Origin of the sequence: Limosilactobacillus rudii (genome assembly GCF_014145455.1) — a bacterium.
Lineage (GTDB): Bacteria > Bacillota > Bacilli > Lactobacillales > Lactobacillaceae > Limosilactobacillus > Limosilactobacillus rudii.
Genome location: NZ_JACIVB010000042.1, coordinates 1 through 57,671, shown reverse-complemented (window position 1 = coordinate 57,671; position 57,671 = coordinate 1). Strand labels below are relative to the sequence as shown.

The window sequence follows — 57,671 nt, the reverse complement described above, 5'->3', positions numbered from 1 at the left end:
GTAAACTAACCAAAAAAGGATTTTCTGAGAGATGAAAATCCTTTTTTGTTTTAAATAAAATTCAATTGATAAATTGGAAAAAGTGTAATAAGATAAGTGCAGAATAAGAAACACGAATGCATTTCAAGTAGGTCATTTAGAGAGACAGCGGGTGGTGCGAGTTGTTGACCGAAACTCCGGTGCATAAATATGTGGGCGGGTAATTCCGCACGGTTAGTAGCCGTTATCTACTTCGAGGGTGACTATTTAGTCAAACTTGGGTGGTACCGCGGAACTGAGAGCCATTTCGTCCCAAAATATTGAGGATGGAGTGGCTCTTTTTATATATTAGGAGGATATTCAATGTTAGATATTAAAAAGATTCGTCAAGACCCCGAATTTTATAAGCAAAAATTAGCTACGCGGGGTGTTAAGCCTGAAGAAATCGATGAAGTGATTACACTTGATAAGAAGCGTCGGGAATTACTTCAACAGACAGAGACAATGAAGGCTCAGCGAAATGAAGCATCAAAGAAAATCGGTGAAGCTAAGCGGAATGGTGAATCAGCCGATGAAGCGATTAAGGAAACTCGTGAACTTGGTGACAAGATTAAGGCATTAGATGAAGAAGTTGAAAAAAATGATGCTGAATTACACGATAAAATGGCCCACTTGCCAAATATTCCTCATGATGGCGTACCGGTTAGTTTGACAGAAGATGGTGCTGTTGAACTTCGTAAGGTTGGTAAAATTCGCGACTTTGACTTTGAACCAAAGCATCACTGGGATATTGGTGAAAATCTTGGTATTTTGGATTTCGATCGTGCCGGTAAGGTTTCTGGCGCACGGTTTGTTTACTACCTTGGTCTCGGTGCTCAACTTGAACGGGCAGTTTACAACTTTATGCTAGATGAACACATGGCTGATGGTTATACGGAAGTAATTCCGCCATATATCGTTAACGCTGCTTCAATGTACGGTACCGGTCAGTTCCCTAAGTTTAAGGAAGGCGTTTACCAAGTTAATGGAGAAGATATGACTTTGATTCCAACAGCTGAAGTTCCATTGACTAATTACTATCGTGGAGAAGTAATTCCTACTGAAGAGTTACCAGTTTATGTTACGGCATTAACGCCATGTTTCCGTTCTGAAGCAGGGGCAGCTGGTCGGGATACTCGTGGATTAATCCGGATGCATCAATTTAATAAGGTTGAAATGGTTAAATACACTAAGCCGGAAAATTCATGGGATGAACTCGAAAAGATGACGGCTAATGCTGAAAATATCTTAAAGAAGATTGGTTTACCATATCATGTTATTACTTTAACTACGGGAGATATGAGTTTTACTGCATCTGAAACCCATGACCTTGAACTATGGATGCCAGCACAAAATAAGTACCGTGAAGTATCAAGTTGTTCAAACTGTTTAGACTTCCAAGCACGACGGATGCATACCCAATACCGGGATGAAAATGGTAAGCTTCAGTACGTTCACACGCTAAATGGTTCTGGGTTAGCGGTTGGCCGGACAGTTGCAGCTATTTTAGAAAATTATCAAAACGAAGATGGTTCTGTAACAATTCCAGAAGTCTTAGTACCATACATGCATGGGGTAACCAAGATTACTAAGGAAAATGCTGTTCCATTCCGTAATAAGGCCAAAAAATAGGTGATCCTAATGTTAATTACGACAACAGAAAATATTCCCGGGCATCAATATGAAGTCATTGGCGAGGTATATGGATTAACCACGCAGTCAAAAAATGTACTGAGCAATATCGGTGCGGGGCTAAAGAATATTGTTGGTGGTGAGATTAAAGCATATACAAATATGTTGCATGAATCTCGTGAGAAGGCAATTTCACGGATGGCAGATCAAGCAAAACAAAAGGGTGCAGATGCGATCGTTATGATGCGGTTTGATTCTGGCTCAATCAGTACTGATATGCAATCAGTGGTTGCCTATGGGACTGCTGTGCGGTTTGTTGATTAAATACTAATTAAAAGGCTGAGAAAAATGTTTTTCTCGGCCTTTAGTATATTTAAACTAACTTTAAGCCGCTTTAGTTTAACGATTATCGCTATGCATTTATTACTGGTTCGTCTAATTTCACTGTATCGCAAGTATTTTCTTGCATTAGTAAGTAAAATCTCATAATTATAAATGATTAATGAAAAACAACTTAATAAAATTAAGGGTAGACTAATACCTAACTTTTGTTTTTCTTGTTTTAAACGCTGTCATCTTAGGAAAGAACACGAGTAAGTGCTAATGCTTAACAATCAATTCTAGCGATAGTATAGTAATATTAACGTTAAAATTTGATTAAAAAGGGAGTCGGTATAGATGCAAAGCGGCAAATGGAAAAACATAATTACCACCATAGTTGCAGTTCTAGGAATTGTAGTAGGGTGGCAAATGATTGAACCTCAGCAGGTGTCTGCCGATGAACCTACATATACATTTGCGACTAACAATACGTTTGAACCGTTTGAAATTCAAGATAGTAAGGGCGGTTACTCAGGAAAGAATCCGGGAATTGAAATTGAAATGCTCAAAAAAATTGCTAAGCATGAGCATTTTAAATATGAATTGAAGCCGATGAGCTTTAACGGTGACCTGCAAGCCTTAGAGTCGGGGCAAGTTGATGCAGTAATTGCCGGAATGAGTGTTACTAAGGAACGAAAAGAAAAATACGACTTTTCAACCCCTTACTATACTGATGGGGTTGAAATGGCAGTTGCCAAGGATAGTAATATTAAGTCATTGAAGCAACTAAAAGGCAAGACGGTTTCTGCAAAATCAGGAACAAGTGCTGCTCTTTTTCTAAAGAAAAATCAAAAAAAGTATGGTTATAAAATTCGCTACTTTGATGCATCAAATACAATGTGGAATGATGTTAAAACTGGTAATACTGCCGCTACTTTTGATGATGGACCAGTTTTGGAATACGGAATTAAGGAAGGCGTTCCTCTTAAGATTGTCACTAAAAAGCCGATTGATGCCCAACCAGTTGCCGTTGGATTCCAAAAAGGTAAAAACCTTGAACTACAGAAGAAAATGAATGCCGGAATTAAATGGTTGAAAGATACTGGTCAAATGAATCAAATTGTCAATAAGTATACTAAGAGTGATAAGACAACGAAAAATAATGCTGCAAGTCGGACGATCATAGGCTTGATTAAGGCTAATTATCCAGCATTGCTTCGTGGTTTATGGATGACGATTGAATTGACGATAGTTGGAATTATCTTTGCAATGATTTTTGGGGTAATTCTGGGGATTCTAGGAATTGTCCAAAATAAATTTGCTAATGCAGTATCAAGTATTTTGATTTACATCTTCCGTGGTATTCCAATGATTGTGTTAGCTTTCTTTATTTACATGGGGGTACCAAATGTGATTGGTCATAAAGTACCACTATTTTTAGCCGGCGTCTTAACCTTGACCTTAGATGAAGGTGCCTACATCGGTGCGATTGTCAAGGGTGGCTTTGAAGCGGTAAATATTGGCCAGTGGGAAGCTGCTCGCAGTCTAGGTTTGCCTTATAGTAAAGCTTTGATTAAAGTTATCGCACCGCAAGGATTTAAATTAATGGTTCCTTCACTGGTTAACCAATTCATTATTACCTTAAAGGATACGTCGATTCTTTCAGCAATCGGGGTCATGGAATTAACCCAAACCGGGACCGTTATTATTTCGCAGAATATGGAAGGGTTCAAGATGTGGCTGATTATCGGTACGATGTATATTATCATCATTACCCTATTGACATGGTTATCAAACTACGTACAAAAGAGGATGGCTTAAGATGGATAAACATTATAAAATACAAGTAAAAGACCTGCATAAGAGCTATGGCAGCAATGACGTTCTTAAAGGAATCAACCTGGATGTTAAAAATAATGAAGTAGTTTGTATGATTGGCCCGTCTGGTTCTGGAAAAAGTACTTTTCTACGGTGTATCAATAAACTTGAAGAACCGAATAGCGGTCATATTTACGTTGATGGCTATGATATTGCGGATCCACAGGTAAATATTAATAAGATTCGCGAAAATATTGGAATGGTCTTCCAACACTTCAATTTGTTTCCTAATATGAATGTACTAGAAAATATAACTTTAGCACCAGTTCAATTAGGAAAAATGACCAAGGCGGAAGCCCAAGAGGCAGCGATGCACTATCTTGACCTGGTCGGTTTGCAAGATAAAGCGACTGCAAATCCTGTTAAGCTTTCTGGTGGTCAAAAACAGCGGGTGGCAATTGCCCGGGCACTGGCAATGAAACCGGATGTAATGCTGTTTGATGAACCAACAAGTGCGCTTGATCCTGAGATGGTGGGAGATGTACTCGGGGTAATGAAACGGTTAGCACAAGAAGGGATGACGATGATCGTTGTTACCCATGAGATGGGCTTTGCCAAGCAGGTAGCAGATCGGGTAGTCTTTTTCCATAATGGCGATATTCGTGAACAGGGAACGCCAGAAGAGATTTTTGATCATCCGCAACATCCAGATACGAAGAACTTCTTGGATAAAGTATTGAATGTTTAGTTATCGGCTGACTATCAGAAATTTAAATTTGACAAAGCTAGGATAATCATTATAATAATGAGTAACTTCTAATAATTGGTTGACAGAGAATCTAGCACTTGCTGAAAGCTGGATCCAATTAAATGGCATGAGCGTTTAAAATGGAGTGGTTTCCTTATCGACTGAGAGGTAGCGCAGAGCTATAAAAATGGGTGGAACCGCGTTAAAGACGTCCCTGGTATTAATTACCAGAGGCGTTTTTCTTTGCTTGTGAAAACGTTTTTGTTATTAATTAAAATTTTTAAGGAGGCATATTATGGACGAAAAACAACAACAGAAGTTAGAACGATCGCTAAAAAGTCGCCATGTGACGATGATTGCTATTGGTGGAGCTATCGGGACCGGTCTTTTCCTTGGTTCTGGGACGGCTATCCATCAAGCGGGTCCGGCAATCATTCTTTCATACCTGATCGTCGGTATCTTTTGCTTCTTTATGATGCGGGCACTAGGAGAATTAATTTTAGCTGATACATCGAAGCATTCGTTTATTGATGCAGTTAAGGAATATCTTGGTGATCGGATGGAGTTTGTAGCTGGTTGGATGTATTGGGCTTGTTGGCTGACTCTTGCTATGGCTGACTTAACAGCTACGGGAATTTACTTAAAGTACTGGTTTCCGAGCTTGCCGCAGTGGGTTGGACCACTGATTATCGTTATTTTATTGATGCTTGTAAATATGGTTAACGTTGGTTTATTTGGCGAACTAGAAAGCTGGTTCTCAATGATTAAAGTAATTGCGATCTTAGCATTAATTGCTGTGGGGGTTGTATTACTTGTAATGCATGGGCATGTTGAAGGACGAACTGTTACTTTAGCCAATTTGGTTAATCATGGTGGATTCTTTCCAACGGGACCAATGGGCTTCTTAATGTCATTTCAAATGGTTGTGTTTGCCTTTGTAGGGATTGAAATGGTTGGTTTAACTGCCGGAGAGACTAAGAATCCACAAAAAGATATTCCAAAGGCAATTAATACTTTGCCAGTACGGATCGGTTTGTTTTATATCGGTTCGATGATAGCGATGATGGCGATTTATCCGTGGTTCCAGATTAAGACGACATCAAGTCCATTTGTTCAAGTTTTTGCGGCAATTGGGGTACCAGGAGCAGCGGCTATTTTGAACTTCGTGGTATTAACGGCTGCAATGTCAGCTACTAATAGTGCTATTTTTAGTACAAGTCGTTCGTTATACTCATTATCCCGAAGCGGTAATGCACCTAAGCGATTTGGTGAATTAAGTGCTAAGGCAGTTCCAAACAAAGCCTTAACGTTCTCATCATTAATTTTGTTTATTACGGTGGTTTTAAATTACATTATGCCAGCAGGAATTTTTGATGTCATTGCTGGAATTTCAACGATTACGTTTATCTTTACGTGGATTATTATCATGGTAGCTCACATTAAGTATCGAAAGCAGAATCCAAAGGGAGTAGCTGACTTTAAGATGCCTGGTTACCCAATTACTAGCTGGATTACAATTATATTCTTCCTAGCAGTATTAGTGATCCTCTTATTCATTGATTCAACACGGATCCCGCTTATTCTTTCAATTATTATTTTTGCATTACTCGCTTATGGTTATGGATTTTTAAAAAAGAAGAAATAATCTAATGAAGATTTAGGTGAAGAAAAACTTTTGCATTTTTCTCCGCCTTTTTCTTTTGCATTTAGAAAAGATTAGTTTAAGAGGAAGAAAAAAAGTAATATATAAGGCACTTTTGTCTGATAAGTAAACCGCCGCAAATGCTGATATGACGCTGTTTGTTTGCTATTTAACTGGGAGGAGATTATACTAAAGGCGTGGAAAGATAGAAGGCCGAAATTAACAAACATCTTCTCATAATAAAACTACTTTGAAGTACGTTAATTAGACTTTTTGCATAAAGATTACCAACACCCCACTCCACATGAAACATTTTAGTTTCTCAAAAAGTATATTGAGCTAAAAGTAATTAGTGGCCATATCTACAACAAACCTATAATGATAAGCTTAAGTTCCTCGTATTAAGCAGATAGATAAGTTACCATAACAAAAAACTAGTAGGCCTTTCTTCCCACCTCCATACGGATGTCTGGAGACCCAAAATGTAACTCCGATAAGCATTTTGGGTCTCTACTGGTTTAAAGGTGGTAGAGGGTAAATATTTCCTGGGAAATATTTATTTTGTGAAGGTGGGAAATGTTGCAGTGATTGATAGAAAAATTGCTCAATACCTGAACAGCCAGTATAATAAAAATACCTTGGCAGGGGCAAAGAAGAACCGCATGATACAGACAATTTGTCGGTGTTGGTTCTTCTTTTCTTTTTGAATACGAATGATAGCGTTTTCATATGTTGCTAAAAAACTTTGTGAAATTTTGACTGGATAAGAGTGTTTACGATAATTGGATTTGTAAGATACTTTAATTCAAAAATGATGAAAATTCACAAATTGTCTATAAAACAGCGCTTTACAGAAAAGAAATTTAAAGATATTCTTAAGAAGTTAACTCGCCACAAATGCAATTATAATATCTTAATTTGGAACGGCTGTTAACGAATATTCTATTTAAGGAGGGTACACAGCCATGTCTATGTATCTTATTATTAACATTATTGGGCTGATTGTCTTTCTTGGAATTGGTTGGCTTTTCTCTAAAGATCGAAAAGCAATCAACTGGAAGACGGTAGGAATCATGGTAGTTTTGAACTTACTACTAGCGTGGTTCTTAGTAAGTTCATCAGCTGGTCGTGCTGGGGTTAAAGCGGCAGCTGACGGATTTGCGTGGATTGTTAATGTATCTGCAAAAGGTACAGTCTTTGCTTTAGGTGGTTGGTACAACACTAAGAACCTTAACTTTATTTGTTCTGCATTGATGCCAATCCTTATGATTGTTCCATTGTTCGATATCTTGAATTACATCGGTGTATTGCCATGGATTATCAAGTGGATCGGACGTGGACTCTCATTTATTACTGGTGAACCTAAGTTTGAATCATTCTTTGCTGTAGAAATGATGTTCTTAGGTAACACAGAAGTTTTGGCTGTTTCAGGTATGCAGATGCGGGCAATGAATAAGGAACGTAACTTGACGGTTGCGATGATGTCAATGTCTTGTGTTACTGCTTCAATCCTTGGTGCATATATTGAAATGATGCCAGGGCAATTTATTCTAACTGCTGTTCCAATTAACATTATTAACTCACTAATTGCTGTAAGTATGTTAAACCCTGTTACTGTTCCAGCTGAAGATGACACAATTGAAAAAGTCGGAGCAGAAGTTGAATCCGATAAACGGGAACCATTCTTTAGTTTCTTAGGTGATTCAATTTTGGGTGCTGGTAAGCTGATCCTTATCATTATCGCTAACGTTGTTGCCTTTGTTGCTTTAGCAGCCCTGATTGATGCTATCTTAGCATTGTTCTGGAAAGACCTTTCTCTTGAAAGTATCTTGGGGGTTGTCATGTTCCCATTCTCATGGTTACTTGGATTACCTGTTCATGAAGCATGGATGCTCTCACAAGATATGGGTATGAAGTTAATCACTAATGAATTTGTTGTTATGGGTAAAGTTACTGGTGAAATTAACAGTTACACACCACACTTGCGGGCTGTCTTGACTGTCTTTGTAACTTCATTTGCTAACTTCGGTACATTAGGTATGATTATTGGTGCCTTTAAGGGCTTAGTTGACAAGGAAAAGAATGATTACATCGCTTCAAACATTGGATACCTTATGCTTTCTGGTATTTTAGTTTCATTATTATCAGCAGCATTTGTTGGTCTCTTTGTTTGGTAAAATTGAAAAGCAGCTAACAAGGCTGCTTTTTTTGACACTAAAACCGTAAACGCTTGCAAAAAAGGAGAAATGAATTATGACTACTAAAATTATTATGGATACAGATCCGGGAATCGATGACGCAGCAGCTTTAACGATGGCAATTAATAATCCAGCGCTTGATTTAAAGCTAGTTACAACTGTTGCCGGTAATGTTACGGTAGATAAAACGACAGCTAATGCACTAAAGATTGTTCATTTCTTTGGTAAGGATATTCCCGTTGCTGCGGGTGCTGAACAGCCATTAATCAAGCCGTTTGAAGATGCTGCGCGAATTCATGGTGAATCAGGAATGCCGGGATATGATTTTGGCGATGACTATGGTGAACCAATTAAGAAGACTGCTGTTGAAGCACTTCACGATGCAATTATGGCGGAAGATGAAGTTGTATTAGTACCAACTGGTTCATACACTAATATTGCATTACTATTCAGTGAATATCCAGAAGTTAAGAGCCACATCAAACAAATTGTTGCAATGGGTGGTTCGTTCTCTGGTGGTAATATGACTAGTGCTGCTGAATTTAACGTCTTTACGGACCCGGATGCTGCTAAAATTATGTATAATGCCGGTGTACCAATTGTTACGGTCGGCTTAGATGTTACCTTAAAGGCTCTTCTTACTGCTGATACAATTGAGAAGTTAGGCAAATTAAATAAAGCCGGCGAAATGCTTCATGGCTTAATCACACACTATAATGACGGTAGTGATGAAGGTCGGCCAATGCATGATGTTAATACAATCTTCTACCTTCTTCACCCAGAAGCATTTACTACTAAGGATATGTGGGTAGATGTTCAAACAGACGGTCCAGCAATTGGAGCTACTGTTGGTGATGTGCGGGCAGCTTATCATGATGGTAAGACTAATGCCAAAGTTTGCTTAGATATTGATGCTGATTACTTCAACAAGTGGTTCTTAGAAGAAGTCGGAAAAATCAAATAGTTTTTAAAAGGGCTAGGGAAACTTAGTCCTTTATTTTATAGATATATACTTGGATACCTAAATATAAGCAGTCGGGCTGTCTATTAGATATTTACTAAGCTTTTGAGTTTTCGCTGAAAGCGCTTTTTGTTATGATGTTAGTAGAAACTACTAAGGAGATGGCAAAATGGAATTTAAGAATATAATGATTGCTGGTGCCGGTGTTTTAGGAAGTCAAATCGCTTATCAAACTGCATTATCAGGATTCCCGGTAACCGTTTATAACCATCATATTGATACCGCTGAACGGCGTATTAAGGCCTTAAAGGCAGACTATCAACGAGATTTACATTTAACTGATGAAGAGTTTCAAAAGGGCCTTGATAATATTAAAGTAATTACTGACGATATTGAAACGGCAGTTAAGGATGCTGACTTAATGATTGAAGCATTACCTGAATCACTAGAGCTGAAGGATAGCTTTTATCAGAAGGTTTCAAAACTAGCCCCAGAAAAAACGGTATTTGCAAGTAATTCGTCAACCTTTATTCCTAGCCAATTGGCACCGCATACTGACCGGCCTACGAAATTCTTGAACATGCACTTCGCTAACCATATTTGGCGATTTAATGTTGTTGAAATTATGGGCTCAGATAAGACTGAACCAGCAGTAATTGAAGCAGCTACTAAGTTTGCGCGCGAGATTAAGATGGTTCCAATTGTATTGCATAAAGAACAACACGGTTATATTCTTAACTCTCTCTTAATTCCATTGTTAGCAGCCGGCCTAGGATTATGGGCTAAGGGGGTTGCTGAACCAGAGACAATTGATAAAGACTGGATGATCTCAACTGGTGCACCAATGGGTCCCTTTGGAATACTAGACATGGTTGGCTTGCGGACGGCTGCTCAAATTGAGTTAAACACTTACGCACAAACCAAGGATGAGAGTCATAAGGCGATTGCAGAAAAGATGCAAGAGATGATAAAGGAAGGACACGAAGGAAAAGAATCAGGACAAGGATTCTATACTTATCCACATCCGGCCTTCATGGATCCAGACTTTTTGAAACACTAGACGATAATAATAAATAGCAAAGAAGGACACTTCATAAATTAGTGATTTGTCCTCCTTTTTTATTTTAAAATTAGACGTTAAAAGGGGGCTACAAGGTTGCAACGAACAGGAATTTACGGTACAGTAATATAGAACGTGAAACAAAAAATGTTTCACGAAAGGAGACTTACTAAATGAATCCTGAACAATTTCAACGAGCATTAGCCGACCATGGCATTGCGTTATCAACAACCCAAATGAAACAGTTTGCCGACTATTATCACTTACTAGTCCAGACTAACGAGCATGTAAACCTTACGCGGATTACGGAAGAAAGTGAAGTATATTTAAAACACTTCTATGATTCAATCACCGGGGCCTTTGCAGCACCACAATTGCAAAACGAAGTCCTAACATTATGTGATATAGGTGCAGGAGCAGGTTTTCCATCGTTGCCGCTTAAGATTGCTTTCCCACAATTAAAGGTGACGATTGTGGATTCACTAAATAAACGGATTGCCTTTCTAACTGACTTAGTTACTAAGTTGGGACTAAAAGATGTAACACTTATCCATGATCGTGCTGAGACATTTAGTGCAAAGCAAAGTCCTTATCGTGAAAAGTTTGATCTTGTCACTGCTCGGGCGGTAGCAAGACTATCTGTTCTTAGTGAGTTATGTTTACCAGCAGTTAAGGTTGGCGGTGAATTTATTGCTTATAAAGCGAGTGCTGCTTCTGAGGAACTACAGCAAGGTGGGACCGCAATAAAAAAACTTGGTGGTAAAGTCCAGCAGACGACTACTCTGACCTTGCCAGGGACGGATGAAGAACGTAATATAATTGTGATTGATAAAGTCCAATCGACACCTAATAAGTATCCTCGTCGTCCTGGATTACCAAGCAAAAAACCAATTCAATAAAGTAAGGAGTTAAAATTATGGCTTTTTCATTATTTGGTATTGGAAAAAATAATTCTGATAATACAAAAAATAAGGTCGTTGAAGTAAAGCTGGACCAAATTATCCCTAACCGTTACCAGCCACGAAAAGTATTTGATCAAGATGGTATTCGTGAACTAGCCCAAACGATTGATGAACATGGTTTGTTACAACCAATTGTGCTTCGCGAATATGAGCCGGCAAAGTATGAAATTATTGCAGGAGAGCGACGTTACCGGGCAATGAAGCTCTTAAAGTGGGAAAAAGCACCGGCTATTATTGAAAAAATGAGTGATCAGGAGACCGCTTCTTTAGCGTTAATCGAAAACCTTCAACGGTCACAATTAAGCTCGGTTGAAGAAGCACAAGCATATCGACAATTAATGGATCTTAATCATCTGACCCAGTCGCAACTCGCAAAGGGAATGGGAAAGAGTCAGTCATTTGTTGCCAATAAGCTTCGATTGTTACGATTGATCACGCCTGTCCAAACGGCAATTCTTGATCACCGAATTTCGGAACGTCATGGTCGCGCTTTATTAGACCTAGACGAAAAACAGCAGCGTGATATGCTGATGCGGATTGTTAATGAACGGCTGACTGTTCGGCAGACAGAAGATGAAGTGGCAAGACTGCTCGGGCGCCCCTTACCTTCAGAAATTGCCGAATTAAAAGCAGCGGCAAAACGGAAAGAACTTGCTTCTCTTGAAAATCATTCAGAAGAAGCAGAAGAACCAACAGTAAATGTAAAGAAAAAGACTGTTAAACGTAAGACAAATAAAAAGACGAAAACTGCTAAGGCTAAGCAGGCTAACGATGCACGAATAGCCTTGAACACGATTAAGAAATCGATTAAGATGGCAACCACAAATGGTTTTGATATTAAAACGCACGAAGAAGACAATGGCGATACTTACCAATTAACTATTGAAATTCCGAAGAAACAGTAGGGAGGCCGAAAAATGGGTTCTGTAATTGCATTAGCAAACCAAAAAGGCGGTGTTGGTAAGACCACGACAAGTGTTAATTTAGGTGCATGTTTGGCTGACCTTGGTCAACGAGTCTTACTAATTGACCTCGATCCGCAGGGAAATGCAACGAGCGGTTTGGGAGTTGAAAAACAAAATATTGAGCAGAGTGTTTATGATGCATTGATTAATGATGTTCCATTAAAAGACGTTATTCAAAAGACGAGCCATTCGGGCGTCGATATTGCTCCGACCACGATTGCCTTATCAGGAGCAGAAGTAGAATTAACTAACTTAATGGCACGGGAAACGCGACTTAAAGACTCATTTGGGGATGTTCGTAATGAGTACGACTATATCCTTATTGATTGCCCGCCATCGCTTGGTTTGTTGACGATTAACGCTTTTACAGCTAGTGATTCAATCCTTATTCCAGTTCAAAGCGAGTATTATGCTCTTGAAGGATTGAGCCAGTTGCTAAATACAATTAAACTTGTTCGCAAGCATTTTAATCCTCAACTACGGATTGAAGGCGTCTTACTGACGATGTTTGATAAGCGGACTAACTTAGGACAGCAAGTAAATGCAGAAGTAAAGAAATTTTTTGGTGAACAAGTTTACGAAACGATTATTCCCCGTAATGTCCGTTTATCAGAGGCACCAAGTCACGGTTTAGCAATAATCGACTATGATAAAAATTCGACAGGTGCACATGTCTACCAACAATTAGCAAAGGAAGTGTTGGCCAACCATGGCAAAGAATAAAAAAAGTGGTTTAGGACGTGGAATTGAGGCGCTCTTTGCTGAAAACAAGGTAACAGAGCCAGCAGCAGATGAAACTGTTCAGGATATAAAACTATCATTGATTCATCCGAACCCATACCAGCCACGACGGACGTTTGATCAAAAGGCGTTAGCTGAATTGGCAACATCGATTGAAAAGTCAGGGGTCTTTCAACCAATCATTCTTCGCCAATCTGATTCCACCATTAACCGGTATGAGCTGATCGCAGGAGAACGGCGCTTTAGAGCTTCAAAGCTTGCTAAACAAAAGACAATCCCTGCTATTATCCGCGATATGACGGATGAGCAGATGATGGAAGTGGCAGTTTTAGAAAATCTGCAACGGGAAGACTTAACACCATTAGAAGAAGCGCAGGCGTACCAAATGTTAATGGATAAATTGTCACTTACTCAGGCACAGGTAGCGGCACGGTTAGGGAAGAGTCGCCCCTATATCGCTAATTATTTACGCCTATTAGGCTTACCGACCGTTATTAAAGAATTTTTAAATGAAGGTAAACTATCAATGGGGCAAGCACGAACAATGCTTGGCTTAAAAGATAAAACAAAGCTTGTTCCGCTTGCGCAACGAGCGGTTAACCAAAATTTAACAGTTCGCCAACTAGAAGAAATTGTGGCACAAGCAAATGGCACCGCAAAAAAGAAAGAGCAACGACGCGGTCAACGAAAGCCGGTATATATTCGCGCAGCTGAATCACAGCTCCAGAGTAAGTTTGGGACAAAGGTATCAGTAGCACAAAGTCGCAAAAAAGGAACTGGTAAGATTGAAATCCCATACAGTTCTAATGAAGACTTTACCCGAATTTTAGAGCTATTAAATATCACTCTTGACTAAGGAGGAATTATTCATGGCAACTTATGATAAAGGCGATATTGTAATGATGAAAAAGGCACACCCTTGTGGAACAAATCGGTGGTTAATCACACGAGTTGGCGCAGATATCAAAATTGAGTGCCAAGGATGTGGTCATATTGTCATGATGACCCGTCAAAAGTTTGATAAGGGCCTGAAAAAAATTCTTGAGAAGGCTGACCAGCAAGATTAATATTTTAAAAGATTGCTGTAACAAATATAAGATTGTAGTTTAAAATAATAATTGATTAATTGAAAAGGAAAGTGAACAACATATGTCATTAACTGCAGGAATCGTTGGCTTGCCAAACGTTGGTAAATCAACACTTTTTAACGCCATTACTAAAGCGGGGGCCGAGATGGCCAACTACCCATTTGCAACGATTGACCCAAATGTGGGAATGGTTGAAGTACCTGATAGCCGGCTTGATCGAATTCAAGAGTTAATTCCCGCTAAGAAGATTGTACCGACAACATTTGAATTTACTGATATTGCTGGGATTGTTAAAGGGGCAAGTAAAGGTGAAGGCCTCGGTAACAAGTTTTTGGAAAATATTCGCCAAACAGATGCAATCGTTCATGTTGTACGGGCATTTGATGACAGCGACATTACTAGTGTTTCCGGTAAGGTTGATCCGATTGAGGACATTGATACGATTAATTTAGAGTTAGTTATGGCTGATTTAGATGCGGTTAATAAGCGTTTGGCTAAGGTACAACGGGCTGCTAAAGGTCGGGATAAAGATGCTTTAGCTGAATTGGACGTCCTAAATAAAATTAAGCCAGTTCTTGAAGATGGAAAGAGTGTCCGCTCAATTGACTTTAACGATGATGAACAAAAGATTGTGAAGGGCCTCTTCCTATTAACTAGTAAGCCGGTTCTCTATGTTGCTAATATTGCCGAAGAAGATATGGCCGATCCAGAAAGCAATAAGTACATGGATGCAATTAAGGAGCATGTTAAGGACGACGGTGAAGTAATTGGGGTAGCTGCGGCTGCCGAAGAACAAATTGCTGAAATGGATGAGGCAGATAAGGCTGATTTCCTTGAAATGGAAGGCGTTACAGAACCAGGACTAAATCGGTTGATACGAGCAGCTTATAAGCTTCTGGGGTTAGAGACCTTCTTTACAGCTGGCGGACCTGAAACACGGGCATGGACTTATAAGAAGGGTACTAAGGCACCGCAAGCAGCCGGAATTATTCACTCTGATTTTGAACGTGGATTTATTCGTGCTGAAGTGATGAGTTTTGAAGATCTTGATAAACTTGGTTCAGAATCAGCGGTTAAAGAAGCTGGGAAGCTCCGTCTTGAAGGTAAAGACTATGTAATGCAAGATGGCGACATTGTGGAATTCCGGTTCAATGTCTAAAAACTCTAAAGATAGGAGAAGTTTTAAAGTGAGTGAAGAACAACCACGCAACGCACAGGCTGGTCAACGGCAGAAACAACTAGAAAAAGAGCGCCGTCAAGAAACTGGCAATGCTTTTAATAAGTATAATCTAACGCGCAAAAATGAAGATTTTATGTACCAGTTAAATAAACAATTAGATCGTTTGGGCGTTCCTTCAGATAAAAAAGAGGGAATGCTACAAGAAACGATTAATAAATTGTTAGCGGGGCAAAAGAAGAACCAGACAGCGCGGACATTGCTAGGAACCCCGACTGAATATGCAAAAGAATTAAAGAATCCTAAGCCGACACCAGCACAAGTTAGTAAGCAATCAATTAAGTTATTAGCGATTGATAACATGTTGATTTTCTTAAGTATCTTTACGTTTATGTTTGGATTGATGTTCTGGTTATCACCAGCGGCAATGCAAACTAAGAATGCTGGTAGTAGCGGTATTACAGCAATTTTAATCGTTGCAATTACTGGGGGCCTTATTTTTGGCTATGTTGCAACCCAGGTTCAGCCACAAGTTAATGAACAAGGCAAGCGGGTAAGCAAAAAGCCGCTTTGGCAACGGATTGTATTAATTATTGCAGGATTAGCGGCATGGCTAATTATCTATATGTTGGTAAGTATGTTGCCAAATGCGATTAATCCGCGTCTTAATCCATGGGTTTACATTATTATTGGGGTTGTTACCTTTGTTGGTGATATGTACTTCCGATCAAAGTTCCACGTTACCGGATCGCTTTATGGTAACCGGACAGCAAGAAAATAATAGATAATCAAAGAAAGTTTGTACAAAACATGTATTTTGTTACAAGCTTTTTTATTTTTTGTGAATTTTGAAAGAAATTTCTTAAAATGTGTGGACAAATGTGCAAATGATTGTTAAGATGTAAACGTAGACTTATGAAAGCGTATTCACTCGCTGAGAGGAGATTATAAATTATGAAATTAACACAGGCACAATTAGCAAAATACATGGATCACACAATGCTCAAGCCAGAAGCAACTGCAGAAATGATTGATAAGGCAATTGCTGAAGCTCGTAAGTATAATACGGCTTCTGTATGTATTAATCCATACTGGGTTAAGCGGGTTCATGAAGGATTAGCTGGAACAGATATTAATACTTGTACTGTTATTGGTTTCCCTCTCGGTGCTACTTCTACTGAAAGTAAAGTTTTTGAAACTAAGCAGGCTATTGAAGATGGTGCTGATGAAGTTGACATGGTTATCAACATTGGTGAATTAAAGGGTGGCAATGATGATGCAGTTGTTGCTGACATTAAGGCCGTTGCAGATGCCACTCACGAAAAGGGGAAGATCCTTAAGGTAATTATTGAAAACGCCCTACTTACTGATGAAGAAAAAGCTCGTGCAAGTAAGTTAACCGTAAAAGGTGGCGCTGACTTTGTGAAGACTTCTACTGGTTTCTCAACATCAGGTGCTAAGGTAGAAGACGTTAAGATTATGCGTGAAGCTGTTGGTCCTGATTTTAAGATCAAAGCTGCTGGTGGAATTCACAGTTTACAAGAAGCTTACGATATGATTGAAGCCGGCGCTAACCGTCTAGGAGTATCTGCTTCTGTTCAAATCTTAGAAGAAGCCGCTCAACAATAAAATATAAGCATTAATTGCTAATCTCAATTTAGAAATAGGAGGAGTCAAAATGTCATATAAACGTGTTTTTGTTATTGTAATGGACTCAGTTGGTACAGGTGCAGCTCACGATGCCGCTAAGTTTGATGATGTTGGTTCAGATACCCTTGGCCACGTTGGCGAGTATTATAAAGGTGCCTTGAAGTTACCAAACCTTGGTAAATTAGGGATTAGTAATTTGCGTGACACACCAATTGAAGGAGTACCAGTTGCTGATCCTGCTATTGGTGATTATGGCAAGATGGAAGAAATTTCCGCTGGTAAAGATAGTATGGATGGCCACTGGGAAATGATGGGCTTGCCAGTTGCAAAGCCATTATCAACTTTCCCTAATGGTTTTCCACAAGAAATCGTTGATAAGCTTGAAAAATTCTCTGGACGCAAGGTTATTGTTAACAAGCCTTACTCAGGAACAGAAGTAATTCATGACTATGGTGAGCGTCAAATGAAGACCGGAGAATTAATTCTCTACACTTCTGGTGACTCAGTAATGCAGATTGCGGCCCATGAAGATGTCATTCCAGTTGAAAAACTTTATAAGATTTGTGAATATGCACGGACGCTTGTAAATGGACCCGAATACACTGTTGGCCGGATTATTGCACGTCCATATGTTGGCCCAGATAAAGATCATTTTACCCGGACAGCAAATCGTCATGACTTTAGTTTGAAGCCGATTGGCAAGACTGATATGGATCGGTTGCGTGAAGCTGGTTATGATGTAATCGGTGTTGGTAAGATCAATGATATTTTCTCTGGTCAAGGAATTGATAAGGGCTACCACAATGAAAGCAACATGGACGGAATGGACCACGTTGACGAAGTAATGAAGCAGGACTTTACAGGCTTTTGCTTTACTAACTTAGTTGACTTTGATGCAATGTACGGTCACCGTCGTAATCCTAAGGGCTTTGGTCAAGCTTTGATGGACTTCGATAAGCGTCTAGGAACTGTTCTTGACGAGATGAAACCCGATGACTTATTAATGGTAACAGCTGATCACGGTAATGATCCCGGCTTTAAGGGAACAGACCACACCCGTGAAAATGTTCCATTGTTGGTATACTCACCATCAATGAACAAGCCTAACCAATCATTGGGCTTACGAAAGACATTCTCCGACCTTGGAGCAACTATTTTGGAAAACTTCAATGTTGAACCTGTAAAGGGTACTAGTTTCTACAAAGAAATTAGTAACGACTAGGACAATTAATTAACGGAAAAGGGGCGATACATGATGCGAATGGTTGACATCATCGACACAAAACGGAATGGTGGGACGTTAAGTGATGAGCAATTACAATTCTTCGTTGACGGGGTAGTAAACGGAACAATTCCTGATTATCAAATTAGTGCGCTTTTGATGGCAATTTACTTTCAGAAAATGACCAAGGAAGAGCAAACTAGTTTAACAATGAAGATGATGGAGTCTGGTGAACGGCTAGACTTAAGTCGGATTCCAGGAATTAAAGTTGATAAACATTCCACTGGTGGTGTTGGTGATAAGGTTAGTCTGCCACTCGCTGCAATGGTTGCCGCAACTGGTATTCCTGTGCCAATGATCTCAGGCCGCGGTTTGGGACACACCGGCGGAACGCTTGATAAGCTAGAAGCAATTCCAGGTTTTCGGGTGGAACTTTCGGAAGACGAATTTATTGATCAAGTCGCTCAAGAAAAACTAGCAATCGTTGGCGCTACTGGTGAAGTTGCCCCAGCGGATAAGAAGATTTATGGTTTACGAGATGTAACGGACACAGTTGATTCAATTCCGTTAATTGCTAGTTCAATTATGAGTAAAAAAATTGCTTCAGGGACGGATGCGTTAGTAATTGATGTTAAAACAGGTGCTGGAGCATTTATGAAAACTCTTGATCAGTCACGTGCACTTGCAAAAGCGCTCGTTGAAATTGGGAAGCAAGCTGGATTAAAATGTATGGCCGTGATTTCTGACATGAATCAGCCGCTGGGTAATAAGGTTGGTAATTCCTTAGAGATTGAAGAATCACTAGATGTCTTAAAAGGTAAGGGACCAGCTGATTTAACGGAGCTTGTATTGACCCTCGGAAGCTATATGGTAGTAATGGGTGAGAAAGCCCAAACTCCAGCAGAAGCACGTAAATTATTAGAACAAACAATTGCTGATGGATCCGCTCTTGATCGATTCAAAGCCATGATTAAGGCGCAAGGCGGTAATCCGGCAGTTGTTGATGATTACCAGTTGATGCCGCAAGCAAAGTATCGAATTCCGTTTAAAGCTGACCGCGATGGGGTATTAACAAAGTTATCAGCGGATGAAGTTGGTACAGCTAGCATGTTGCTTGGTGGTGGTCGACAAAAGGCCGATGATAGACTTGATTATAGTGTTGGAATTGAGTTACACCACAAGTTGGGGGATAAGGTTAAAGCTGGTGAACCGCTTTTAACTATTTATAGTAACCGTAAAGAAATAGATGATGTTGAGCAGTTATTACGTGAAAGTATTGTAATTAGTGATCATGGTGAAGTACCAACACTAATTCATGAAATTATTGAATGATTAGATTGAGGAGGAATATATCAATGAGTACACATATTAATGCCAAAAAAGGCGATTATGCAGATACAGTCTTACTACCAGGTGACCCATTACGTGCCAAGTATATTGCTGAAAACTTTTTAGATAATGTAAAACAAGTTAATGCTGTGCGGAATGCCTTTGGTTACACAGGTGAATATAAGGGCCATCGAATTTCTGTTCAAGGCTCAGGGATGGGTATTCCATCGATGTCAATTTATATCAATGAACTAGTTCGTGAATTTGGGGTAAAAACAATTATTCGTGTTGGATCATGTGGTGGAATCGCTCCAGATGTTCATGTTCGGGATGTTCTTCTCGCACAAGGGTCATCAACTGATTCTGCGGTAACAGTAAACACGTTTGGCCCTGGCTTTCACTATGCACCACTGGCAGACTTTAAACTATTAGATACTGCCTACCAAGTTGCTGGTAAATTGGGTATCGATACTAAGGTTGGTGACATTTTTGCGGCTGATCGTTTCTATAATGATGAGCTTGATATGAGCAAGTTACGTGACTATGGAATTTTAGGAACTGAAATGGAATCTGCTGGTCTTTACCTCTTGGGAGCTAAACTTCACTTCCGTGCTCTTTCTGTTTTGACAGTTAGTGACCTTATCTTCGGTGATGAAAAGGCAACTGCAGAAGAGCGTGAAAGAACGTTTAACGACATGATCAACATTTCATTAGAAACAGCAATTGCTGATAAATAGTTGCTTGTCTTAATAGTGAAATACACTTTATAATATAAGATCATAAAAAAGCAAAGAAGCAGAAAAAAAGATAATATGCTTCTTTGCTTTTTATAGTGTAGAAAGGGATTAGAGTATGGATGACAAAGATCGAATAGAATTAGCGCTTAAAGTAGCAACGCTATACTATCGTGACGGTTGGAACCAAAGCGATATTGCAACTGAGTTAAATATTTCCCGGGCAACAGTTTCCAGATTATTACAGTTTGGCCGTGAACGTGGCTTAGTGACGATTAAAATTCATAATCCGATAGCACCATTGCATCAATTAGAAGTTGACCTGCTTGCTAAATATCCATCTTTACGGAAAATTATTATTGTACCGGGAACTGATGATCCATTAGAAGAAGTGGGAGCAGCAGGAGCACAATATATCGAACAAGTAGTAAAGAATAAAGATATTATTGGCCTAGGATGGGGGAAAACGGTCTATCAAGTTGGCCTTCACTTAAAGCCTAAAGATGTATCGGATATTACTGTTGTGCAAATGAAAGGCAGTATGGCGAATACTAATACGCGTAACTATGCATTTGAAACGGTTAATATTTTTGCTAATGCATTTAATACGATTCCGCAGTATTTACCGCTGCCGGTGATTTTCGACCATGCACAGACACGGGAATTAGTGGCTAATGATACACATATAAAACATATTTTGAAATTAGGCGAACAGTCTAATATTGCCGTCTTTACCGTTGGAACTGTTCGAGATTCCGCACTTTTATTTAAACTAGGTTATTTTACAAAACAAGAACAACAAACTTTGCAACGTGAAGCGGTTGGGGATGTATTTTCCCGTTTTATTGATAGCAGCGGGCGGATTGTTAATGAGAATATTAATCAGCGTACCATTGGAATTTCCCTTCCTGAGTTAAGAAAGAAAAAACATAGTATTTTAGTTGCGGCTAATGTAGCTAAAGTACCGGCAGTTCATGGCGTTCTAACAGCGGGATATGCCAATACCCTCGTTATTGATCAAGAAAGTGCAAATAACTTAGTCAATTTTTTTAAATAAATTTAATATTTTAATTGACCTTAGTACAAATTCCTAGTAGAGTATACCTAATCAAAAATCAAAGGAGTTGCACAACAGATGTCAAATTGGGACACAAAATTTGCCAAGAAGGGCTTAACCTTCGATGATGTATTACTTATTCCAGCTGAAAGTCATGTATTACCAAATGAAGTTGACTTAAGCACACAATTAGCGAAAAATATCAAGTTGCATATTCCGCTTATCAGTGCTGGAATGGATACGGTTACTGAAGGACCAATGGCAATTGCGATGGCACTGCAAGGTGGCTTGGGAGTTGTTCATAAGAATATGTCAATCCAAGCACAATCAGGTGAAGTAGCTAATGTCAAGAGCGTTGTTGTACCTGCTAGCGCAACCAAAGCAGCTGTTGATGACCAAAATCGTTTGCTTGTAGCTGCCGCAGTAGGGGTGACGAGTGATACTTTTGAACGAGCAGAGTCACTTTTAAAAGCTGGCGCGGATGCAATTGTTATTGATACTGCTCACGGTCATTCAGCAGGTGTTCTGCGCAAGATTGCGGAAATTCGTGAACACTTCCCTGAAGCTACCTTGATTGCTGGTAATGTTGCCACCGGTGAAGCCACAAAGGCATTATTTGATGCTGGTGTTGATGTTGTTAAAGTTGGTATCGGCCCTGGTTCAATTTGTACGACACGGGTTGTTGCCGGTGTTGGTGTCCCACAAATTACGGCGATTTATGATGCGGCTAGCGTTGCTCGTGAATACAATAAACCAATTATTGCTGATGGTGGTATTAAGTATTCTGGTGATGTAGTAAAAGCACTTGCTGCCGGTGGGAATGCTGTGATGCTCGGTAGTATGCTTTCTGGTACTACTGAAGCTCCTGGTGAAGTATTTGAAGATAACGGCAAGAAGTATAAAGCCTATCGCGGAATGGGGTCAGTTGGAGCGATGGCGCAAGCTCATGGATCATCTGATCGTTACTTCCAAGGCGGAGTTAATGAAGCTAATAAACTCGTGCCAGAAGGAATTGAGGCTCGTGTTGAATACAAAGGCGATGTTTCAGATATTGTCTTCCAAATCGATGGTGGGTTACGATCAGGAATGGGCTATGTTGGGGCAGCAAATATCCCATCGTTAATTGAAAAGGCTCAATTTGTCCAAATTACTAATGCTGGTCTCCGTGAATCACACCCACATGATGTTCAAATTACACGGAATGCGCCTAATTACAAATAATTATGGTAACGGTGACTCTTTTTCCTCTTTATTATATAACTAGGAGAATAACGTTAAACTGATAATAATTTAAAGAAGAGTTGGAAAAACATCTTGTTTTTTCCAACTCTTTACTTTTTTAAATATTTCCTGGGAAATAACTGGAGGGTAAACTTTTTGTTAAGGCACCACAAGAATTATCGCTTTTTAGTCAGAGTTAGTTATAATATTCAATAGGATATTATGCTGAAAGGGAGAGCCACTTATGAAAATTTTAGTTGTCGATGACGATAAAGAAATTGTTCAATTACTTGAGATTTATATTCGTAATGAAGGATACGATCCAATCTCTGCTTATGATGGTAAGGAAGCATTGACAAAATTAAACACGAATCCGGATATTGGTCTCATTATTCTTGATTTGATGATGCCTGAAATTGATGGAATGAGTGTTATTAAACGGGTGCGGAAGGATTCTGATATTCCCATCCTGGTTCTTTCTGCTAAGACCGGTGACATGGATAAGATTCAAGGTTTAGTTACTGGTGCGGATGATTACGTTACCAAGCCATTTAATCCGTTGGAAGTAATGGCACGGGTTAAGTCATTATTACGTCGTAGTCAAGGAGAAGTTACTAATGATCAACCAGACATTTTAAATGTTGGTCCGTTGACAATTAATAAAGATTCGCATGAAGTTAAGACGATTAAGGGCGATGTGATTCAGTTAACAGCTCTTGAATTTGGGATCCTATATTTACTTGCTAGTCATCCTAATCGTGTCTTTTCTGCTGACGATATTTTTGAACGGGTATGGCAACAAGAGAGTGTTGTTTCTGCTAAGACAGTAATGGTTCATGTGAGCCATTTGCGGGATAAAATTGAGGAAGCAACTAATGGTGAAAAGGTTATTCAGACTGTTTGGGGTGTCGGCTATAAGATTGAGGATCATTAGTCTATTGTTTGATGATGTGGAGGAAAAATTGTGAAGTTAACGGGGCGTGAGAAAAGTTCACTGATATTAGAAGGGGTAGTAACGGTAATCTTACTCTTGCTGTTGAATATGGCAGTAATTGTAATTATCCAAGATGCTATTCAATCCAACCCGGGTGTGACAAATGGAATTTTCATGATTAAACAATCATTACGGGTTGGACCGCTTCAAGCACAAATCTGGAGTTATCAGCGAATTTTAATTGCATTCTTGGCAGTTATTGACATATGGGTAGTTTGGTGGCGTCTACGTCGGCGGTACCACTTATACCAAATGGATCATATTATTGCTGAGTTGCATTATATTGCGCAAGGACACTTAGATCATCGGATTCCGTTTAGGTTGAAGGGCAATCAGCAACATGTAATTACTAGTGTGAATGCATTAGTTGATAGTGCTGTTCGTTCAATGGATGATGAACGAAAGATTGAAAAGTCTAAAGATGAGTTAATTACTAATGTTAGTCATGATTTACGGACACCGCTGACTAGTATTATCGGATATTTAGGTTTAATTGAGGATAAGCAATATCGTAGTGAGGAGGATATTCTAAAATATACGCATACTGCTTATGAGAAAGCAAAACAAATGAAGACATTAGTTGATGATCTTTTTGAATATACAAAGGTTCAGCAACATGGTGCGCCGGTTAATATTATGAAAATTGACCTTGACCAATTAATTGAACAATTAACGGCAAGCTTTGAACTTGAAGCACAGCATCGTGGAATTGAGATTACATCATCGGTAGTTCCTAATCCATTAATGATTGAGGCTGATCCTGAAAAACTAGGTCGAGTATTTAATAACCTGGTCTCAAACGCATTTAAATATGGAAATGGCGCAAGTTATATTCGGATTGATGCACGTCAAGAGCGGGATATAGTTGTTGTGAAGGTTGCTAATGATGGGACACCAATCCCAGAAAAATCACTTGACCATATCTTTGAGCGTTTTTACCGTGCGGAGGCGTCACGATCGCGTGCTACTGGTGGAACCGGCTTGGGGTTGGCAATTGTGAAAAGTATCGTTGACCTTCATCATGGTAGTGTACGAGTGACGTCGAATGATGATGAAACAGTATTTATCGTAACTCTACCATTAAAACAAGATAAAGAAAAATAATCAGATATGAGAAAAAAAGTCTAAAATCATATGATTTTGGACTTTTTTCTTTCTCCGTTATACTCAACTTATTTGTTATGTGGTAGACTAAAGAAGCATTGTGTCACGTAATATTTAGAAAAAGATACAAATTATTGGAGGAAATTCTGTGGCTAAAGCGCAAATAAATCCAGAAAAGGCACGTTGGCTTGAAGTGCTTGGTGTTTCAATGCCATTGTGTCTTAGCTATATTCCAATTGGATTAGCCTGTGGTATCTTGCTACATGCGGCAGGTTTTAACTTTATAATGATTCTACTGGTGTCAGTATTAGTCTTCTCTGGAGGAGCTCAATTTATTCTGGCATCCTTATTAACTGTAAACTCACCATTAAGTACGATTTTTCTCTCGTTATTCTTCTTAGAATTACGTTATGCCTTACTAGGATCGAGTTTGTCAAAATATATTAAGCAAAAATCAGCTCGCTTTATTTTGATGTTTTCTGCATCGATGAATGATGAAAACTATGCTATTAATTATATGAAGTTTGCGACTGATAAGAAGTGGACGCCTGATGATGCATTACTAGTCGAGTATTATTCACTTGCAGCGTGGTCAGTAGCCAATATGGTCGGTGGATTAATTGGTGGAGCAATCTCTATTGACCTTGAAGTTGTTGACTTTGCTTTAACAGCTTTATTCTTGTACATGATTGTTATGCAGGTCCAAAACCACTTAAGTTTCGTTATTTGTATATTGGCATCTGTCCTCGGGGTATATTTCCTTGTTCTAACAAAGAATACCTTAGGATTAATCATTGCGACGCTTCTTGCTTCGTTTGTTGGTTTTATGATTGAAAATACGGTACGGCGTCATAGTAAGAATCCTAGCAATAATTGGTTCTTAACTAAAATGTTTAGACCGCAAATCACTAAGACGACGCTTGAAGATAAGCAAGCACAAGAGAAAAAAGAAATTAAGGAAGTTGAAAACCTGGAAAACAAGATTGAAGATGTTGTGAAGCATCATGAACATCATGAAGACGACAACCAACATCATAATGAGGGTTAGACATGGAACAACTATTAAGCAATAAGATCTTTTACCACATTATAGTGATTGTATTAGCAGCAATTGCAGCTTTTATACCACGTTATTTACCGGTACTGTTTTTTTCAACACGAAAAATTCCTGAATGGTTTAATGAATGGATGAAGTACGTCCCGGTAAGCCTTTTCGCAACATTGGTCGTAAAGGGAATATTTGTGGATAGTTCATACAACTTTATTGCATTTGGTCACGTTGAGCAGATTATCGCTGCGTTGATTGTTATTGTAATCGCATATTTTACGCGGTCAATGTCGATTTCGGTAATTGCTGGCTTGGTTGCAGTTTGGTTATTGAGCTTAGCGTTATAAGGGTAGTTTTGTTATAATTGAATTGAGCTTTTAAGCGGTGGATTGGTTTCTAAGTTGTGGAGAAGCCAGTCCATTTATTTTTTAAGGAAGTGATTGCGTTGGATTTTAGGCAGATAATGGCGTTTGTTAATCTCGCTAACACTTTAGACTATCAGTTAGCAGCAAAACGATTAGGTTTATCGGTTGATGAGCTAAAAGCAGAGATTGAAAGCCTTGAAAAAGAATTGGCCGTCAAAGTTATTCAATCTAAAAATGATAAGTTTGAATTAACTGAGCTTGGGACTTCGATCTTACCATTAGCAAGCAAAATAATTGAGGATCAAGCTAAATTAGCAACTCTGATCAAAGATTATAAAGAGAAAGAGAAGCAACAAGCAATAAAACTGACGGTAGTACCAGCATTTGGCAATTACGAGGCAGCATCAGCAATTCAGAGACTAGCTGAGCAATATAAGTTGACGATTACTGAAGATGACGATCCGGTTACACGGTTAGAGCAAGGCCAAAGCGATATTGCATTTATAAGTTATGCTGATAAGCTTCCCGATGATTTTGAATTAATTTCGGTTGGAAAAGACCGGCTTGTGGCATATGTTCCAGTTCGTAATCCGCTTTCTAAAAAAGCAACATTAGCCCTTACAGATTTAAAGGCAGAAAAATTTTTAACGCTTAATCAGCAAAAAACATTTGCAGCGTTTGTTCAGCAGGTTTGTTCTGATGCAGGTCTTTATCTATATTCTGTCTTTGAGGGAGAACGAGGAAAGACATTGGTAAATATGGTTGCCCTTGGCATGGGAGTGACCTTATTAATGGAACAATCAATAAGTAAAAACTTGGATAGTAAGGTTGTTAAAATCCCAATCGTTCCTGAGATTACCCAGCACCTTGCCTTTGCCCGTCGTAAAAATATTGAACATGCGCCAATTCAAGAAAAATTATGGCATGATTTAAAGAAATTATTTGAAAAATAAAAAAGATTTGACAATTTTAGAAACAACGCTTATTATCATAAATAACAAAAATACCTTTAACTTAGTCCTGTGAGGCTAGGAAGGATTTGATTGAGCGTTTAAGTATACCTTCTTAGCTATTGCTGAGGAGGCTTTTCTTTTAAGCAGTAGCATTAGGATGCGCCATTAAAATCAATAGGTATTTTGAAACGACCGACCATTTAAATGTTCCAGAGAGGACATAACGGTGTGTTGTTTTTAGCCTTTAAATATCCTAGAAACAAAACAGCGGTGACTCTCAGTAGGTAGATGGGAAGTCACCGCTGTTTTATTGTAATGAGCTAAAAAAGGAGCGTTATTTGATGATTAGTACAGAAAGAATTCAACCAAACTTAGTCACTGTTGCCAATATGGATGCTGAAGATGCAATTGATTTGATTCATGAAGCGCAGGCATATAAGGCTGGAAAACAAGCAGTTCTTACTGCACCAGCATATGCGGTTAATCTCTTCTTTGAAAATTCAACTCGAACAAAGACAAGTTTTCAAATGGCGCAGATGAAGCTGGGAATGCATGTCCTCGAATTTGAAGCAGGCACAAGCTCAGTAAAAAAGGGCGAAAGTCTCTATGATACGGTTAAAACAATGGAATCAATCGGTGTCAATATTGCGGTGATTCGCCACCCTGAAAACGAATATTATAAGCAATTGCTTAACCATCGTGACCTAAAGATTGGAATCGTCAATGGTGGGGATGGTAGTGGGCAACACCCATCACAATGTTTGCTGGACATGATGACAATTGATGAAGAATTTGGCGGGTTCAAAGGATTGAAAGTATTAATCATCGGTGATCTTAGCCATTCTCGGGTTGCACATTCTAATGCAATGATGCTTAACCGGTTAGGCGCAGAAGTTTACTTTGCGGGTCCAGAAAAGTGGTATGATCCTGCGCTTGAACAGTACGGAACTTTTGGCAACTTCGATGAGCTACTTCCACAAATGGATGTAGTCAATTTACTCCGGGTGCAAAACGAACGCCTAACGACCGCAGATGGACAGGCATTTAATGCTAACCAGTACCACCAAGCATATGGTTTAACATTAGACCGGGCTGCAAAAATGAAGCAGGGCGCAATTATTATGCATCCCGCCCCAGTGAATCGCGGAGTTGAGGTTGATAGTTCGCTTGTGGAAGCTCCTAATTCGCGAATTTTCCAACAAATGACAAACGGGGTATACACCCGAATGGCGATCCTTAGTCGAGTGCTTCGTTACCAAGGATTAATGTAAAGAGGTGGTCGTGGTGAGCAGGGCAACATTATTGATTAACGGTCGCCGAGTTTATAACGATAGATTAGTTAAGGGTGAAGTGCTGATTGTAAACGGTAAGATTAAAGAGATTGGCGAACATGTTCACGAACCTGGGGATGCGGAAAAAATAGACTTGAACAATAACCTGATTACACCAGGGTTAATTGACATTCATGTCCACCTCCGTGAGCCAGGTTACACGAATAAAGAAACAATTGCAACTGGCAGTAAGGCTGCTGCACACGGTGGCTTTACGACAATTGCTGCCATGGCTAATCTTAACCCTACATGTGATACACCAAAAAAATTTAGGGAACAGGTTAGGCGAAATGAGAAAGCTGGATTGGTAAAGATTCTCCAATATTCACCAGTCACGGTTAATCGTGCGGGAAAACAGTCAGTTAATATTGCTGACCAGTATAAAGCTGGTGCCCGCCTCTTTAGCGATGATGGAGCTGGTATTCAAGATGCCGGAGTCGTGTATCAAGCAATGCAACAATTAGCGGAAGTTAATGCGCCGCTGTGTGATCATGCACAAGATAACCAGCTTGCGCAGAATGGGGTGATTAATGATGGAGCAGCTATTGCAAAAAAATTGTCACTACCAGGAATGCCAGCGATTAGTGAAACCGCGCAAATTGCTCGTAACCTTACAATTGCGCAGGCAACTGGTGCCCATTATCATGTTTGTCATGTTTCAACAAAAGAAAGCATTGATCTTATTCGTTATGCAAAACAACAAGGAATTAATGTTACCTGCGAAGTTACGCCCCATCACCTACTCCTTGCAGATGCTGATATTAAAAAGGATGATGCCGAATTCAAAATGAATCCTCCTCTTCGCCGGCGAGTTGACCAGCAGGCCTGCTTAGTTGGTCTGCTAGATGGCACGATTGATTGTATTGCTACTGATCATGCGCCTCATACTGATGCAGAGAAACAGCAAGGATTCTTAAATTCACCAAATGGAATTGTTGGGTCTGAAACAGCCTTTGCATTACTTTATACTCATTTCGTTAAAACCGGTATTTTTACCCTTGCGCAATTAATCGATTGGCTGACTGTTAAGCCACAGGCAGTTTTTAACCTTGATAATGCAGGCTTGCTAGAAGTAGGCGATCCCGCAGATATTGCCGTATTTGATATTGATCACCAAAATATAATTTGCCCAGAACAATTTTTCTCGAAAGGACATAATACTCCTTTTATGGGTGACCAGGTATATGGAATGACGAAGAAGACTTTTGTAGACGGCAAACTCGTATATACGGAGGATTAAAAATGGAAGCAACACAGCGTTTGGCGGTTGAACTGCCGGGCCTTTCACTAAAAAATCCAATTATTACGGCAAGTGGGACTTGTGGCTATGGTCAGGAAAATGCTAAAAAATATGACCTCAATCGTTTAGGTGCAATTGTGTTAAAATCCACAACTGTTCATCCCCGTCAAGGCAACCCACGGCCACGAGTTTGTGAAACCAGTGCTGGTTGGCTTAATGCAAATGGCCTTCAGAATGTGGGCATTGCCGCAGCAACAAGTGAAAAAATTCCGTGGTTACGAAAACACTTTCCGCAATTACCAATTATTGCCAGTGCTGCTGGTTTTTCTGAAGACGAGTACGTTCACGTTGTCAATAAATTTGCCAATACAGCGGGGGTTAAAGCAATTGAATTAAACGTGTCGTGTCCTAACGTAAAGCATGGTGGGCTGGCGATGGGGACCGATCCCGAAGTACTTCAACGATTAGTAAAACAGGTAGTTAAAGCAGCATTAGGAATACCAGTCTATGTAAAGTTGACCCCTAATGTAACTAATATTGTTCCGCTTGCCCAAGCCGCCGAGCAAGGAGGAGCAAATGGTCTTACGATGATTAATACATTAACTGGTCTGAGTATTGATCTCAAAACGCGGCGGCCAGTACTCGCAAACGTAACCGGTGGATTATCGGGACCTGCAATTAAACCCTTAGCATTGCGGATGATTCATCAGGTACGGCAGGTGTCTACCATACCAATTATCGGTGTTGGCGGAATTGAATCTGCTGAGGATGTTCTTGAGTTTATGATGGCCGGTGCAAATGCAGTTCAAATTGGTGCAGCTAGTTTTCATGATTCTTTAGCCTGTCCCAAAATTGCTGCCGATTTACCAATTGTAATGGATCATTACGGGATAAAAAAACTTACGGATTTATGGGAGGTTAGATTTTGAAACGGTTTGTACCAATGGTAGCTATTGATGTAGCAACTAAGCAGGAAGCGATCGCCTTATTTGATAAATTAATGGTTGATCCCCAACCGATCGTAAAAATTGGAATGGAACTGTACTACGGTCTAGGCCAGGTAATTGTTTGCGAGGCAAAGAAGCGGGGATTTAAAGTGTTTCTTGACTTGAAATTATATGATATTCCCAATACGGTTCATCGTGCAATGGCAGCGATTGGCAGGTTGGGAATTGATTTCACAACGATTCATGCGGCTGGTGGCAGTGAGATGATGATTGCTGGGTTAGCAGGGTTAGAAGAGGGAGCAAAAGAAGTGGGAGTAGCACCTGCTAAACTTTTGGCAATTACCCAGCTAACATCAATTGATGAACAAATTCTTCATGAGCAACAGCATGTTGACTTGTCGTTGATTGAGTCGGTACAAAATTATGCTCAATTAGCAGAAAGAGTTGGCCTTGCCGGAGTTGTTTGTTCGGCACATGAAATTAAGGCAATCCGCAAAGTAACCGGGGATGACTTTCTTTGTGTAACTCCGGGAATTCGACCAGTCCATGCGCTTAAAGATGATCAAAAACGAGTTGTTACACCAGTGCAAGCGAGAATAGATGGTAGTAACGCAATTGTTGTTGGTCGGCCCATTACTCAAAGTGTTGATCCGGTGGCTGCTTACCAGAAAATTCAAAAAGCATTCTTAAACGAGGAGGAAGAAAAATGACATACTCACAACGTGTTGCCAAAGCATTACTAGACATTCATGCTGTTGCCTTAAATCCGGAACGTCCTTTTACCTGGGCAAGCGGGCTTAAATCACCTATCTATACTGACAATCGACTAACGATTTCTTATCCGGAAGTGCGCCAAGCGATCTTTAATGGAATGGTTGAACAAATTAAACTTCATTTTCCCGACGTTGACGTAATAGCGGGAACCGCAACTGCGGGAATTCCGCATGCTGCTTGGGTAGCTCAAAATATGGAGTTGCCAATGATCTATGTCCGAACCAAACCTAAAGACCATGGTCAAGGCAAGCAAATTGAAGGAGTTCTTAAAGAAGCTCAGCGTGTTGTAGTGATTGACGACCTCGTTTCAACTGGTGGTAGTGTATTAAACGCTGTTCATGCAGTTAAGAACGCGGGTGGTAAAGTGCTTGGCGTTGTTTCTGTCTTTACATATAACTTGCCAGCAGCGGAACAGAATTTTATGGCAAATAACCTCAAATACTATTCGGTGACTGACTACGTAACTTTAATTAAAGTTGCTAAAGAAAATAATCAAATCAGTGCTGACCATTTAAAGTCGCTTCAACAGTGGCGCAAGGATCCACTTAGCTGGAGTAAAGAACAAGCATCATAATGGTTAAAAGAATATGAGTAAAAAATCCGAACTATAATTTCTGAAAGGGCGTTTTAGCCTAACATGTCAAAAATTATGGCTCGGATCTTTATGTGTAAGAATAAGATTTAATAGGTGCCGGTTAATGTTTATCTTCCCATATCTTCTGTAACATTGGATAACGGAGGTCGCCAACTTGAACTACCTGATAGTCCGCATTGGATAATTGGGTTGTGTCGCCAATACCGATTGCAATCGCATTTATTTCATGAATATTTGTAATCGCATTGGCTGTTGTTCCAATCCCAATACAAGCGGGTCCGTCAAGGTTTAGTTGATTAATGGCTACCGAATACGGATTTTTATCGGCATGATAGCTAATGATACTGTCGATATAGTTATCAAGACCGACTTGTTTGAGAATATTGTGGATATCTTCGTTGGTATCCAGGACGGCAATTTTAACATAGTGGTCATATAGGTTTAGTAACAGCCGTTTAATTCCTGGCAATTGGTCGTCTTCGTTTAAGTTGTCAGCTTCTTCACTAAGCATCTTTTGCCATTCGGTAATCATTGTCGTTTTCTCACTTGCATCCGGATTGGCATTGAAATGTTTCAATACGAGGGTCAGACATTGTTCGGGGGTTAGGCTAGCAAACTGAGGAGCCAGTTTTTCTGGTAATCCCATTCCAAATTCGTATATTGCAAAACGTTGCCATGAAGTGAAAGACAATTTATCCGTATCAACAAAGATATTATTAAATGAAAAAATAGCACCGTCCATAGTAAACATCCCTTCATCGATTATTATCTCTTTATTTTAACCTAATCAAAAATGAAAGGGAATCCAATGTTTAAGCATGGGCTTTAGTTAGGTCGGCAGCATACTTAATTCCGTTAGCATCTAGATATTCAATAATTTGATTGATCGTGATGAACGGAACATGGACACGGTCAGCAAGTGTTGCTAGACTATCTCGGCGGGCCATTGTTCCATCACTTTTAAGGACTTCAATAATAACTGCTACAGGTGATTTGCCCGCTAAGTATGCAAGGTCAACTGCCGCTTCAGTATGACCAATCCGGTCTCGTAGCCCGTGTGGTTGTGCATAAAGCGGTTGGATATGACCTGGATGGTTGAAATCGGTAGCTTGAGCGTCCGGATTAGCTATTTGGCGAATGGTTGCTGCGCGGTCAAAGGCAGAGACGCCGGTTGTAACACCAGTTGCCGCTAAAGTACCATCGGTAGTAACCATAAAAGGAGTTTGGTTTGGATCTGTACTATGCTCTACCATGGGTTTAAAAGCAAGTTTTGCGGCAATCTCTTTACTTACGGGTACGCACATTAGACCATTAGCTTCATTTAACATTTCGTAGACAGTATTAGCCGTGATTCCATCGCCAAGGGCAACGAGGTCTCCTTCGTTTTCGCGGTCTTCATTATCAGCTAAGATAATATAGCCACCATTTACTAAATGTGTTAAGGCTTCTTTAACAGTTGAAAATTGATTTTGCATAGGTGAATTACTCCTTTGAAATTCTAAAAGCAATAGGGCAACCACATTCGAATGTGCTATCATAATAACGAACTATTATATTTAAATCAACCCATTTCAAAAATAAATAACGAACTTTATAGATTTTATTGTTAAAAAAATAAATAAAACCCGAAGAAAATCAATTCTTCGGGTTTTGAAATATTATTTTGTCATGTAGTCACGAGTCATTGGTAGATTTTTACCAGAAGGCCCCTTAGTGATTAAATATTGAATAACGTCGATGTTTCCTGATTCAAATGATGCTGCACAGGCTTGTAAATAGAGGTCCCACATCCGTGTAAAGCGTTCACCCATCATGTCAAGAATTTGAGCCCGATGTTCATTAAAGTTCATATCCCAGATTTCAAGTGTACGTTGATAATGGCGACGAAGCATTTCAATATCAGTAATTTGCATATGGTTTTCTTCAATATGGCCGATCATTTCTTCAAGTCCAGGAATATAACCACCAGGGAAGATGTATTTATTAATCCATCCGTTATAAGCTCCCCCTTGTTGGCGGGTGATTCCATGAATTAAAGCAACCCCGTCATCGGCAAGGTAGCCTTGGATATCCTTGAAGTAAAGACCAAGGTTTTCTTTACCGACGTGTTCAAACATTCCAACCGAAGTAATATAATCCCACTTCTGGTCGCCGAGTTCACGGTAATCAATTAATTTAACATCAGCAACATCTTGAAGTCCTTCTTTTTCAATCCGGTTCTTAACTAATCGGTACTGTTCTTCACTGAGAGTAACACCGGTAACTTTTAAACCATATTCTTTTGCGGCCGTTAGCATCAGCGTTCCCCAGCCACAACCAATATCAAGTAACGTTTTGCCAGGCTTAGGGTCAAGTTTCTTTAGAATATGATGAACTTTGTCAACTTGTGCTTTTGTAAGGTCGTCATGGTTGCCGTCAGTAAAGTAGGCACATGAGTAAGTTAAAGTGTCATCAAGCCATAGCTTATAAAAATCATTACCAACATCGTAGTGGCTTTGAACGTCATTTTCACTTTCTTTTTCTGAGTGACCTTGTTTAGGGAGGAACTTACGGAACTTAGAACTTCGCATAAAACTGTCAGCACTTTCATATGCTGATTCAATTAATGTTTGAATACTACCTTGGATTTCAATTTTTTTATCCATGTAGGCTTCCCCGAGAGCAATCGAGGCGTTCTTGGTAATATCACGAATTGGAATTTTTTCCTTAAAGGTGATTGTTACTTCTGGGGTTCCGTCACCATAAACAACACTTGAACCATCCCAAAACACAATCTTTACGGGAATAGTAAATGAGTGCTTTAATAATGACTTGTAGAACGTCTTTTCTAACATGAAACGCTTCCTTCTTTCTCCAATAATAGTATTTATTATAACACCCTTAAAATAAAAGTGTTTCAGGACATTTTCAAAAAAAATATTTCAGAAGAAAGCGGTAAAATTGATTGTTGGAGGAATAAAAGCTTGATATTATGCTAGTTAAGAGAAAATTGGGAGATGGTTAGATGACAGAAGCATGGCACCATTTTATTGAAAATGTAAAACTGCGGCGCTTTACGGTCTTATTATTAATCGTGATTGTTTTATGGTTAATGCGTTCAATGATGAATTTGATACTGTTTACTTTTATTTTGACATACCTCGTTGTAAGTTGGGTTCGGCTAGTACAACGCTGGCTGCCACGACTATCGACGACGATAACCGTAATTGCAACTTATGCCTTTTTGATCATTGCATTATATTTGGGTGTAACACGCTATTTACCCGTCTTATCACGACAGGTAGTGAAAATGGTTAATTCGGTAGTAAAGTTCTACAGTACTCATCAGGCAACAATGATTTACCGCTATATCAGCCACTATGTAAGTACGGCCACGATTATGACGCAAGTCCGTCACGGATTAACGATTGCCGTTAGTACGTTGACCAGTATTGGCGCGATTACTGTATCATTTGTGATGTCATTAATTCTAAGTTTTTTCTACACTTTAGAGTTAAAACAAATGAATGAATTTTCTCATAGCTTTTTAGATAGTGATTTTGGCTGGTTTTTCCAAGATATTGATTATTTTGGCAAGAAGTTCGTCAATACATTTGGGGTTGTTCTTGAGGCACAATTCTTTATCGCTATTTGTAATACGGTTATTACGACAATCGGGTTGCTCTTTATGAAGATGCCGCAAATTTTTGCTTTGTCGTTGATTGTATTTATCTTTAGCCTAGTACCGGTTGCAGGGGTAATTATTTCAACAATTCCGCTGGCGATGGTTGGTTATTCCGTTGGTGGCATCCGGGATGTGGTTTATATTATCATTATGATCATCATTATCCATACTCTTGAAGCGTATGTTCTTAATCCTAAGTTTATGTCTAGTCGAACTGATTTGCCGATTTTTTATACTTTTATTGTATTATTGATTGGTGAAAACTTGTTTGGCACCTGGGGATTAATTGTTGGGGTACCAATCTTTACTTTCCTGTTGGATGTGTTAGGGGTAAAACCGATTCATGGACCGAAAAAAGTAAAAAACAGGGGTGAGTAAGCAGAGACTGTATAAATTTATACAGTCTCTTTTTTGCGAACTATTAAGTTGCTTTTTAAACATAATGTTAATGAATATCGAACTTATTTTGCTAAATGGCTGAAAAAGTATTTTGTTAGTGTATAATAAAATTGAGGTAATTTACATGAAAGGAAGTTGATATTCATGACAGATATTGAAATTGCAGATCAGGCGACACTTGAACCCATAACGAAGATTGCTGATAAATTAGGCCTTTCAGACGATCAAATTGAGCAATATGGTAAATATAAGGCGAAAATTGATCTAAACGTAAAACCAATACCAGATAAAAAACACAAACTAATTTTGGTTACTTCAATCAATCCGACACCAGCTGGTGAAGGAAAGTCGACAGTTTTAATTGGTTTAGGAGATGCCATGAACCAGTTAAACTACCAAACTACGATTGCAATGCGTGAACCATCAATGGGACCAGTTTTTGGAATTAAGGGGGGCGCTACTGGTGGCGGTTATAGTCAAGTAGTTCCAATGGAAGATATCAACTTAAACTTTACTGGTGATCTTCATGCCTTAACCAGTGCTAATAATACGTTAGCCGCATTGATTGACAACTACATCATGCGTGATAACAAGATGAACTTGGATCCGCAACGGGTCATTTGGAAGCGGGTTGAAGATGTTAACGATCGGGCGTTACGGAATGTAATTACTGGCCTTGGTGGACCAATGGCTGGCGTTCCACGTGAAACAGGATTTGATATTACCGCAGCTTCTGAGTTGATGGCAGTATTGTGTCTTGCTACTAGTTTGCACGATTTGAAGCAACGGATTAGTCGCATTGTGGTTGGTTATACATACGACAAAGAACCAGTTACAGTTGGTCAACTTAACTTTCAGGATGCTATTACGATTATCTTAAAAGATGCCTTAAAGCCAAACCTTGTCCAAACACTGGATCACACACCAACAATTATTCACGGGGGCCCATTTGCTAATATTGCGCATGGATGTAATAGTGTTCTTGCTACTCAAACGGCGCTTAATTTATCAGATTACACTGTCACAGAAGCCGGCTTTGGTGCTGATTTAGGTGGGGAAAAGTTCCTTGATATTAAGCAACGTGTTTTAGGCAAGCATCCTGATGCAATCGTAATTGTTGCAACTGTACGGGCGCTTGAATACAATGGTGGCGCAAAACTGGCTGATTTGAACGAAGAACAATTGAGTGCTCTGGAGAAGGGAATGGCTAACCTTAATCGCCATATTAAAAATATGCAACTTTATGGCTTGCCGATTGTCGTTGCCATTAATCATTTTGTTACAGATACTGATAAAGAAATTCAAATGATTAAGGATAATTGTGCTAAGCAGAATGTTGAAGCAATATTAACTGATGCATGGGCAAAAGGTGGTGCAGGGACACACGACCTTGCTAATAAAGTCGTTGAACTTGCTGATAGTCCAAGTGAATTCACCCATATTTACGACGTTCAAGTTGATGACTTGCAGACTAAACTTGAGAAGATTGCTAAGCAAATTTATGGGGCAAAGGAAGTATCATTCAGTCGCAAGGCGCAAAATCAGTTAAAACGGTTTGCAGCTTATGGTTGGAATGATTTGCCGGTATGTATTGCTAAGACCCAGTATTCATTTACGGATGATCAAAAACAATTGGGGGCACCAACTGACTTTGTATTTCATATTCGGGAACTAGTACCGAAGATTGGTGCTGGCTTTATTGTGGCACTAGCCGGGAATATGATGACGATGCCTGGTTTACCAACAGAACCAGCAGCGGTAAATATGACCATTGACGATAATGGTAAAATTACTGGCTTATTCTAATAATTAACAATGAAACATCGATTGTGCAATTAGCCACATCGGTGTTTTTTTCACAAACTTTTAAAGTGATAAAAGCTTTTATAGTTGTTTTTATGGGCATGTGAACATCCTGACTTTCTTGTGAATTTTTACGTGAAGGATTACAGTAGACTTATATTGTTCTGTAAGATATTGGAGAGGTGATCGTATGGAAAAGAAAACTTATGGCGCTGATGTAGTTATTGATAGTTTGCGCAAGCATGGGATTGATTTAGTATTTGGAATTCCTGGAGCCAAAATTGATCGCTTATTTGAAGGACTTGACGGTAAAAATAGCGATGATGCGCCTAAGCTGATTGTTACTCGTCATGAACAGAATGCTGCTTTTATGGCGCAAGCTTATGGTCGATTGACTGGTAAAACCGGGGTGGCAATTACTACTTCTGGTCCTGGAGTTGGTAATTTAGCAACCGGAATTATGACTGCAGATGCTGAAGGAGATCCGCTTTTGGCGATTGGTGGGCAGGTTCAGCGGAAAGACCTTCACCGGGCAACCCACCAGAGTACACCTTCAACTGAAATTATGGCGCCGATTACACGTTATAGTGCTGAAATTCAAGATCCTAATAATATTTCGGAAATTATGGCAAATGCGTTTGAAGCCAGTCAAAGCGCCCGTAAAGGAGCAGCATTTGTTAGCCTTCCACAAGATGTTGACGATGCCGAAGTAACCGAAAAGCCGCTTCCTATTTATGAAACACCACAGATGGGGCCTGCTGATCCTAACGATTTACAAAAATTAGTAGAGTTAATCAAACACAGTAAGATGCCAGTGATTTTGGTTGGTCAACGAGGAGCTGATGAGGAGATTACTTCTGCCCTGCGGAAACTGTTGAGTGATTATTCGCTACCAGTTGTTGAAACTTACCAAGCGGCTGGTGTTGTCTCCCGTGATCTTGAAAAGCAATCATACTTTGGCCGAGTTGGTCTCTTTAGAAATCAAGTTGGTGACCAGTTACTTCAACAAAGCGATCTTGTAATTACAGTTGGTTATGACCCAATTGAATATGAACCGCGTAATTGGAATAAAGAAAATAATTTACGGATTGTTAATCTTGATACCTTACCAGCGCAAATTGATAATCACTTTACACCAATTATGCAGTTGGTTGGTAACATTGCTACTAGTTTGACGGAACTTGATCAATTATTAAAGGGCTATCAGTATCCACAGGCTGCTGCTAAACAATTGGCTGAGTATAAAGCAAAGTTGGACCAAGATAAAAAGATTAAGGCTCTAGCAAGTAACGGGGCTAGCCATCCACTAGCAGTTGTCCAAGCAATTCAAGAGAATGTTACTGATGATATGCGAGTTGCTCTTGATGTTGGTTCTCACTATATTTGGATGGCCCGGCACTTCCGTTGCTACCAACCACGACACTTATTAATTAGCAACGGAATGCAAACACTAGGAGTTGGCTTACCATGGGCAATGGTGGCAGCAATGTTATATCCAGAACATAAGGCTGTGGCAGTTTGTGGGGATGGTGGCTTCCTATTCTCAGGAGCTGAATTATCAACAGCAGTTCAGCATCACTTGAACGTTGTGACGATTGTGTGGAATGATGGTGGTCACTATGACATGGTTAAATTCCAGGAAGAAATGAAGTATCCAGAAGCTGCCGGAATTAAATTTGGGGATGCCGATATCGTTAAGTATGCTGAAAGTTTTGGTGCAACAGGATTACGGGTAGAAAAGCCAGAAGACCTTACGAAAGTAATGAAGAAGGCCTTTAGTATTGATGGCCCAGTTGTTGTTGATGTTCCTGTTGACTACTCAAATAATAAGGAATTAGCAGCAAACTTGATTGATTCGCAGCTTGGTTAATGAAAGGAAATGAGATTATCACAACATTATACGAACACGGTACGTTAGCTTCTTTAATGGCTGGAAATTTTGATGGGACGATCACGGTCAGTGACTTACTTAAACATGGTTCAACAGGAATTGGAACTTTTACCGGGTTAGATGGTGAGGTAATTATTCTAGACAATGATGTTTACCAGGCTGTCTCAAGCGGGAAAGTAAACCACATTACTGATATGAATGCGACAATGCCGTTTGCTTCAGTCCATTTTCCAGCAGAACAACAAAGCGTGGCACTTAATAACGTTAACTTTGCAAAATTGAATAATGATTTTGTGAAGGAACATAAATTAAATAACGTTTTTGCTTTCTTAAAGTTAAGCGGCAAATTTGAACATGTTAAAATTCGGATTGCTCCTAAGCAGGACAAGCCATACCCAACGTTGTTAGAAGTAGCACAGCACCAACCTGAATTTACTGCAGACAATATTTCAGGGACAATTCTCGGTTATTATGCACCAGAAATTTTCGGGACAATTACGGCTGCTGGTTGGCACCTCCACTTTATTAGTGATGATCGTCAATTTGCAGGTCACTTATTAGCGTTTGATGCGCCCAAGCTGGCGGGAAGTTTTGAAGTATTTGATAATTTAGAACAGCATCTTCCAGTTGAGAATAAAGAGTTTCGTGAAAGTACGGTTGATATGAGTACACTGCGAGAAGGTATCGCAAAGTCAGAAGGAAACGCAGAATAGGATTTTCAACAAAGTTTTGAATAAGGTAATAAAACTAGGGCAAAAAAAGCGCTAGTTTTTCTTTCAAAGTGAATAAGACGAACTATTTCGAATTAAAATATTATATTGTTCATATTTTTTATTGAATTGTTTAAAGGGCTTTGTTATCCTTAAAGCAGATTTTAAGGAGGCATTGCTATGAGTGAAATCAGTGTTGTGATGGGTAGTAAATCAGATTGGCCAACCGTTAAGAAGGCATGTGGTATTTTGGATGAGTTTAATGCAGATTATGATAAACAAGTAATCTCTGCTCACCGGATGCCAAATGAAATGTTCGCTTTTGCTCAAAAAGCTGTCCAAAATGGGACAAAAGTAATTATTGCGTGTGCTGGTGGTGCGGCTCACTTACCTGGAATGATTGCTGCTAATACACCGCTACCAGTTATTGGAATTCCCGGACAGACAAAAGCACTTGGCGGAATGGACTCGTTGTTATCGATTGTGCAGATGCCAGCTGGAATTCCTGTTGCCACGACAGCGATTGGTGATGCCGGAGCAAAAAACGCAGCATTATTAGCATTGCAAATCTTAGGGATTAATAATAAAGAAATTCAGCAAACGATCTTGGACTATCGTCAACGAATGCATGATCAGGCAGTAGAAAGTGGTGAACAGCTTGACTAATTTTATTCAGCAAGGTAAAACAATCGGTATTATTGGTGGTGGTCAACTAGGTCAGATGATGGCCTTAGATGCGAAGGCAACGGGGATGAATGTTATTATCTTGGATCCGACACCTGCCTGTCCTGCTGGTCAAGTGGCTGATGAACAAATTGTTGCCCCTTATGCAGATATTAGGGCAATTGAGAAACTAGCCAATAAGGCTGATGTCCTTACTTATGAATTTGAAAATGTTGATTTGAAAGCATTGAAAGATGTTGCCAAAAAGGTGTACATCCCCCAGGGCACGCATTTGCTTTATACGACAAAGAATCGGCTACGGGAAAAGACTTTTCTGCAGGATGCTGGATTAAAGACGGCCCCGTTTATGGCAGTAAAAGATGAAGCTGACTTAAAGCAGGCGGTTCAAAAGATTGGGTACCCAGCAGTTTTGAAAACCAGTGAAGGCGGCTACGACGGTCACGGCCAGGTCGTTTTGCATGATGAAGGAGATCTGACAAACTGTGATGATATTTTAGCCACTAAAAATTGTATTTTAGAGGGATGGGTACCATTTAAGTTAGAATGTTCTGTTATGGTTGGACGAAATGAACGGGGAGAAATAACGGTTTTTCCGGTCGCTGAAAATATTCACCATGACGAAATTCTACACTTAAGTATTATCCCCGCGCGAATCTCTGCTGAATTACAACAAAAGGCCCAACAAAAGGCAAGACAAATTGCCCGCGCACTTGATTTACGAGGTGTTTTAGGTGTTGAAATGTTCGTGACTGCTAATGGTGAAATCTATATTAACGAATTGGCCCCACGTCCGCATAATTCAGGTCATTACTCGATTGAAGCTTGTAATTTTTCTCAGTTCGCTATCCATAACCGGGCAATCTGTAATTGGCCATTACCCAAGATTGAGTTATTAAAGCCAGCGGTAATGGTAAATGTTTTAGGTCAACATGTTGCAGGCGTTCGCAGTCAAATTATGAAAAACCCTAATTGGCACTTTCATGATTATGGTAAAGCTGAAGTACGGCATAATCGAAAGATGGGACATGTAACGATTTTGACTGACAATGTTTCTTCGACTTTAGCAGAGATTGACAATACTGGAATTTGGCAGAAGTAAAGTTCGGCTTTACTGCTAATATATTCATGTGCGATAATACGTTTAGACAAAAGATAGAGAGGATTTTTAACTGATGATTGATCGTTATACTAGTCCAGAGATGAAAAAGATTTGGAGCTTAGAGACCCAGTACCAATGTTGGTTAGATGTTGAAATTGCAGTAGACGAGGCATGGAGTAAGCTTGGCCATATTCCAACTGAAGATGTAGAAAAGATTAAGAAAAATGCTAAGTTTTCAGTTGAAGGAATTGCCGAAATTGAAGCCGTTACCCACCATGATGTAATTGCATTTACGCGGGATGTTTCTAAGTCGCTTGGCCCTGAGCGTAAGTGGGTTCACTACGGGATGACTAGTACTGACGTTGTTGATACAGCTCAAGGATTACGGTTGAAAAAAGCGAACAATATCTTACGCCAAGATATTGATAATTTTATGGCAGTATTAAAAGAACTTGCTGAAAAGTATAAGTACACTGTTTGTATGGGACGGACGCATGGCGTGCATGCTGAACCGACGACTTTTGGGTTGAAAGCTGCCCGCTGGTATTCTGAAATGAAACGTAATAAAGAACGGTTCGAGCACGCAGCAAAGGGTGTTGAAGCCGGCAAAATCTCGGGGGCTGTTGGTACGTTTGCGGAAATCGATCCATTTATTGAAGAATATGTATGTAAGAAGCTTGGCTTACGGCCGCAAGAGATTTCTACTCAGGTTCTTCCCCGAGACCTTCATGCGGAATATGTTGCAACAATTGCTCTAATTGGGACAAGTATGGAAGAAATGGCAACCGAGATTCGTTCCTTGCAACGGACTGAAATTCATGAAGTTGAAGAACATTTTGCAAAGGGACAAAAGGGTTCTTCAGCAATGCCACATAAGCGTAATCCGATTGGCTCAGAAAACATTACTGGATGTGCGCGGATGTTGCGTGGATTTATGGTTCCGGCATACGAGGACGTATCTTTATGGCATGAACGTGATATTTCCCATTCAAGTGCTGAGCGGATGATTTTACCAGATGCTACTTCGCTCCTTGATTACATGCTGCGACGGTTTGGTCGAATTCTAAAGAATCTTGATGTTTTCCCTGAAACGATGAAGAAGAATATGGATAAGACGCTGGGCTTAATATACAGTGGACGGGTTCTTTTAAAGCTGGTCAATAGTGGGATGACCCGTGAAGCTGCTTATGATCTTATCCAGCCGTACACGGCAAAATGCTGGGCAGAACAAGTTCCATTCCGCCCACTACTTGAAGATGATCCAACAATTCAAAAACAATTGACTAAGGATGATTTAGATGATGCCTTTGACTATCATTGGCACCTCCGTCATGTTGATGACATTTACAAACGCTTAGGCTTAGATTAATAAAATAATAGCTAGTAGAGAGTGAACTTTCTACTGGCTATTTTTATTTTTTGAGTAAAACACGAACGACAAATGGAAAATAAATAAAAATTATCGTTATTTATATTGACAATCTATTGCCTACGATAGTATATTTAGTTCGTAAATAATGATATAAAATTTCGGCAAAGCAGATTAATGTTCGTATTTATCAAAAAGGAGCTTCTTCAAATGGAAAAACTGTTATATACCGGAAAAGCAAAACAGATGTGGCAAACGGATGATCCTACAATTTTACGAGTTGTTTACTTAGACCAGGCAACGGCACTTAACGGAAAGAAGAAAGACCGTTTTACTGGTAAAGGAAGGGCTGCTAACGCCATTTCCAGTCTGGTTTTTCAATATTTAATTAACCACGGTATTGAAACGCATTTTTTGAAGAAGTTATCACCTACTGAGGATTTGGTTAAGAAATGTAAAATGTATCCGCTTGAATTTGTGACGAGAAACGTGGTTGCGGGTCATTTTGCCAGCCGGTTTGGTCTTGACGAAGGACAAAAACTTACTGAACCAGTTGAAGAAACATTTTATAAGAGTGACAACCTTGATGATCCATTTATTAATGAATCTGCAATTGTTGCTCTCAAAATCGCAAGCCATGACGAATTAGTACGCATGTGGGGGATTTGCGAAAGAGTCAATAATTTATTAACACCACTATTTAAACGGGCCAGCTTACAATTAGTTGATTTTAAGCTCGAATTTGGTCAGCTGGCCGATGGAAAAATTGTTTTAGCCGATGAGTTCTCCCCGGATAATTGCCGGTTATGGGAGCTAGGAACGGCACGACATATGGATAAAGATGTGTATCGTCGCCAGTTAGCGGACCTTACTCAAACCTATGATGAAGTTTACGACCGTTTAAGTAGTGCAATCAAGGAGGCAAATGAAAATGACTAATGTTCGTGTTTTCGTTACTTATAAAGAATCAGTATTTGATCCGCAAGGTGAAACGATCAAAAATGCAATTCACTCTTTGGGCCACGAAGAAGTTAGTGCAGTAAAAGTGGGAAAGTTTTTCGATGTAACTGTTAATGCAACTGGTGTAGCAGTAGAAAAGGTAGTAAAGGAAATCGCTGATCAGTTATTAGTTAATTTCAATATGGAAACCTACACTTACCAAGTAATGGAGGAAGTTTAAATGAAGGTTGCGGTAGTTGTTTTTCCTGGATCAAATTGCGATGTTGACCTTTTTGAAGCGCTTGGCTCAGTTTGCGGGGCAGATGTGGAATATGTATCTCATCGTGAAAATAGTTTGGCAAATTTTGATGCGGTAATGTTACCTGGTGGATTTTCATACGGTGACTACTTACGTGCGGGAGCAATTGCACGATTTACTAATATCATGCCAGCAATTATTGCGGCAGCTGAAGAAGGCAAGCCGGTCTTTGGCACCTGCAATGGCTTTCAAATTTTAACTGAAGCAGGCTTATTACCAGGGGCATTGAAAAAGAATGATAGTCAGCAATTTGTTTGCAAGACAGTTCCCATTGAAGTGGTCAACAATCAAACGCCATTTACTAGCCAGTACCAAGAACACGAACGAATTGCTTTACCGATTGCACATGCAGATGGTAGCTATTACGCTGATGAACAGGTGTTAGAACAACTAGAAGCAAATAATCAAATTGTTTTTCGGTATGCAGAAGAAAATCCGAATGGTAGTTTACGAAACATTGCCGGAATTACTAATAAGCGGGGCAATGTTTTAGGGATGATGCCGCATCCAGAACGGGCGGTAGAGGCGCTTCTTGGCAACACGGATGGATTACGATTGTTTAAGTCTTTATTAGCAAATGGCACAGTAAGAGCGGAGGTATAAGTTGATGAAGCAAGCGATGACCCCACAAGAAATTAAAGAAAAAAAGCCATATTTAGACTGGAGTTTGAGTGAAGCAGAATATGATTACATTCGGACGCAGTTACTTGGTCGTTTGCCAAATTATACTGAGACAGGTTTATTTGCCGCAATGTGGAGTGAGCATTGTTCTTATAAAAAATCGAAGCCGGTTTTGCGGTTGTTTCCAAATAAAAATGAGCGCGTATTACAAGGACCTGGTGAAGGTGCTGGCGTAGTGGATGTTGATGATGGACAAGCAGTTGTTTTTAAGGCAGAGAGTCACAACCACCCAACAACTGTTGAACCATATCAAGGAGCTGCAACGGGAGTCGGCGGAATTTTGCGTGATATTTTTAGCATGGGAGCCCGGCCGATTGCCTCATTAGATTCTCTTCATTTTGGTGAACTTGATAATGTTCAGATGAAAATGAAAGTAAAGAACACAGTCCGTGGCATTGGTGATTATGGGAACTGTATGGGAATTCCGACGGTTGCTGGCGAGACAACATTTGACCCGTGTTATCAAGGAAATATTTTATGTAATGCGATGAGCGTTGGCTTGATGGAGCAAAAAGATATCCAACAAGGAACGGCAACCGGAATTGGTAATGCAGTGATGTATGTTGGTGCCAAAACGGGTCGTGACGGAATTCACGGAGCAACATTTGCCTCTGCTGATTTTAGTGATGAGCGGGCAACCCAGCGATCAGCTGTCCAAGTTGGTGATCCCTTTATGGAAAAGTTGTTGCTAGAAGCATGTCTTGATTTGATTACTAATCATTCTGACTGGTTGGTGGGGATTCAAGATATGGGAGCAGCAGGAATTGTTTCATCAAGTGCTGAAATGGCTTCAGAAGGGAAAAGTGGGATGGAACTAAATCTTGACCTTGTTCCGCAACGCGAGCCCGATATGTCTGCTTATGAAATTATGCTAAGTGAATCGCAAGAACGAATGCTTCTGTGTGTGAAAAAAGGTCATGAAGACGATGTAAAGAAAATTTTTGATCTTTATGACCTTGAAGCCGTCACGATTGGTCGAATTACGGAAGGCCGTGACTATGTGTTATTTCATGATGGTGAAGAAGTTTGCCATATTCCGGTTTCAAACTTAACGGACGATGTGTTAGAGGAGGAAAGTATTGAGCGAAAACCGGTTCGGATTGAAGAGGCAGAACACAAGGGGGCATGGCAACCACAAGTTTCTAATGTTGAAATGACCCTTTGTCGATTGCTTCGTCAACCAACGATTGCAGATAAGAGCATGTTTTACCAACAGTATGATTCACAAGTTCGAACATGCACTGTGACTGGCCCTGGTAGTGACGCTGGTATTATTCGGATACGTGGAACAAAAAAAGGGTTAGCGATGACGACTGATGGGAATAGTCGTTTTGTTTACTTAAATCCTGAAGTTGGTGGACAAATTGCGGTGACTGAGGCAGCAGCAAATATTATTGCAAGTGGGGCACAACCATTGGCAATAACCGATTGCTTAAATTATGGCGACCCCAATGATCCAGAAATTTTCTGGGAACTTCACCAATCGGTTCAAGGAATGGCAGATGCATGTCGTGAATTTAATACGCCGGTAATTTCAGGAAATGTATCGTTGTATAACGAAAATAATGGGAAGGCAATTCATCCAACGCCAATGGTCGGGATGGTTGGCCTAATCAAAAATATTGATCAAGTAGTACCGTCAAGGGCTCAGCAACCTGGTGATGCAGTTTATCTCATTGGCAAGACTGGCGATGACTATGCAGGAACCGAATTACAAAAGATGATGACTGGGGATATTAGCGGCGTAGTTAAACCATTTGATTTTCACCATGTTCACCAATATATGCAGCATTTACTAAGTGCAATGCAAGATAGCCTTGTTACTAGTGCTCATGATATTAGTGAAGGCGGATTAGGAGTAGCACTTGCCGAGATGCTGTTTGGTACCGACTTGGGATTTGATTTAAACCTTTCATGGATGACGGGGGAACAATTTTTTAGTGAGACACCGGGACGGTTTGTTGTCACAGTTCCTCACGAGAAACGAGATAAATTTGAACAACAGTTAGGCAATGATGCAACTCTTATTGGTGAAGTTACCAATAGTCATTGGTTAACTGCTGACCTTGCAATGGTTAGTCTTAATTCAAATATTGGTGCTTTACAAAAAGAGTGGGAGGAGGCGATCCCGTGCCTAATGAAATCAAAGGATTGAATGAAGAGTGCGGTGTGTTTGGCGTATTTGGGGCATCCGATGCTAGCCAACTGGCATATTATGGATTACATACCCTCCAACATCGTGGACAAGAGGGGGCAGGGATTGTCTCTGCTGACGGTAGCTCCTTATATCAACACCGCGACCGGGGATTGTTAGCAAAAGTTTTTGCTGATCCGCATGAATTAGAAAGATTGGTTGGGGATGCCGCAATTGGTCATGTTCGCTATGGAACGAGCGGTCACAATTCAATTGCAAACATCCAACCGTTTCTTTTTCGCTTTTATGATGGTGACGTTGCCTTGGCACATAACGGTAATCTTACTAACGCAGTGACTCTTCGCCATCGACTAGAGGAAAAAGGAGCAGTGTTTCAGTCTGATTCAGATACGGAAATTCTGATTCATTTAATTCGTCAGTATATTAGGGATGGTTTTATTCCTGCGTTAAAGAAGAGTCTTAACTTAGTTCATGGTGGATTTGCTTATCTATTATTGCAAAAGGATCGCTTGATTGCGGCGTTAGATCCTAATGGTATTCGTCCGTTATGTATTGGGCGGTTGGCAAACGGTGCATATGTGGTTGCTAGTGAGACGTGTGCATTAGATATCATCAATGCTAAGTTTGTCCGGGATGTTTTACCAGGGGAATTAATAATTATTGACCGTGCTGGTCTTCATATCGATCACTACACGACTAATACTCAATTAGCGATTTGTTCGATGGAATATATCTATTTTGCCCGTCCAGATTCAATTATTCATGGTGTAACAGTCCATAATGCTCGCAAAAGGATGGGAAAATTATTAGCGAAGGAACACCCGGTTGATGCCGATATGGTGATTGGGGTCCCTAATTCATCCCTATCTGCTGCAAGTGGTTATGCAGAAGAAAGTGGTTTGCCATACGAGATGGGGTTGATTAAGAGTCAATATGTTGCCCGTACCTTTATCCAACCTACTCAAGAATTACGGGAAATGGGCGTCCATATGAAACTATCAGCAGTTCGTGGAGTTGTAAAAGGCAAACGGGTTGCAGTGGTCGATGACTCGATTGTTCGTGGAACCACTTCAAAACAAATTGTCCAGATGTTACGTGATGCAGGTGCTAAGGAAGTTCACTTATTAATTGCGTCACCACCGTTTAAGTTCCCGTGTTTTTACGGAATCGATGTATCGACACGGGCAGAGTTGTTGGCAGCTCACTACTCGGTTGCAGAAATGTGCAAGCAGGTTGGTGCTGATTCGCTTCATTTTTTGAGCCTTAAAAGCTTGATTAAGGCGATCGGTATTCCAGATGCGGGGGATGCTCCGAATGGCGGACTGACGGTTGCTTACTTTGATGGTCAATATCCTACACCACTATATGACTATGAGGAAGGATATTTGAAGTCGTTGAATGAGCAGGAACGACGAGCACGAAAGGAGCAGGCATAATGACCCGGTATCAAGAAGCTGGAGTTGACGTAAATGCTGGCTATGAATTAGTTAATAGAATAAAAGAAGCAGTTCAATCAACGGACCGTGACGGGGTTATTGGGAGCCTTGGCAGTTTTGGTGGAATGTTTGATCTTAGCGTATTAAAAATAAAACATCCGATTCTTGTTTCAGGAACGGATGGTGTGGGCACTAAACTGATGATTGCGCAAAAACTAAATAAGCATGACACGATTGGTATTGATGTTGTTGCAATGTGTGTAAACGATGTATTGGCACAGGGGGCTGAACCAGTAACTTTCCTTGATTATATTGCAACTGGTCACAATGACCCGGCAAAGATGGCAGCGATAGTTAGTGGTGTCGCTACTGGGTGCAGGGATGCGAATGCGGCACTGATTGGTGGCGAAACTGCTGAAATGCCAGATATGTATGATCCAGATGAGTATGATTTAGCAGGAACGGTTGTGGGGGTTGCAGAAAAAGATGAATTATTGACTGATGGGGGACCACAGGCCGATGATGTTTTAATCGGGTTGCCCTCAACTGGCTTGCATTCCAATGGCTTTTCATTAGTCCGCCAAATTTTATTTAAGGAACACAATATCGCATTGACTGATCAGCCTCGGGAGTTAAACGGGCAAACAGTTGGTGAAGCATTATTGACGCCAACTAAAATTTACGTTCGTCCTGTCCTTCCCCTGATTCGTCAACAGTTACTACACGGGATTAGCCATATTACTGGTGGGGGATTAATTGAGAACGTTCCTCGAATGTTTAGCGCTGGGCTACAGGCGGTAATTGATTCATCGCGGTGGCCGACTTTACCGATTTTTAATTATTTGCGGACGATTGGCAATTTAAGTAGAGCTGATTGTTTCCAAACCTTTAACATGGGGTTGGGACTGGTATTAGCAGTAGCACCTGAAAATATTGAAGCAGTATACGAAGTACTTCGTAAAGAGCAGGTAGATAGTTATCAGATTGGTTATTTGCGACAGTGCTTACCAACTGCACCGAAGATTGTTATTAAGTGAGGACGAAAATGAGAGTTGCAATTTTAGCATCAGGAAACGGGACGAATTTTGAAGTACTAGCTAAGCATTTTCAAAGTGGAGATATACCAGGTGAATTAGCATTATTATTTTGCAATCATCCAGATGCCCCAGTAATGAAGCGGGCGCAACGATTAGATGTTCCAGCGGAAAGCTTTACAGTAAAATCTTGTGGCGGTAAGCAAGAATACGAAGAAAAACTGCTAGCAGTCTTACAAAAGTATCAAATCGATTTTATCGCGCTGGCAGGTTATTTGCGGGTCATTGGGCCAACGATTTTGCGCCAATATGATCATCGGATCGTGAACCTTCATCCTGCATGGTTACCGGAATATCCAGGTTTGCACTCAATTGAAAGGGCATTTGCTGATCACCGCTCTGAGACAGGGGTGACTGTTCATTATATTGATGCAGGCCTTGACTCAGGTCCAATTATTGCTCAGCGGCGAGTACCGATATTGGCAACTGACACGGTCGAAACGTTAGAAAACCGAGTGCATGAGACAGAGCACCATTTATATCCAGAAGCATTAGCACAGGTATTAGCAAAGGAGCAAGACTAATATGAAGCGAGCATTGGTGAGTGTATCAGATAAAACAAACTTAGTACCGTTTGTTAAGGGATTAGTAGAAAACGGGTTTGAAATTGTTTCAACTGGTGGAACTAAGCGGGTTTTAGATGAAGCAGGAATTGATACGATTGGAATTGAAGACGTTACTCACTTTCCTGAAATACTAGATGGCCGGGTAAAGACTCTCAATCCATACGTTCATGGCGGACTTCTTGCCCGTCGTGATTTACCGGAACATATGGCAACCCTCGAGAAATTAGCAATTACTCCGATCGACTTGGTTTGCGTTAATTTATATCCATTTAAAGAAACAATTGAAAAACCTGATGTCAAACTAGCTGATGCAATTGAGAATATTGATATTGGTGGTCCAAGTATGGTCCGGTCAGCAGCAAAAAATTACCGTGACGTAACGATTGTCGTTGATCAAAACGATTATGATGAGGTACTAAGCCAAATTAAAGCAGAAGGCACGACAACTCTTGACACACGGGCAAAACTTGCGGCAAAAGCATTCCGTCATACTGCGGCCTACGATGCTTTGATTTCTCAGTATTTAACACAGCAAAATGGATTAGAAGATCCAGAAAAATTGACCTTAACGTGGGACCTGAAAGAAACAATGCGGTACGGCGAAAATAGTCATCAACAAGCATGGCTTTATGAAGATGCACTTCCAAAATCTTTCTCGGTATTACAAGCAAAACAACTACACGGGAAAAAGCTTTCTTATAATAATATTAAGGATGCTGACGAGGCATTACGATGTATCCGAGAATTCGATGAACCGACAGTTGTTGCCATGAAGCATATGAACCCATGTGGGATTGGCCGAGGGCGAACTTTAGAGCAGGCATGGGAACGAGCATATGAAGCTGACCCAGTATCAATTTTTGGTGGGGTAATTGCCCTAAACCGGCAAGTTGACCTTGCAACCGCCGAAAAGATGCATAAGATTTTTCTTGAAATTGTGATTGCACCGGGCTTCGATGATGATGCTTATACGGTTTTGGCAAAGAAAAAGAATATCCGCTTACTGACTATTGACTTTAGCAAGAAGGATGAGCCAACAAAGCATGAAGTAGTCTCAGTAATGGGCGGAATGTTAATGCAAGATCAAGATACGCTTAGTGAAGATTACCATGATTGGCAATGCATTACGGATAATAAGCCAACTGAAGAGCAATTAAGAACGATGATGTTTGCCTGGAAAGCGGTTAAACATGCTAAGTCAAATGCAATTGTGCTGGTGAATGATGAGCGAACGCTGGGAGTTGGGGAAGGCCAACCTAACCGGATCGACTCATTAAGGATTGCGGTTAGCCATGCTGGGGATGATATTGATGACCGGACAGTGATGGCTTCTGATGCCTTCTTCCCATTTGGCGATTGTGTTGAATATGCAGGAAAACATGGAATTAAAGCAGTTGTTCAGCCTGGGGGTTCAATTAGAGATGATGAATCAATCAAAATGGCAAATAAGTATGGAATTGTAATGGTAACGACTGGGATTCGCCATTTCCGTCATTAGTGAAAAGGAGAGGCTCATGGAAAAACAGGTCAATGTACTAGTTGTGGGTGAAGGCGGTCGTGAGTTCGCGATTGCTAAGAAATTAGTAGAAAGTAAACATGTTAAACAAGTCTTTTGTGCGCCGGGGAATTCGGGGATGCCTGCAGTAGGGGTTCAGCCTGTTGATATCGCTGAAACGGATTTTGCTGGTTTAATACGGTTTGCTAAGAATCATGAAGTGGCGTGGACATTTGTTGGGCCTGAAGATTGTCTTGTTGATGGGATCGTTGATGAGTTTGCGGCAGCGGGGTTAAAAACGTTTGGCCCAGATGCACGGGCAGCTCAACTTGAAGGTTCAAAAGATTATGCGCTTAATTTTATGGATAATTATCATGTCCCAACAGCCTGTCATGCCGCTTATCGTGATCAGACGGCAGCAATTAGTAATGTTGACCAATTTGGTTTTCCGGTAGTAATCAAGGAGAATGGCTTAGCTGGGGGAAAGGGCGTTGTTATTGCTCAAACCAAAGCAGAAGCAATTGAAACGATTAAATCGATGTTTGCTGGTGGACAAGCCCGGTTGGTATTAGAAGAATGCTTACAGGGACCAGAATATTCGATGTTTGTTTTAGTAAGCAATGGACATTACCGGATTTTACCAATGGCACAGGATCATAAGCGGGCGTATGATGGTGACAAGGGTCCAAATACCGGTGGAATGGGAGCTTATAGTCCGCTTCCCCAGTTAGATCCGACAGATTATCAGAAGATGGTAGATCAGGTTGTTAAGCCGACAATTAATGGCTTGGTAGAAGGAAGCTACCATTATCACGGCATCTTATATATTGGCTTGATTCTGACAACAGACGGGCCAAAGGTGATTGAGTATAATGTTCGTTTTGGTGATCCAGAGACCCAGGTGATTCTTCCCCGCCTTAAAACTGACTTATTTGAGTTAGTTGAAGCTGCAATTAATGACCAGCCGCTTCCAGAAATCAAGGAAGATGATGCGGCGTGCCTAGGTGTTGTGTTAGCTTCAAAGGGTTACCCAGTAAAACCAGTGCATGGGCAAAAGTTAGGAGAGTTTCCTCACCAGTTGGGAATTGAGATTGATTATGCTAACGTAGCTGGCCCGCTAGATGACTTAAAAGGAGCTGGCGGTCGGTTATTAATGGTAATTAGTAAAGAAAAGACGTTACAGGCAGCTTACCAACGGGTATATCAATATTTGCAAGCGCTTGATGAACCGGAGTGCTTTTACCGGCATGACATTGGGAAAAAGGCTGGTTTGAAATAATGTGAATATTAAAACAATCTACTTCTCACTATTGGAATTTGAGGGCGAATGGATTAAAATGATATGGTAATGCTGTATATAGCGATTTTTAAGAAGAAAGAGGTCAATTGAACATGGCTAAATTAGTATTAATTCGTCACGGTCAAAGTGAATGGAACTTATCTAACCAATTTACTGGTTGGGTTGACGTTGACTTAAGTGAAAAGGGTGTTGAACAAGCAAAAAACGCTGGTAAGGCCCTCAAGGAACACGGTATTGAATTTGACTACGCATACACTTCTGTTTTGAAGCGTGCTATCAAGACTTTGCACTATGCTCTTGAAGAATGCGATCAATTATGGATTCCTGAATACAAGACTTGGCGCTTAAACGAACGTCACTATGGTGCACTTCAAGGTCACAACAAAAAGAAGGCTGCTGAAAAGTACGGTGACGAACAAGTTCACATTTGGCGTCGTTCATACGATGTTTTGCCCCCATTGTTGAGCGCTGATGACGAAGGTTCTGCTGCACAAGACCGTCGTTACGCTAACTTAGACCCACGCGCTATTCCTGGTGGTGAAAACTTAAAGGTTACCTTGGAACGGGTTATCCCATTATGGCAAGATGAAATTGCACCAAAGCTTTTGGACAACAAGAATGTTATCATTGCTGCCCACGGTAACTCCCTTCGTGCATTGAGCAAGTACATCGAAGACATTTCTGATGAAGACATCATGAACTTGGAAATGGCTACTGGACAACCAGTTGTTTATGACTTTGATGACAAGCTTAATGTATTAAGTAAGGAAAAATACTAAACTAAAATAGTTTAAACTCAGTAAAAAGGAACTGCGAGCATTGCAGTTCCTTTTTGGCTTAACTATGAAAAAATAATGAACAAATCAGTTAATAAATTGTGCTTAAAATGAGTTGTGGTATGATTAACAACAGAATCTAATATATGGAGAGAAATTAAATGAAAATGGAAAAACAACGAACACTTCCAATGAAAGAATTTATTCCTTCATTAAAGAAACTGGTAAAGCCTAATTATTTAAAGGCAATGTGGCCGGTTGCTGGAGTTTCAATTATTTTTATTGCATTAGTATCAATTCTTACAATGCTTAATACTAATATTGCAGTTTCCTTAAGTATGACAATGATGATGATTATGTACGGGATGGCTTCTCCGCTTAACCTCTTGTTCTCGTTGCTAGAGATTATTGGTATTTTTGCCATTATTGCGGCCTTAGCATTTTTCTATTCCTTTTATGCTTTGGCAACCCAGTATACGTACCAAGATAAGTTAGCTCATCCTGAACAACCGGTTAGCGCAGGTTCGATTTGGATGCATTATAAGCATTTACGTAAGAACCAAGTTTGGCGGATCATTCTTTACATTTGCTTATTTACTTTCTTGTGGAGCTTACCATTAAACATTATTAATGGGTTACTACTTCCTCATTTATCAGGAATGGCAGCTGTTTATGTTGCGTGGATTATTCGGATTCTTAATGATATTGTTGTTTTGTGGAAGAGTATCGAATATTCACAATCCTATTTCCTTTACCGCGAAAAGCAACCGCAGTTTCTTGGACAATCTATGCGATATGCTTTGACCGCTAGTCGTCGTTTTATGACTGGGCGAAAGTGGAACTATTTTGCAATTCTTTTCGTAGTAGAGTTTATCCCAATGTTTGTTTGGAGCATTATTTTTGGTGGCCTTGCTTACTACGGTAATTACACTGCGACATATGTATTGACATATATTGGTATTATTGTTGCGATTATCGGAATTGCTTGCTACTTGCCAGTAGTTTACGCAACGATGGCTCTATACTACAGTCGTGCTCGTGCAGGGATGGAGATGGATGTTCTCTATAAAGATACATTCAAGCCGGTTGCAGATTTGACAGGCGAAGCTTATATTCATGAAGTTTATGTAGAAAAGCAACCTGCTGAACAACCATCACCAGTTGCCAAACATGAAGAAGAGAAGAAACACGAAGCAAAAAAAGATGAATAAAAGAAAGGCTGCGATTTATTCGCGGCTTTTTTAGTATGAAGATGCTTGACATTAACTAGCAAACACAGGTACAATGACTGCAATAATTAAAGGCAATGAGGTAAAATCAGTAGTTAGCAGTTGGACATTCAGAGAGCAAGTGGTTATTGAAAACTTAGCCAACGCTGTTAAACGAATTACACTTACTGAGTCTTTCATCAATAAGAACGGGTCGTCTCGTTATCGACAAGAGTGGTAGTTGCGATAGTAGCTGCAAATCAAGGTGGTAACGCGGTAAATCGTCCCTGACTTCATCTGTTAGAAGTCAGGGATTTTTTTGTACCCGAAATATTTTGGAGGTAAATATGGACATTATTAATGAGTTAGAATGGCGTGGTGCCATCAACCAGGTAACTGATGAAGAAGGATTACGCAAGTTAACATCAGAAGACAAGATTGCCCTTTACTGTGGAACCGATCCTACCGGTGATAGTTTGCATATTGGACATTTGATTCCCTTTATGATTTTGAAACGTTTCCAATTAGCTGGACACCATCCGGTAATTATTATTGGTGGGGGAACCGGAGCAATTGGTGATCCATCTGGGCGAAAGTCTGAACGCCAATTACAAACCATGGAGCAAGTTCATCATAACGAAGAAGCTTTAACTGCCCAAATGAAGAAGCTTTTTGGTACGGAAAACTTTACAATTGTTAATAACTATGACTGGTTATCAAAGATTAGTCTGCTTGACTTTCTTCGTGATTATGGAAAATTATTTAATATTAATACAATGTTAAATAAAGAAGTTGTTGCTAGCCGGTTGGATGCTGGTATTTCATTTACTGAATTTACATACCAGATTTTACAATCGGTAGACTTTCTTCATCTATACCGGCACAATGATGTTCAATTACAAATTGGTGGTTCTGATCAATGGGGAAACATAACTGCAGGAATTGACTTGATTCATAAAGTTGAAGGGCCTGACACTAAGGTTTATGGGTTAACGATCCCATTAATGTTAAAGGCTGATGGTACTAAATTTGGTAAAACTGCTGGCGGTGCGATTTGGCTTGACCCAGAAAAGACGTCACCATATGAATTTTATCAATTTTGGATTAACCAGGATGATCGTGACGTTGTGAAATATTTGAAGTACTTTACTTTCTTATCCAAAGATGAAATTGATGACTTAGCGGAAAAAGTAAAGGACGAACCGTGGAAACGAGAAGCTCAGCGGCGGTTAGCACAGGAAGTTACTAAGTTTGTTCATGGCAAAGCAGCAGTCGAAGAAGCAGAACGAATTAGTAAAGCGTTATTCTCAGGAGATGTTGCCGATCTTTCAGTTGCAGAAATTGAGCAAGGCTTCAAGAATATGCCTTCCGTTGATATTGAAAATAAGAAAGAAAACATTGTTATTTGGCTAACTGATAACGGAATCGAACCATCACGCCGCCAAGCACGTCAAGATGTATCAAGTGGTGCTATTCGAATTAACGGTGAAAAAGTAGATGATGTTGATGCTGAAATTGATCCAAATGCTCATTTTGATGGTAAATTTGTAATCGTCCGCAAAGGAAAGAAGCATTATTACCTTGCACGTGTAAAATAAAGTTAAAAATCAATGTTAGTAAATACGTCCGTAAGTAAATTTTTAGGGGCGTATTTATTTGTTTTTAAACTCAAAAAACAAATAAATTCTATTAAGATGAGATATAAAATTCATGTTTAAAAATAAAATTAAAAATTTAGAATAAAAGTGTTGACGAAGAGATAAAAGCACGGTATAGTAGTTATCGTTGTCAAAGCGATTGAGAGATTGCTAAGATGTAAAACAAGAAAGTTAAAATTGATTGTTGACATTGAATTGACAACGTGGTATATTAATAAAGTTGCTGATTGAGCTATCAATCAAAAGGAATTCTAAATTAATTAAAATTTCTTCTTGACAAGTTAAATCAACATATGATATAATGAATATGTTGATTGGCTGCTTAATTAGCCAACAGGTAGACCTTTGAAAACTGAACAAAGTTTCGACGAATCAAATGTGTAGGGTCTTCAATCACGATGTGATTTGAAGTAAAACATTTGCGAAGTCAATTCGCTTAATAACAAAGATAATAAAGAGCTATACAAGTTCTTATATAATTTTTATATGAGAGTTTGATCCTGGCTCAGGATGAACGCCGGCGGTGTGCC

General features: G+C 39.9%; 53 protein-coding genes. 50 read left to right on the top strand and 3 right to left on the bottom strand.

Annotated elements, in window-relative coordinates:
• The first annotated feature begins 342 nt into the window (after positions 1–342).
• The 31 genes from serS (at position 343) to pyrE (ending at position 31,874) form a co-directional block, all read left to right on the top strand.
• Positions 343–1,650, top strand: coding sequence for a serine--tRNA ligase (gene serS, locus H5S39_RS03040; RefSeq protein WP_182596778.1), 1,308 nt, complete (start codon positions 343–345; stop codon positions 1,648–1,650).
• A gap of 9 nt (positions 1,651–1,659) precedes the next feature.
• Complete coding sequence (locus H5S39_RS03035; protein ID WP_182596779.1) at positions 1,660–1,974, top strand: heavy metal-binding domain-containing protein; 315 nt, start codon at positions 1,660–1,662, stop codon at positions 1,972–1,974.
• Positions 1,975–2,328: 354 nt separating this feature from the next.
• Positions 2,329–3,792: an ABC transporter substrate-binding protein/permease gene (locus H5S39_RS03030; RefSeq protein ID WP_182596780.1), complete on the top strand. Its 1,464-nt coding sequence runs from the start codon at positions 2,329–2,331 to the stop codon at positions 3,790–3,792.
• Between the two features lies 1 nt (position 3,793).
• Positions 3,794–4,537, top strand: coding sequence for an amino acid ABC transporter ATP-binding protein (locus H5S39_RS03025; RefSeq protein WP_182596781.1), 744 nt, complete (start codon positions 3,794–3,796; stop codon positions 4,535–4,537).
• Positions 4,538–4,832: 295 nt separating this feature from the next.
• Positions 4,833–6,182, top strand: a complete 1,350-nt coding sequence (locus tag H5S39_RS03020; protein ID WP_182596782.1) for an amino acid permease — start codon at positions 4,833–4,835, stop codon at positions 6,180–6,182.
• Positions 6,183–7,144: 962 nt separating this feature from the next.
• Positions 7,145–8,356, top strand: coding sequence for a NupC/NupG family nucleoside CNT transporter (locus H5S39_RS03015; protein WP_182596783.1), 1,212 nt, complete (start codon positions 7,145–7,147; stop codon positions 8,354–8,356).
• Between the two features lie 76 nt (positions 8,357–8,432).
• Positions 8,433–9,341 carry a ribonucleoside hydrolase RihC gene (gene rihC, locus H5S39_RS03010; protein ID WP_182596784.1) on the top strand — a complete coding sequence of 303 codons (909 nt, stop codon included), beginning with the start codon at positions 8,433–8,435 and terminating at the stop codon, positions 9,339–9,341.
• A 166-nt stretch (positions 9,342–9,507) separates the two neighbouring features.
• Positions 9,508–10,398, top strand: coding sequence for a 3-hydroxyacyl-CoA dehydrogenase (locus H5S39_RS03005; RefSeq protein WP_182596785.1), 891 nt, complete (start codon positions 9,508–9,510; stop codon positions 10,396–10,398).
• Positions 10,399–10,571: 173 nt separating this feature from the next.
• Positions 10,572–11,297 (top strand): 16S rRNA (guanine(527)-N(7))-methyltransferase RsmG, encoded by a 726-nt coding sequence (rsmG, locus tag H5S39_RS03000; protein ID WP_182596786.1) that lies wholly within the window; start codon positions 10,572–10,574, stop codon positions 11,295–11,297.
• A 17-nt stretch (positions 11,298–11,314) separates the two neighbouring features.
• The gene (locus H5S39_RS02995) at positions 11,315–12,265 is read left to right on the top strand and encodes a nucleoid occlusion protein (protein ID WP_182596787.1); all 951 of its coding nucleotides are present in this window, start codon (positions 11,315–11,317) and stop codon (positions 12,263–12,265) included.
• Between the two features lie 12 nt (positions 12,266–12,277).
• Positions 12,278–13,048, top strand: coding sequence for a ParA family protein (locus H5S39_RS02990; RefSeq protein ID WP_182596788.1), 771 nt, complete (start codon positions 12,278–12,280; stop codon positions 13,046–13,048).
• Positions 13,035–13,922 carry a ParB/RepB/Spo0J family partition protein gene (locus H5S39_RS02985; protein ID WP_182596789.1) on the top strand — a complete coding sequence of 296 codons (888 nt, stop codon included), beginning with the start codon at positions 13,035–13,037 and terminating at the stop codon, positions 13,920–13,922. Before H5S39_RS02990 ends, H5S39_RS02985 begins: the two co-directional genes overlap by 14 nt.
• Before the next feature lie 13 nt (positions 13,923–13,935).
• On the top strand, positions 13,936–14,133 hold the full coding sequence (locus H5S39_RS02980; RefSeq protein WP_182596790.1) for a DUF951 domain-containing protein: 198 nt from the start codon (positions 13,936–13,938) through the stop codon (positions 14,131–14,133).
• Between the two features lie 82 nt (positions 14,134–14,215).
• Positions 14,216–15,313: a redox-regulated ATPase YchF gene (gene ychF, locus H5S39_RS02975; RefSeq protein WP_182596791.1), complete on the top strand. Its 1,098-nt coding sequence runs from the start codon at positions 14,216–14,218 to the stop codon at positions 15,311–15,313.
• Between the two features lie 28 nt (positions 15,314–15,341).
• Positions 15,342–16,112 (top strand): DUF1129 domain-containing protein, encoded by a 771-nt coding sequence (locus tag H5S39_RS02970; RefSeq protein WP_182596792.1) that lies wholly within the window; start codon positions 15,342–15,344, stop codon positions 16,110–16,112.
• 173 nt (positions 16,113–16,285) lie between these two features.
• Positions 16,286–16,960, top strand: coding sequence for a deoxyribose-phosphate aldolase (gene deoC, locus H5S39_RS02965; protein WP_182596793.1), 675 nt, complete (start codon positions 16,286–16,288; stop codon positions 16,958–16,960).
• A gap of 49 nt (positions 16,961–17,009) precedes the next feature.
• Complete coding sequence (locus tag H5S39_RS02960; RefSeq protein WP_182596795.1) at positions 17,010–18,203, top strand: phosphopentomutase; 1,194 nt, start codon at positions 17,010–17,012, stop codon at positions 18,201–18,203.
• A gap of 33 nt (positions 18,204–18,236) precedes the next feature.
• Entirely contained in the window at positions 18,237–19,535 is a 1,299-nt protein-coding gene (locus H5S39_RS02955; protein WP_182596829.1) for a pyrimidine-nucleoside phosphorylase, read from the top strand.
• Positions 19,536–19,558: 23 nt separating this feature from the next.
• Positions 19,559–20,269 (top strand): purine-nucleoside phosphorylase, encoded by a 711-nt coding sequence (gene deoD, locus H5S39_RS02950; RefSeq protein WP_182596796.1) that lies wholly within the window; start codon positions 19,559–19,561, stop codon positions 20,267–20,269.
• A 115-nt stretch (positions 20,270–20,384) separates the two neighbouring features.
• Entirely contained in the window at positions 20,385–21,323 is a 939-nt protein-coding gene (gene deoR / locus H5S39_RS02945) for a DNA-binding transcriptional repressor DeoR (protein WP_182596797.1), read from the top strand.
• A gap of 78 nt (positions 21,324–21,401) precedes the next feature.
• Positions 21,402–22,544 (top strand): IMP dehydrogenase, encoded by a 1,143-nt coding sequence (guaB, locus tag H5S39_RS02940; protein WP_182596799.1) that lies wholly within the window; start codon positions 21,402–21,404, stop codon positions 22,542–22,544.
• A gap of 244 nt (positions 22,545–22,788) precedes the next feature.
• Complete coding sequence (gene croR / locus H5S39_RS02935; RefSeq protein WP_182596800.1) at positions 22,789–23,478, top strand: response regulator transcription factor CroR; 690 nt, start codon at positions 22,789–22,791, stop codon at positions 23,476–23,478.
• Positions 23,479–23,508: 30 nt separating this feature from the next.
• On the top strand, positions 23,509–24,642 hold the full coding sequence (locus H5S39_RS02930) for a sensor histidine kinase (protein WP_182596801.1): 1,134 nt from the start codon (positions 23,509–23,511) through the stop codon (positions 24,640–24,642).
• A gap of 148 nt (positions 24,643–24,790) precedes the next feature.
• Positions 24,791–25,690 (top strand): AzlC family ABC transporter permease, encoded by a 900-nt coding sequence (locus H5S39_RS02925; protein WP_182596802.1) that lies wholly within the window; start codon positions 24,791–24,793, stop codon positions 25,688–25,690.
• Positions 25,691–25,692: 2 nt separating this feature from the next.
• The gene (locus H5S39_RS02920; protein WP_182596803.1) at positions 25,693–26,037 is read left to right on the top strand and encodes a branched-chain amino acid transport AzlD family protein; all 345 of its coding nucleotides are present in this window, start codon (positions 25,693–25,695) and stop codon (positions 26,035–26,037) included.
• Between the two features lie 89 nt (positions 26,038–26,126).
• Positions 26,127–27,008, top strand: a complete 882-nt coding sequence (locus H5S39_RS02915) for a LysR family transcriptional regulator (RefSeq protein WP_182596830.1) — start codon at positions 26,127–26,129, stop codon at positions 27,006–27,008.
• A 341-nt stretch (positions 27,009–27,349) separates the two neighbouring features.
• A complete protein-coding gene (locus H5S39_RS02910) occupies positions 27,350–28,279 on the top strand; it encodes an aspartate carbamoyltransferase catalytic subunit (RefSeq protein WP_182596804.1) in 930 nt (309 codons plus the stop codon).
• Between the two features lie 13 nt (positions 28,280–28,292).
• Positions 28,293–29,579: a dihydroorotase gene (gene pyrC, locus H5S39_RS02905; protein WP_182596805.1), complete on the top strand. Its 1,287-nt coding sequence runs from the start codon at positions 28,293–28,295 to the stop codon at positions 29,577–29,579.
• Positions 29,580–29,581: 2 nt separating this feature from the next.
• The gene (locus tag H5S39_RS02900) at positions 29,582–30,508 is read left to right on the top strand and encodes a dihydroorotate dehydrogenase (protein ID WP_182596806.1); all 927 of its coding nucleotides are present in this window, start codon (positions 29,582–29,584) and stop codon (positions 30,506–30,508) included.
• The gene (gene pyrF, locus H5S39_RS02895) at positions 30,505–31,236 is read left to right on the top strand and encodes an orotidine-5'-phosphate decarboxylase (RefSeq protein WP_182596807.1); all 732 of its coding nucleotides are present in this window, start codon (positions 30,505–30,507) and stop codon (positions 31,234–31,236) included. The genes H5S39_RS02900 and pyrF overlap by 4 nt, the downstream gene beginning before the upstream one ends.
• Positions 31,233–31,874 (top strand): orotate phosphoribosyltransferase, encoded by a 642-nt coding sequence (pyrE, locus tag H5S39_RS02890; protein ID WP_182596808.1) that lies wholly within the window; start codon positions 31,233–31,235, stop codon positions 31,872–31,874. The genes pyrF and pyrE overlap by 4 nt, the downstream gene beginning before the upstream one ends.
• 121 nt (positions 31,875–31,995) lie before the next feature.
• On the opposite strand, the gene H5S39_RS02885 is transcribed toward pyrE, so the two are convergent.
• From H5S39_RS02885 to H5S39_RS02875, 3 genes are all read right to left on the bottom strand, one after another.
• Positions 31,996–32,637: an HAD hydrolase-like protein gene (locus H5S39_RS02885; RefSeq protein ID WP_182596809.1), complete on the bottom strand. Its 642-nt coding sequence runs from the start codon at positions 32,635–32,637 to the stop codon at positions 31,996–31,998.
• 70 nt (positions 32,638–32,707) lie between these two features.
• The gene (gene ribB / locus H5S39_RS02880; RefSeq protein WP_182596810.1) at positions 32,708–33,370 is read right to left on the bottom strand and encodes a 3,4-dihydroxy-2-butanone-4-phosphate synthase; all 663 of its coding nucleotides are present in this window, start codon (positions 33,368–33,370) and stop codon (positions 32,708–32,710) included.
• 183 nt (positions 33,371–33,553) lie between these two features.
• On the bottom strand, positions 33,554–34,729 hold the full coding sequence (locus H5S39_RS02875; RefSeq protein WP_182596811.1) for an SAM-dependent methyltransferase: 1,176 nt from the start codon (positions 34,727–34,729) through the stop codon (positions 33,554–33,556).
• Positions 34,730–34,899: 170 nt separating this feature from the next.
• Between H5S39_RS02875 and H5S39_RS02870 the strand changes: the two genes are divergently transcribed.
• From H5S39_RS02870 to tyrS, 19 genes are all read left to right on the top strand, one after another.
• Positions 34,900–35,937 (top strand): AI-2E family transporter, encoded by a 1,038-nt coding sequence (locus tag H5S39_RS02870; protein WP_182596812.1) that lies wholly within the window; start codon positions 34,900–34,902, stop codon positions 35,935–35,937.
• A gap of 165 nt (positions 35,938–36,102) precedes the next feature.
• Positions 36,103–37,764 (top strand): formate--tetrahydrofolate ligase, encoded by a 1,662-nt coding sequence (locus H5S39_RS02865; protein WP_182596813.1) that lies wholly within the window; start codon positions 36,103–36,105, stop codon positions 37,762–37,764.
• Between the two features lie 187 nt (positions 37,765–37,951).
• Positions 37,952–39,631: an acetolactate synthase AlsS gene (gene alsS, locus H5S39_RS02860; RefSeq protein WP_182596814.1), complete on the top strand. Its 1,680-nt coding sequence runs from the start codon at positions 37,952–37,954 to the stop codon at positions 39,629–39,631.
• A 17-nt stretch (positions 39,632–39,648) separates the two neighbouring features.
• Positions 39,649–40,365 (top strand): acetolactate decarboxylase, encoded by a 717-nt coding sequence (gene budA, locus H5S39_RS02855; protein ID WP_182596831.1) that lies wholly within the window; start codon positions 39,649–39,651, stop codon positions 40,363–40,365.
• A 177-nt stretch (positions 40,366–40,542) separates the two neighbouring features.
• Positions 40,543–41,028 carry a 5-(carboxyamino)imidazole ribonucleotide mutase gene (gene purE, locus H5S39_RS02850; RefSeq protein WP_182596815.1) on the top strand — a complete coding sequence of 162 codons (486 nt, stop codon included), beginning with the start codon at positions 40,543–40,545 and terminating at the stop codon, positions 41,026–41,028.
• A complete protein-coding gene (gene purK, locus H5S39_RS02845) occupies positions 41,021–42,145 on the top strand; it encodes a 5-(carboxyamino)imidazole ribonucleotide synthase (protein ID WP_182596816.1) in 1,125 nt (374 codons plus the stop codon). Before purE ends, purK begins: the two co-directional genes overlap by 8 nt.
• Positions 42,146–42,218: 73 nt before the next feature.
• Positions 42,219–43,514, top strand: coding sequence for an adenylosuccinate lyase (gene purB, locus H5S39_RS02840; RefSeq protein WP_182596817.1), 1,296 nt, complete (start codon positions 42,219–42,221; stop codon positions 43,512–43,514).
• Positions 43,515–43,724: 210 nt separating this feature from the next.
• Entirely contained in the window at positions 43,725–44,453 is a 729-nt protein-coding gene (gene purC, locus H5S39_RS02835; RefSeq protein WP_182596818.1) for a phosphoribosylaminoimidazolesuccinocarboxamide synthase, read from the top strand.
• Complete coding sequence (gene purS, locus H5S39_RS02830) at positions 44,446–44,694, top strand: phosphoribosylformylglycinamidine synthase subunit PurS (RefSeq protein WP_182596819.1); 249 nt, start codon at positions 44,446–44,448, stop codon at positions 44,692–44,694. The genes purC and purS overlap by 8 nt, the downstream gene beginning before the upstream one ends.
• Positions 44,695–45,375, top strand: a complete 681-nt coding sequence (purQ, locus tag H5S39_RS02825) for a phosphoribosylformylglycinamidine synthase subunit PurQ (protein WP_182596820.1) — start codon at positions 44,695–44,697, stop codon at positions 45,373–45,375. It abuts the gene before it with no gap.
• 4 nt (positions 45,376–45,379) lie between these two features.
• Positions 45,380–47,608, top strand: a complete 2,229-nt coding sequence (purL, locus tag H5S39_RS02820; protein ID WP_182596821.1) for a phosphoribosylformylglycinamidine synthase subunit PurL — start codon at positions 45,380–45,382, stop codon at positions 47,606–47,608.
• The gene (purF, locus tag H5S39_RS02815) at positions 47,584–49,044 is read left to right on the top strand and encodes an amidophosphoribosyltransferase (protein WP_182596822.1); all 1,461 of its coding nucleotides are present in this window, start codon (positions 47,584–47,586) and stop codon (positions 49,042–49,044) included. The genes purL and purF overlap by 25 nt, the downstream gene beginning before the upstream one ends.
• Positions 49,044–50,081 (top strand): phosphoribosylformylglycinamidine cyclo-ligase, encoded by a 1,038-nt coding sequence (gene purM, locus H5S39_RS02810; protein ID WP_182596823.1) that lies wholly within the window; start codon positions 49,044–49,046, stop codon positions 50,079–50,081. Before purF ends, purM begins: the two co-directional genes overlap by 1 nt.
• 8 nt (positions 50,082–50,089) lie before the next feature.
• Positions 50,090–50,662 (top strand): phosphoribosylglycinamide formyltransferase, encoded by a 573-nt coding sequence (gene purN / locus H5S39_RS02805; RefSeq protein ID WP_182596824.1) that lies wholly within the window; start codon positions 50,090–50,092, stop codon positions 50,660–50,662.
• 1 nt (position 50,663) lies between these two features.
• Positions 50,664–52,202: a bifunctional phosphoribosylaminoimidazolecarboxamide formyltransferase/IMP cyclohydrolase gene (purH, locus tag H5S39_RS02800; protein ID WP_182596825.1), complete on the top strand. Its 1,539-nt coding sequence runs from the start codon at positions 50,664–50,666 to the stop codon at positions 52,200–52,202.
• A gap of 16 nt (positions 52,203–52,218) precedes the next feature.
• Positions 52,219–53,478 carry a phosphoribosylamine--glycine ligase gene (purD, locus tag H5S39_RS02795; protein WP_182596826.1) on the top strand — a complete coding sequence of 420 codons (1,260 nt, stop codon included), beginning with the start codon at positions 52,219–52,221 and terminating at the stop codon, positions 53,476–53,478.
• Positions 53,479–53,591: 113 nt separating this feature from the next.
• Complete coding sequence (locus H5S39_RS02790; RefSeq protein ID WP_153710783.1) at positions 53,592–54,278, top strand: 2,3-diphosphoglycerate-dependent phosphoglycerate mutase; 687 nt, start codon at positions 53,592–53,594, stop codon at positions 54,276–54,278.
• A gap of 158 nt (positions 54,279–54,436) precedes the next feature.
• Positions 54,437–55,486 (top strand): hypothetical protein, encoded by a 1,050-nt coding sequence (locus H5S39_RS02785; protein WP_182596827.1) that lies wholly within the window; start codon positions 54,437–54,439, stop codon positions 55,484–55,486.
• A 344-nt stretch (positions 55,487–55,830) separates the two neighbouring features.
• Positions 55,831–57,081, top strand: coding sequence for a tyrosine--tRNA ligase (gene tyrS, locus H5S39_RS02780; protein ID WP_182596828.1), 1,251 nt, complete (start codon positions 55,831–55,833; stop codon positions 57,079–57,081).
• The last annotated feature ends 590 nt before the right edge of the window (positions 57,082–57,671 follow it).

What these genes read in the sequence shown, in the direction of transcription:
- serS (WP_182596778.1), top strand. Translation starts at nt 343, where the DNA reads ATGTTAGATATTAAAAAGATTCGTCAAGACCCCGAATTTTATAAGCAA.
- H5S39_RS03035 (WP_182596779.1), top strand. Translation starts at nt 1,660, where the DNA reads ATGTTAATTACGACAACAGAAAATATTCCCGGGCATCAATATGAAGTC.
- H5S39_RS03030 (WP_182596780.1), top strand. Translation starts at nt 2,329, where the DNA reads ATGCAAAGCGGCAAATGGAAAAACATAATTACCACCATAGTTGCAGTT.
- H5S39_RS03025 (WP_182596781.1), top strand. Translation starts at nt 3,794, where the DNA reads ATGGATAAACATTATAAAATACAAGTAAAAGACCTGCATAAGAGCTAT.
- H5S39_RS03020 (WP_182596782.1), top strand. Translation starts at nt 4,833, where the DNA reads ATGGACGAAAAACAACAACAGAAGTTAGAACGATCGCTAAAAAGTCGC.
- H5S39_RS03015 (WP_182596783.1), top strand. Translation starts at nt 7,145, where the DNA reads ATGTCTATGTATCTTATTATTAACATTATTGGGCTGATTGTCTTTCTT.
- rihC (WP_182596784.1), top strand. Translation starts at nt 8,433, where the DNA reads ATGACTACTAAAATTATTATGGATACAGATCCGGGAATCGATGACGCA.
- H5S39_RS03005 (WP_182596785.1), top strand. Translation starts at nt 9,508, where the DNA reads ATGGAATTTAAGAATATAATGATTGCTGGTGCCGGTGTTTTAGGAAGT.
- rsmG (WP_182596786.1), top strand. Translation starts at nt 10,572, where the DNA reads ATGAATCCTGAACAATTTCAACGAGCATTAGCCGACCATGGCATTGCG.
- H5S39_RS02995 (WP_182596787.1), top strand. Translation starts at nt 11,315, where the DNA reads ATGGCTTTTTCATTATTTGGTATTGGAAAAAATAATTCTGATAATACA.
- H5S39_RS02990 (WP_182596788.1), top strand. Translation starts at nt 12,278, where the DNA reads ATGGGTTCTGTAATTGCATTAGCAAACCAAAAAGGCGGTGTTGGTAAG.
- H5S39_RS02985 (WP_182596789.1), top strand. Translation starts at nt 13,035, where the DNA reads ATGGCAAAGAATAAAAAAAGTGGTTTAGGACGTGGAATTGAGGCGCTC.
- H5S39_RS02980 (WP_182596790.1), top strand. Translation starts at nt 13,936, where the DNA reads ATGGCAACTTATGATAAAGGCGATATTGTAATGATGAAAAAGGCACAC.
- ychF (WP_182596791.1), top strand. Translation starts at nt 14,216, where the DNA reads ATGTCATTAACTGCAGGAATCGTTGGCTTGCCAAACGTTGGTAAATCA.
- deoC (WP_182596793.1), top strand. Translation starts at nt 16,286, where the DNA reads ATGAAATTAACACAGGCACAATTAGCAAAATACATGGATCACACAATG.
- H5S39_RS02960 (WP_182596795.1), top strand. Translation starts at nt 17,010, where the DNA reads ATGTCATATAAACGTGTTTTTGTTATTGTAATGGACTCAGTTGGTACA.
- H5S39_RS02955 (WP_182596829.1), top strand. Translation starts at nt 18,237, where the DNA reads ATGCGAATGGTTGACATCATCGACACAAAACGGAATGGTGGGACGTTA.
- deoD (WP_182596796.1), top strand. Translation starts at nt 19,559, where the DNA reads ATGAGTACACATATTAATGCCAAAAAAGGCGATTATGCAGATACAGTC.
- deoR (WP_182596797.1), top strand. Translation starts at nt 20,385, where the DNA reads ATGGATGACAAAGATCGAATAGAATTAGCGCTTAAAGTAGCAACGCTA.
- guaB (WP_182596799.1), top strand. Translation starts at nt 21,402, where the DNA reads ATGTCAAATTGGGACACAAAATTTGCCAAGAAGGGCTTAACCTTCGAT.
- croR (WP_182596800.1), top strand. Translation starts at nt 22,789, where the DNA reads ATGAAAATTTTAGTTGTCGATGACGATAAAGAAATTGTTCAATTACTT.
- H5S39_RS02920 (WP_182596803.1), top strand. Translation starts at nt 25,693, where the DNA reads ATGGAACAACTATTAAGCAATAAGATCTTTTACCACATTATAGTGATT.
- H5S39_RS02910 (WP_182596804.1), top strand. Translation starts at nt 27,350, where the DNA reads ATGATTAGTACAGAAAGAATTCAACCAAACTTAGTCACTGTTGCCAAT.
- H5S39_RS02900 (WP_182596806.1), top strand. Translation starts at nt 29,582, where the DNA reads ATGGAAGCAACACAGCGTTTGGCGGTTGAACTGCCGGGCCTTTCACTA.
- pyrE (WP_182596808.1), top strand. Translation starts at nt 31,233, where the DNA reads ATGACATACTCACAACGTGTTGCCAAAGCATTACTAGACATTCATGCT.
- H5S39_RS02885 (WP_182596809.1), bottom strand. Translation starts at nt 32,637, where the DNA reads ATGGACGGTGCTATTTTTTCATTTAATAATATCTTTGTTGATACGGAT.
- ribB (WP_182596810.1), bottom strand. Translation starts at nt 33,370, where the DNA reads ATGCAAAATCAATTTTCAACTGTTAAAGAAGCCTTAACACATTTAGTA.
- H5S39_RS02875 (WP_182596811.1), bottom strand. Translation starts at nt 34,729, where the DNA reads ATGTTAGAAAAGACGTTCTACAAGTCATTATTAAAGCACTCATTTACT.
- H5S39_RS02870 (WP_182596812.1), top strand. Translation starts at nt 34,900, where the DNA reads ATGACAGAAGCATGGCACCATTTTATTGAAAATGTAAAACTGCGGCGC.
- H5S39_RS02865 (WP_182596813.1), top strand. Translation starts at nt 36,103, where the DNA reads ATGACAGATATTGAAATTGCAGATCAGGCGACACTTGAACCCATAACG.
- alsS (WP_182596814.1), top strand. Translation starts at nt 37,952, where the DNA reads ATGGAAAAGAAAACTTATGGCGCTGATGTAGTTATTGATAGTTTGCGC.
- purE (WP_182596815.1), top strand. Translation starts at nt 40,543, where the DNA reads ATGAGTGAAATCAGTGTTGTGATGGGTAGTAAATCAGATTGGCCAACC.
- purB (WP_182596817.1), top strand. Translation starts at nt 42,219, where the DNA reads ATGATTGATCGTTATACTAGTCCAGAGATGAAAAAGATTTGGAGCTTA.
- purC (WP_182596818.1), top strand. Translation starts at nt 43,725, where the DNA reads ATGGAAAAACTGTTATATACCGGAAAAGCAAAACAGATGTGGCAAACG.
- purS (WP_182596819.1), top strand. Translation starts at nt 44,446, where the DNA reads ATGACTAATGTTCGTGTTTTCGTTACTTATAAAGAATCAGTATTTGAT.
- purQ (WP_182596820.1), top strand. Translation starts at nt 44,695, where the DNA reads ATGAAGGTTGCGGTAGTTGTTTTTCCTGGATCAAATTGCGATGTTGAC.
- purL (WP_182596821.1), top strand. Translation starts at nt 45,380, where the DNA reads ATGAAGCAAGCGATGACCCCACAAGAAATTAAAGAAAAAAAGCCATAT.
- purM (WP_182596823.1), top strand. Translation starts at nt 49,044, where the DNA reads ATGACCCGGTATCAAGAAGCTGGAGTTGACGTAAATGCTGGCTATGAA.
- purN (WP_182596824.1), top strand. Translation starts at nt 50,090, where the DNA reads ATGAGAGTTGCAATTTTAGCATCAGGAAACGGGACGAATTTTGAAGTA.
- purH (WP_182596825.1), top strand. Translation starts at nt 50,664, where the DNA reads ATGAAGCGAGCATTGGTGAGTGTATCAGATAAAACAAACTTAGTACCG.
- purD (WP_182596826.1), top strand. Translation starts at nt 52,219, where the DNA reads ATGGAAAAACAGGTCAATGTACTAGTTGTGGGTGAAGGCGGTCGTGAG.
- H5S39_RS02790 (WP_153710783.1), top strand. Translation starts at nt 53,592, where the DNA reads ATGGCTAAATTAGTATTAATTCGTCACGGTCAAAGTGAATGGAACTTA.
- H5S39_RS02785 (WP_182596827.1), top strand. Translation starts at nt 54,437, where the DNA reads ATGAAAATGGAAAAACAACGAACACTTCCAATGAAAGAATTTATTCCT.
- tyrS (WP_182596828.1), top strand. Translation starts at nt 55,831, where the DNA reads ATGGACATTATTAATGAGTTAGAATGGCGTGGTGCCATCAACCAGGTA.